Raw genomic sequence first — 57,671 nt, forward strand, 5'->3', positions numbered from 1 at the left:
AGAAGTCGCTATGCAACGCGCCGAGCTGGAAGAGAAACAGAGCGAGCAGCAAACGCTGTTATATGAGCAGCGCGCCCAACAGGCGAAGCTGACCCAGGCGCTGAACGAGCGTAAAAAGACGCTGGCTGGGCTAGAGTCTTCCATCCAGCAAGGTCAACAACAGTTGAGCGAGTTGCGCGCCAACGAATCTCGTCTACGTAACAGCATTGCCCGTGCGGAAGCGGCAGCGAAAGCGCGTGCTGAACGTGAGGCGCGCGAAGCCCAGGCGGTTCGCGACCGTCAGAAAGAAGCGACGCGCAAAGGCACCACCTACAAACCGACCGAAAGCGAAAAATCGCTGATGTCCCGAACTGGTGGCCTGGGCGCGCCGCGTGGTCAGGCATTCTGGCCGGTTCGCGGGCCGACGCTGCATCGTTATGGCGAGCAGCTACAGGGTGAGCTGCGCTGGAAAGGGATGGTGATTGGTGCTTCTGAAGGTACTGAAGTTAAAGCGATTGCCGACGGTCGGGTGATTCTGGCTGACTGGCTGCAAGGCTACGGTCTGGTGGTGGTGGTTGAGCATGGTAAAGGCGACATGAGTCTTTACGGCTATAATCAGAGCGCACTGGTGAGCGTTGGTTCGCAGGTTCGCGCGGGCCAGCCAATTGCACTGGTGGGCAGCAGTGGCGGTCAGGGTCGGCCTTCACTCTATTTCGAAATTCGCCGCCAGGGTCAGGCGGTCAATCCACAGCCGTGGTTGGGAAGATAAGTTTTGTTTCCATTTCGTCGTAACGTTCTTGCATTTGCCGCTCTGTTGGCGCTCTCCTCCCCCGTACTTGCTGGCAAACTTGCCATCGTCATTGATGATTTTGGGTATCGCCCGCACAACGAAAACCAGGTGCTGGCGATGCCTTCCGCTATCTCCGTCGCTGTATTACCCGATTCACCGCACGCCAGAGAGATGGCGACCAAAGCACATAACAGCGGTCACGAAGTGTTGATTCATCTACCGATGGCACCACTGAGTAAACAGCCGCTGGAGAAAAATACGCTACGCCCGGAGATGAGCAGCGACGAAATTGAGCGCATTATTCGTAGTGCGGTCAATAACGTGCCCTATGCCGTGGGGATCAACAACCACATGGGTAGCAAGATGACCTCTAACCTGTTTGGTATGCAGAAAGTGATGCAGGCACTGGCGCGTTACAATCTTTACTTCCTCGACAGCGTAACCATCGGTAATACCCAGGCGATGCGCGCCGCGCAAGGCACTGGCGTGAAGGTTATTAAACGGAAGGTGTTCCTCGACGATTCACAGAACGAAGCAGACATCCGTGTGCAGTTTAATCGTGCAATTGACCTGGCGCGTCGCAACGGTTCGACCATTGCCATTGGGCATCCTCACCCTTCAACGGTACGCGTGTTGCAACAGATGGTTTATAACCTGCCGCCAGACATTACACTGGTGAAAGCCAGCAGCTTGCTGAATGAACCGCAGGTTGATACTTCTACACCGCCGAAAAACGCTGTGCCTGATGCACCGCATAATCCGTTCCGTGGCGTGAAACTGTGTAAACCGAAGAAACCGCTGGAACCGGTTTATGCTAATCGCTTCTTTGAAGTATTAAGCGAAAGCATCAGCCAGAGCACGCTGATCGTTTACTTCCAGCATCAGTGGCAAGGCTGGGGCAAGCAGCCCGAAGCGGCAAAACTTAACGCTAGCGCAAATTAAAGGCGCTACGCGTAATGCGATGGTGCGACCGCGTTTTGTCGCGCCATTGCCATAAGCGGAAAGACCACAGTAACGCCTGATAACCCACCTTTATGCTGCGTACATTGGAAATCAGGCGCTTATACATACCGGAAGTAAATATCTCAGCAATCATCCGTTGGCGGGTAATAATATCTGGCTCTTTACGTACCGCATGGCAAACACGTAATGCTTCGTAAGTTATTTGTTGATGAAATTCCGGGTAAATCACTATTCTGTCTGCGTAATCGCGATTTAACTTTTCCAACAGTCGGGTAATCTTAATATAGTGGCGTTGATAATTAAGGTTTTTATTTCCCTGTCTATTCAATCGGCTCACTGACGTATTATGCAAATAATATTTATATAACGATTGCTCGGTATATCGCACGCGTTGCGCGTTAAACATAAATTCTGTTGTCCAGACAATATCCTGATGATGTAATCCGGCAATAAATTTAATGTTATTTTTAGCAATGACATCACGACGATAAATGCCCATCCAGACAACATGAGTCCAACGGCGGGAAGAAAGCCCCATTCGCAGCCAGTCCGGGCCGGTTAATACGCCGGTTGAGCGAAGGCGATCGGTGGGGATGGACTGCCAGGTTTCTCCCGTTTCACGAAAACACCAGTCAGCGTTGCACTGCGCCACGTCAAGGTTGTCCTGCTCGGCCATCGTCACCAGCGTTTCGTACATGGTGGGATAGACCTCATCATCAGCATCGACAAAAGCGACATATTTACCCGTCGCTGCCTCGATCCCACGATTACGCGCTACCGATGCGCCAGCATTCGCCTGATGCAGCAAACGAACGTGCGGATAGATTTCCGCGTAATGCTTTGCTATTTCAACAGAATTATCCGTTGAACCATCGTTAATAATAATGATTTCCAGAGCAGTCCAGGTTTGCGCGATTAAAGATTCCATGCAAGTACGGAAATCATCTCCCGCATTATATAACGGGATAATAACACTGAGTTTATTGGTGCTGTTCATCATAAATACCGACGACCTCTGAAGTTATCCTGATGTTTTACAGGCTTTGTATTAAGAAACCATTAAGCCTGTGAGATATTATTTTTACAGGTGAGAGAGTCACTTCAGGGTAGAGAGATAATGAGAACAGCTATATAAGAGATCAGCGCAATTACGAACTCTTTATTACACTGACAGGATTTTACATATTTAACAGATTATCCTCAGGGAAAAGGGCTGGTATTTTGGATTTTCAGATTGTAGACCAAGTGCGCTTTGTTTATGCCGGATGCGGCGTAAACGCCTTATCCGGCCTACCAAATTGTGCAAATTTAATATTTTGCAGGAACCGCGTAGGCATGATAAGCGTAGCGCATCAGGCAATTTTGTGTTTGCCATCAGCTTCAAGGGCTGGTATTCCAGCCCTTGTTCGTGTTAATCCCAGCTCAGAATAACTTTCCCGGACTGGCCCGAACGCATAGCGTCAAAGCCCTTCTGGAAATCATCGATAGAGAAACGATGGGTAATGATCGGCGAGAGATCGAGGCCAGACTGAATCAGCGCCGCCATCTTGTACCAGGTTTCAAACATCTCACGACCGTAAATACCTTTAATGAACAAGCCCTTAAAGATCACTTTGGTCCAGTCGATAGACATATCAGACGGCGGAATACCCAGCATCGCAATGCGACCGCCGTGGTTCATGGTGTCGAGCATTGTACGAAACGCTGGCGGCGCACCGGACATTTCCAGACCAACATCAAAGCCTTCGGTCATGCCCAGTTCTGCCATCACATCATTGAGGTTCTCTTTAGCGACGTTAACCGCACGGGTGATACCCATTTTACGCGCCAACTCAAGGCGGTATTCGTTAACATCAGTAATCACCACGTTACGTGCACCAACGTGTTTCGCCACCGCCGCCGCCATAATACCAATCGGGCCTGCACCAGAGACCAGCACATCCTCGCCCACCAGATCAAACGACAGCGCGGTATGCACGGCGTTACCGAACGGGTCGAAAATTGCGGCTAAGTCATCGGAGATATTGTCGGGGATTTTGAAGGCGTTGAATGCCGGGATCACCAGATATTCGGCGAAGCAGCCCGGGCGATTAACACCAACGCCTATCGTGTTGCGGCACAAATGGGTACGGCCACCACGACAGTTGCGGCAATGACCACAAGTGATATGGCCTTCGCCAGAAACGCGATCGCCGATCTTGAAGCCTTTCACTTCCTGACCGATGCCAACCACCTCACCGACATATTCATGGCCTACAACCATCGGTACTGGGATGGTTTTTTGCGACCACTCATCCCAGTTATAGATGTGAACGTCAGTCCCGCAGATGGCTGTTTTACGGATTTTAATCAGCAGATCGTTATGTCCGAGTTCCGGTTCAGGAACGTCGGTCATCCAGATGCCCTCTTCCGCTTTCAGTTTGGATAACGCTTTCATCTCACATCCTCACTCAGGCGATTACGCCCAGTTGTTTACCAATACGCGTGAACGCTTCTACCGCACGCGTAATTTGCTCAGGGGTATGCGCCGCAGACATCTGGGTACGAATACGCGCCTGACCTTTAGGAACGACCGGATAGAAGAAACCGGTGACGTAAATGCCCTCTTTTTGCAGTTCACGTGCAAATTTTTGCGCCACTACAGCATCGCCAAGCATGACCGGAATAATGGCGTGATCGGCACCCGCCAGGGTAAAGCCCGCCGCCGACATTTGCTCACGGAACTGACGCGCGTTCGCCCACAGACGGTCACGCAGCTCGCTACCCGCTTCAACCATCTCCAGCACTTTGATGGAAGCGGCAACAATGGCCGGTGCCAACGAGTTGGAGAACAGGTACGGACGAGAACGCTGGCGCAGCCACTCAACCACTTCTTTGCGCGCCGCGGTATAACCACCAGAAGCGCCACCCAGCGCTTTACCGAGCGTGCCGGTGATAATATCGACCCGGCCCATCACATCGCAGTATTCATGGGAGCCACGACCGTTTTCACCGACAAAACCGACCGCGTGAGAGTCATCCACCATCACCAGCGCATCGTATTTATCGGCGAGATCGCAAACACCTTTCAGGTTGGCAATCACGCCGTCCATTGAGAACACACCATCGGTGGCAATCAGCATATGACGCGCACCGGCTTCACGCGCTTCTTTCAGACGTGCTTCCAGCTCCTGCATATCGTTGTTGGCATAACGATAGCGTTTAGCTTTGCACAGACGCACACCATCAATAATAGACGCGTGGTTCAGTGCGTCGGAGATAATGGCGTCTTCCGCGCCCAGCAGCGTTTCAAACAGGCCACCGTTAGCATCAAAGCAGGAAGAGTAGAGAATCGCATCTTCCATCCCCAGGAAGGCCGCCAGTTTTTGTTCAAGCTCTTTATGGCTGTCCTGAGTGCCGCAAATAAAACGCACCGAAGCCATGCCGAAACCGTGAGAATCCATTCCCGCCTTTGCCGCCGCAATCAGATCCGGATGATTCGCCAGTCCGAGATAGTTATTGGCACAAAAGTTAATGACGTGGCTTCCATCAGCCACAGTGATGTCTGCTTGTTGCGCAGACGTAATAATGCGCTCTTCTTTAAACAACCCTTCCGCCCTTGCGGTTTCCAGATCGTTGGTTAACTGCTGATAAAATTCTCCACGCATTGCGATTCTCCAGACAGGGCAAATTCCAGCACATATTACCCAAACTTATAGGTTGCGACGAGATGACGCGTTAACACTTCTGCAAAATTCAGGATAAATAACGTCCATCAATCTCACTTTTGGCGAATGGCTGAAGCGAACGCCGTGTAGTGATATGATAGAAGCATTCGTGTCTGAGATTGTCTCTGACTCCATAATTCGAAGGTTACAGTTATGATCATCGTTACCGGCGGCGCGGGCTTTATCGGCAGCAACATCGTTAAGGCCCTGAATGATAAAGGCATCACCGATATTCTGGTGGTGGACAACCTGAAAGACGGCACCAAGTTTGTGAACCTGGTGGATCTGAATATCGCGGACTATATGGATAAGGAAGACTTCCTGATCCAGATTATGGCTGGCGAAGAGTTCGGCGATGTCGAAGCGATTTTCCACGAAGGCGCGTGCTCTTCCACCACCGAGTGGGATGGCAAGTATATGATGGATAACAACTATCAATACTCCAAAGAGCTGCTGCACTACTGTCTGGAACGCGAAATCCCGTTCCTGTATGCCTCTTCCGCGGCCACTTACGGCGGTCGCACCTCCGACTTTATTGAATCCCGCGAGTACGAAAAACCGTTGAACGTCTACGGTTACTCAAAATTCCTGTTTGATGAATATGTTCGCCAAATCCTGCCAGAAGCGAACTCGCAGATTGTTGGCTTCCGCTATTTCAACGTTTATGGACCGCGTGAAGGCCATAAAGGCAGCATGGCGAGCGTCGCTTTCCATCTCAACACTCAGCTTAACAACGGTGAATCACCGAAGCTGTTCGAAGGTAGCGAGAACTTCAAACGTGACTTCGTCTATGTGGGCGACGTGGCTGATGTGAATCTGTGGTTCCTGGAAAATGGCGTATCCGGCATCTTCAACCTCGGTACCGGTCGTGCAGAATCCTTCCAGGCAGTAGCGGATGCTACGCTTGCTTATCACAAGAAAGGCCAGATCGAATACATTCCGTTCCCGGATAAACTGAAAGGCCGCTATCAGGCATTCACTCAGGCGGATCTGACGAATCTGCGCGCGGCGGGTTACGATAAACCGTTCAAAACCGTTGCCGAAGGCGTAACGGAATATATGGCCTGGCTGAATCGCGACGCATAAGAGCTCTGCATGAAAATACTGGTGATCGGCCCGTCTTGGGTTGGCGACATGATGATGTCGCAAAGTCTCTATCGCACGCTCCAGGCGCGCTATCCCCAGGCGATAATCGACGTGATGGCACCGGCATGGTGCCGTCCATTGTTATCGCGGATGCCGGAAGTTAACGAAGCTATCCCTATGCCTCTCGGTCACGGAGCGCTGGAAATCGGCGAACGCCGCAAACTGGGTCATAGTCTGCGTGAAAAGCGCTACGACCGCGCCTACGTCTTACCCAACTCCTTCAAGTCCGCATTAGTGCCTTTCTTCGCGGGTATTCCTCATCGCACCGGCTGGCGCGGCGAGATGCGCTACGGTTTACTTAACGATGTACGCGTGCTCGATAAAGAAGCCTGGCCGCTAATGGTGGAACGCTATGTCGCGCTAGCCTATGACAAAGGCATTATGCGTACCGCACAAGATCTGCCGCAGCCATTGTTATGGCCGCAGTTGCAGGTGAGCGAAGGTGAAAAATCATATACCTGTAATCAATTTTCGCTCTCATCAGAACGTCCGATGATTGGCTTTTGCCCCGGAGCGGAGTTTGGTCCGGCAAAACGCTGGCCACACTACCACTATGCGGAGCTGGCAAAGCAGCTGATTGATGAAGGTTATCAGGTGGTTCTGTTTGGCTCGGCGAAAGATCATGAAGCGGGCAATGAGATTCTTGCCGCTTTGAATACCGAGCAGCAGGCATGGTGCCGGAACCTGGCGGGGGAAACACAGCTTGATCAAGCGGTTATCCTGATTGCAGCCTGTAAAGCCATTGTCACTAACGATTCTGGCCTGATGCACGTTGCGGCGGCGCTCAATCGTCCGCTGGTTGCCCTGTATGGTCCGAGTAGCCCGGACTTCACACCGCCACTATCCCATAAAGCGCGCGTGATCCGCCTGATTACCGGCTATCACAAAGTGCGTAAAGGTGACGCTGCGGAGGGTTATCACCAGAGCTTGATCGACATTACTCCCCAGCGCGTACTGGAAGAACTCAACGCGCTATTGTTACAAGAGGAAGCCTGACGGATGCGGGTTCTGATCGTTAAAACATCGTCGATGGGCGATGTTCTCCATACGCTGCCCGCACTCACTGATGCCCAGCAGGCAATCCCAGGGATTAAGTTTGACTGGGTGGTGGAAGAAGGGTTCGCACAGATTCCTTCCTGGCACGCTGCCGTTGAGCGAGTTATTCCTGTGGCAATACGTCGCTGGCGTAAAGCCTGGTTCTCGGCCCCCATAAAAGCTGAACGGAAAGCGTTTCGTGAAGCGCTACAAGCAGAGAACTATGACGCAATTATCGACGCTCAGGGGCTGGTAAAAAGCGCGGCGCTGGTGACGCGTCTGGCGCATGGCGTAAAGCATGGAATGGACTGGCAAACCGCTCGCGAACCCTTAGCCAGCCTGTTTTACAATCGTAAGCATCATATTGCAAAACAGCAGCACGCCGTAGAACGCACCCGCGAACTGTTTGCCAAAAGTCTGGGTTACAGCAAACCGCAGACTCAGGGCGATTATGCCATTGCGCAGCATTTCCTGACGAACCTGCCGACAGATGCTGGCGAATATGCCGTATTTCTTCATGCAACAACCCGTGATGATAAACACTGGCCGGAAGCACACTGGCGAGAGTTGATTGGTTTACTGGCAGATTCAGGGATTCGCATTAAACTTCCGTGGGGCGCGCCGCATGAAGAAGAGCGGGCAAAAAGACTGGCGGAAGGATTTGATTATGTCGACGTATTGCCGAAGATGAGTCTGGAAGGCGTTGCTTGTGTGCTGGCGGGGGCTAAATTTGTGGTGTCGGTGGATACGGGGTTAAGCCATTTAACGGCGGCACTGGATAGACCCAATATCACGGTTTATGGGCCAACCGATCCGGGATTAATTGGCGGGTATGGGAAGAATCAGATGGTTTGTAGGGCTCCGCTAAAGAGTTTAAATAATTTAGAAGCAGCGGCTGTTTATAAAGAAATTACATTGATTTAATAAATAGTAAGTGGGCATTATACCCACTTACTTAATCAACGTTTTTATTATTGTGGTTCTTTTTTACTCAAAAACGATATAGACAGGAAGAGGCACACAATCCACGATGCCGGTATTGGTTTAGCATGCGTAATGACATCACTAATGCCAAATAACATAATAGAAGCAGGGAAAACCAAAAGTATATATTTTTTCTCCCGGATACAGTAGTAGATCATTGCAACATAGAACATAATAAGAACAAGAAGACCAATTTTCCCTTTCGTGGAAAGAGCTTCAACAATTTCATTATGCATATGTACATCAAGGAATAATAAAGCTCCACTATAAATATTATTTTCTGCACTTAATGCTTTTATCTTTTCAGCACGCTGCTCAAGAGATTGCCAATTAAAACCATCAGGACTTCCTTTAATTCCTGCATTAACCATTGCAAAACGTGCTCCGACCGAGGATTGACTGTTATTTTTTGTAGCATATGAAATAACATCAGCTTTTAATGAATTAATTCGCCTCTCAATTTCCTTATTAAATATCAAACCACAAGCAAGTAGCAATATAAAAACACCACTCAATCCTTTAAATAAAAACACTTTTTGATCACGATGCTGAAGAAATAATATGACCATAATCATAAGTGGGAATGTGAAAATTGCCGCACGCGTTCCTGTCATCATTACTGCTGCAAAGCTTAAAGCAAAGTTAGCATAAAATAGAAACCATTTATATTTCGATTGCATTTTGATGAATACAATTGAAGAATATAAAGTAGTGAATGTAATCACATAAGCCGCAATAGTCGCTGCCCCCATCTGACCAATATTCCCATTCATGGCGGAGAGGGGAATGCGGTCTGCATGCAAATATATCCCTTGATAATATGCTCTACATAGCATGATTATTTGAACTAAGATAGCTGAAATAAAATGTAGCTTTTCATTTTGCCTGAATTTATTTTTACTTAGTAATAAAAATGTCAACGAGCTAAATACTAATAGTTTTCCAGACTCAAGATAGCCTCGATAAGCATTTCTATATACTACATCTTCTGTTTTATAAAACTCATACCATATCAGGTTCATTGCACCCAAAAGAAGTAAGCCAAGAATTAATATAATGATATTTTTATTATAATTATGCTTGTTATTTACAATTAATAAAAAAAGAGAAAATGCACCTGTAGCATTAATTATTTTAGTGGTAATATTTAGATCAATTGGCACAAACAACAAACCGATTAAATATAATAAAAAAATAAAATTACAGCTATTATTTCGAAATTGCTCAATTTTTACTTCCACGTTAATATCTCACAATAAATTGAAATTAACAATCTCATTTCAAAAGAGAAAAAAAAGCCACCTTTATCCAGGAACGTATAAACTTCATTTTTTTCTGAAGCCTTGTCCTGGGTTGTTTTTTTTCCGATATTAAAAGCCTTTCACTTTCAAGGTGACTATTAAACTCATTTAAAATAGGATGTAATATTATTTCGTCTAAATAAAAATCTTTTATAATATTATGTTGATGCATTAACTTCCAGCTATCAGCTCGATAGGTGCCATAATCCTTTGTCAATTTGAGCAACTTTAGTGCCATATCGTTATTCATCAAATATGAACATGTACGACGAATTTTATTTTTATTAAAATTAACACGACGAAAAATACAAGTACTTACCTTAACTTTACTAAAAAGGCTTTGCCCCAATACTGGATAATCATGTAATCCTTTCTGACCTCCAAGCAAATACAAATTATTATATTTTAACTTGTCTTTTTCAGAAGGATTAAAGTATTGAAGGAAATTTTTAAATTTCTCATTGACGATAACATCGTCCTCTAGAATGACTGCCCATTCTATATTTTTATCTATCATATCCTGATATATAAGCTGATGACTTAACGTACAAGCAATTTCTCCATCAGTCATTTCTGCGCCGACACCACTTAATCTCATTTCATTAATAATTTCTTTATTTTGAGGATCTTTAGCATCTATGGCATCAAAAAAATCAAAATTAATGTTTAATCGATGAAAGACATCATTTATTTTATTTCTTCGCTCAATATCTCTTTTAAGTGAGACAATATAAATGGGCAAGTTCATTAAAAAATCCCTGGATGATTAGTCTTAATAATTATTTGGAAAAATGCTTACGCGCTATTTTCTTACTATAATAGAGCATGAAATAGTAAAATGAAGATGCAATATTACCATTTCTTTTCAAATGTCTGGATTTCACTTGATACTGTTTTTCATTCGTGGCTGGAATAAACGCCACATCATTCCAGCAAGAAGCTTGATAAGCCTCATTAAAATACTTCTGGCAGGGATAATTCGTCCAGTCGTTCCAGGGCTTCGTTACGCCAACATAATGAATCAGCTTAGTATCATCGGTAATGGTCTTTTTATAATCTTCATCGCTTTTATTTTTTAACTCATAGTCAATGCCATAAAAGCAATCATAATCGCCGCTAATAAAAATACAATGACCAAAGAACAGAATATTTAAAATATCCTGATCAAGGCATTTATACTTCGTGTGCTGCGGGTCACTTGCCAGCATAGCAATGGCTTTATTCATAAAATCATTTTTCGCCCACGCTTCAAGCTGCAGATATACTACACCGGCGTTGAAATAATTCCCTGGAAGCCCCTCTATAGCCAGACGCTTCGCTGGTTTTTCCTGCATAAAAGGCACATCTTTAATAACAGCTGCGAATTTATCGCCATCAAAATTAATATCAAGCAATCCAGCTAATGAGCCTTTACAGATGACATCAGCATCGATATATAACAGATTTTCAATAGTTTCACTCAGATACTGGAACGCAACTAAACGGAAGAATGTTGCATAAGACCACTGTTTCAGGCTGGGGAAGATATCAATAAAGACACTGGAGACTTTATAAATTCTTACTTCAACGTTAGCATTTTTGCTGGTAAAAGCGTTAACACGTTGTAGATAATCTTCATCAATGTAGTCGGTAAAGAGATGAAACTTAACCGCAAGGTCTGGGTTATGCATAACAACTGATTGCATAGATACTGCCGCACCAAATAAAAAATTACGGTCAATACCGTAAGCGATATTTAACACACGATCGGTGTTAGCAATTTCCCCAGAGACAGCGACTTCAGTAATACTCTCAGCTAATAAATCCATGTTGGTTCCGTTTTGACTGTGTGGTTTACGCTTTGCCTTTTAATTTTTTAATAAATTTGCGTAGTTTGGTTCTGTAGATTACTGAATAGTAGCCATAATCTTTTATTTCGTTGGCAATACCCAGGTGACGTTCCATGGCCAGACGATCACGAGCTTTACGCTCTGCCGTACAGCTTTTACCGGATAGGTCAATTATCCTGACACCATCTTTACTAACGATAAAGTTACCCCGGTGTGGGTCGCCCGATAGCATATTTAAGGCATGCAATTTTTCCATTGAAGCCTTAATTTCTGCTTTAACATTTTCTGGAATAATCGGCATATCATTGAGCTCTACGCCCTCGACATACTCGATAAGCATGATAAAAACACTGGCATAGTTGAAAATTTTACGCTCAGCCAGAAAATAAAAATCATTAGGAAAAGTAAGACCTGCACTTCTGACACGATCGGTTTCAACGATCAAATTCTGATAGTAGTCACCTTTTACAAAAGATTTTAAAAAACGTTCATTCCTTTTCGTTTTCGGAGCAAAGACTTTAAAAACATAGCGACCATATTTCGTATCAATCAACGATACTTTGGTATCATCAATATTACGTAATACTTTTACTGTTTTAAAATTATAGGCCAGTATTTCATCAAAGATTTCTTTATATTTATTATCATTATCTTTGTAATAAAATGAGAAGCCGCGATAACGTATACTTGTAATCATAAGAGTAATTTATTTCTTAAGCTTGTACTTAATTAATGAAGTTATGCCTTTTATATACTCACCATGGGCAAACAGATGCTTATATTGTTTCTGCATTTCTGCAACAGTCCGCGCCTCTTTAAGAGGATATTTCTTCCAGGGAGATTGTTCACGCGCGATATTAAAGTATGATGCAGACGGATATCCAGCCCAGCTATGCCATGGTTTAGTTATCCCTGTATAGTGAATCAATACTGTTTTATCGGTAATGGTTTGCTGATACTTTCGATGACTACGATCATGAAGTTCGTTTTTCAGGGTATAAATAGTATCAAAATCCTTCGCGAGGTAGATATTATTCATATTAAATGCGATATTCAACGCATCCTGATCTAAATATTTAAGAGAGCCATATTTAGTTTCCCCTCGTAAAAGCGTGAGTAAATACGGTGTCAAATTTGCTTCATGCCACTTTTTAAGATTGACATAGATAACACCTGCATTGAAATAACGTCCATTCATTTCGGGAATGTTAAGACGTTTTGCACATGCCGCCTGAGTACTATCATTGTCAGGAATAACCGCAGCAAACTCATCTTTAAATATAATTTTTGTGAGAGGTTTCAGACTTCCTTTACAAACGACATCGGCATCCAGATACAGCAGTGTGGAAATACTTTCACTCAGATATTCAAAGGACAATACCCTGAAGTATGTCGCGTACGACCAAAACTGTGACGTCGGCAGATCAGCAAAGTATTTTGGGTCAATTAAATATACAATAATTGAGGTATTAAATTGTTTTGCTGTTTCATCAAATGACTTTAAATAATCATCATCCACATAATCAGTGAAAACATGAAAGACAAAATTAATATCTGAATTATTAATCAAAACGGAAGAAATTGAAACGCCAGCACCATACAAAAAATTCTTATCGATACCGTAGGAAACATTTAGCTCTGGGACGTTTTCTTTTTTATTATCTGCTAAATACGAAAACCGTTCTTTTATAAATTCATTCATTTAACTTTTCTCAATGTCATTTTATTATCTTTAAATAAAAATAATAAATATAATTCATTATCCCGTTAATTGGTTTATTTTGTTTAAAATTATGCTTAGCGCAATAACGAGCATAATTTGAGTTAATTGGCCGCATTAACGGTTCATTTTTCCATGGCGATGCTTCTTTGGCTTTGATAAATGGCTGCGCGCTTGGATAACCGGCCCAGTAATGCCAAGGTTTTGTCGGGCCGACATAATGAATTAATACGGTTTCATCATTAATTGGACAAATAAATGATTTTTTTAATTCATAATTTAAACTAAATTGCGTATTGTATTTAGCATCAATGAATTTAACTTTCCCTAACAGGATAAGATTTAGTATATCTTGATCCATATAGGTTAAACGGGAAACGACGGCTTTATCAGCAAGCATCGACATCGCTTTAGCAGAAACGGACTCCTGCGCCCACGCTAGTGTATTAATTAACAGGACACCTGAATTAAAGTAACCCTTTTCAAGTTCATTACACTGCAGACTTTGAGCCCGTAACGACCACCAGTTAGCATCGCGTTCAGTAACAACAGCAGCAACGTTATTGGCAAGATCCATTGTTATCAGCGGTTTTAAGGTTCCCTGACAGGCGATATCAGCATCCAGGTACAGGATCTTATCTTGTTGATCAATAAAGTAATCTGCAATTACAAAACGGAAATACATGGCAATAGACCAATTTTTGGTCGTCGGTAATACCTTAAGCCGTTCACAATTTACCAGATGGATCTGGATACAGGTATGATAGCTTTTCGCCAATTGGGATAAACGCTGGATATCGGCGTCAGGGATATCATCAATAAAAACGTGGAAGACAAAACTCACGTCGTTGTTATGTAACAAAACTGACGTGATTGAAACACCACAACCAAAAAGAAAGTTCTGATCAATGCCATAAGCAACATGGAATGATGATGCCACTGACGCCTCTGGCCTTTCATCGAAGATGATTGTCTTATTGATCATCTCTTGTGGATTAAAATAGTGGGCACTCATATTTCTCTCCGGAAATTACAACGATTTTCTAATCGTTCTTTCCCTGATTTTCGTGGCTTTTGCTTCTGCTTGCGACAGCAGCCCTTGTTCCTGCTTGAGTATGTCTTTAAGCGGTACGGCAAAATATACCTTCATAAATCGCCAGATATCACGCTGAGTCAGGCCAATATTCATCGAAGAAAAATAAAGCCCAATAAGATCTTTATCGCGCCAACGACGTGGAACGCGCGTGCGAAGCTGCGCCCGGTGCAGGTCAATTACTGAAATTTTTAACTCATCTTCCCTACCAGAAAAAGGCAAGTGCAGCAGGAAATGACAGATATAACAGTCACGGTGGTTAATGCCCGCAGCATGCATATCGCGCACCATCGTCGCGACACGTTTAATAAGCATACGCTTTACGCGGACATCTGGTGGGTTAGTCGCCCAGTCAGCACAGTAATCTTCCAGACTGATAGTTGGCGTCAGATCTTCGGTAATAATAAACGAAGTTCTGGTCAGCGGATTAATGCCTTTTTCGCCGAATGCCACCCCATACATAGTATCAACGCCGACATCCCGCAGCCGATGAATCGCATTCCATTCACGGTCTGCACCTAATACTGGCATCCGCAATGAGAGTAAATTTTTGATTATCTCTTTCAGGGTCGTGCCGCGATGCCATTTGAGAAAATAGCTTTTGCCCGCCATTTCAAAGCGCAGAGTGCGGCGAGTTTCCAGTTCACGAAATACCTCACCCTGCAAGGTTTTAACTTCCTCAAAAGGATCTTTACCGCGCCATAACGTGGCAAACGGCTCTTTCAGTTCAACCATCCAGACCACCCGTTATGATATCCGCCGCTTTCTCTGGCAGACTGTATAAATCTTGTGTATCAGCATAATGTCGCGCATTTTCCGCCCAGGCCTGGCGCAATGAAGATTGCGTTAACGCTTTGCGTAAAAACTCATTCAATGTTTCCTGACGGAATGGCTCAGCAATAGCCACGCCGCAATTCGCGTCAACAATATAATGCGCATAACCACAAACAGCAGTTGTTAGAACCGGTAATCCTGCAGTAATCGCTTCCAGCAGCACAATTCCCGCCGCTTCCTGGTAGGCAGGATGCAGTAATAAATCCGCCGCCGCCATTAATTCCGAGACATCGTTACGCCCAGAGAAGAAGTGAACATTACTGCGCACGCCGCGTTTTTCTGCCAGTGCCTCAAATTTTCGCGGTTTATCCTGCCCAACAACATATAGCAATGTGTTGTGGCGCAGTGAATCCGGGAGCGAAGCAAGTGCTTCAATGGAACGATCGACACCTTTACGCGTGAAGTCTGAACCGACCTGCAACAATAAATATTGTTGTTCTGTTATTCCATTTTTCTTACGAAAGCTTTCACGGCTATTGGCTGGCTGCTGGCTATATTTACGGTCAGGATAAATCCCCGGAGGCAAAATATGAAAACGCTCCGCTTCAGTCTGATAATGTTTCTGGAAATCGGCGATTTGCTTGTCCGTCAGCATCAGCAACTGTGTCGGCTTGCCCTGTTCAAAGGTTGCCCGCTCAAAGGCGGCATAATGGCGATAACGTGACGTCAGGCGATAGAAAAAGCCTTTCTCCTGCGCCACTTTCTCGGCATAACAAACATCAGCGGCATAATAAACGTCCAGCCCCGGCATTTTGTTGAATCCAACGACTTTATCGACCGGATGCTCGCGTAAATGTTTTTGCACCCAGGCAAAATACTCCGCGTTACGCCCGTGATTGGTATGCGACTTAACCGGCACGTTGATCAGTTCAAACACATCAGGGCATTCGCCTTCCCATGACTGGGCATAAACCCGAACATGATGCCCTCGGGCCGCAACTGTCTGAGCAATACGCATAAAATCGCGTTGCAAACCGCCAAAGGGAAAATATTTATATAAACAGAAAGCAACGATCATAACGACGTACCTGTCGTGGAGGATGGCAATAATTTATCAACAGCAGCAATGACATCTGCCGCCGGAATAACCGAAAGATACATCTCATTTCGGTCACGCTGATCGCGTGTTGGCATTTCCCGGTAATCTCCCGCCCAGAATTGAATCATGTTATTTGACCAGGGACGCCAGAAAATATGGTCTGTTGCACCAAACAGCGATATCAGCGGCGTATTAACTGCAGCGGCAATGTGCGCCGGTGCGGAATCAACGCCAATAAACAGCTGCGCATGATCGATTAACGCACCAAGTTCCGGGAAGGTTACCTTTCCGGCCAACGCCGTTACTGGTGGCGTCTGGCATCCCTGCGCAATTTCATTGACGCAGGCCAGATCGTCTTTATCCGGGCCGGACGTCAGAACGACTTCATAGCCACGTGTATGTAAGGCATCAATCACAGCGGAAAACTTGGCGTTGTCCCAGCATTTGAAGATTTGCCGCGCGGTAGGTTGGATAACCACATAATTTTGTCCAACACCTGCGTGATCCAGTTCGCGACGCATTCGTTTCCAGCTTGCAGGCGGGTAACTCATCGTTGTCTGCTTCACCAACGATTCGAGACCCAGTGGCGTCAGCACGGATAAGTTACTTTCCACCACATTTCCACCCTGCAACGGCACCAGATGGGTGAAGCTTTTACGCCAAAAAGCAGACTGCCGATGATGATAATCCTGGGAAATTTTCACACGGGCATTTAATAAGCGAACCAGTATAGCAACCATCCATTGATCGGTAAGATTGACGATAAGGTCATACTTATTGGCACGTAATACCTTGATGAGATGAAAAAAGTTGGAAATTTTCTCTGAGGCTTTTGCTTTTTTATTTTTTATGCCGTAGAGCGCGTTAATCTCTGGATTTTCAGACAGAATCGGGATGGTATCCTGATAAAGCAGCACATCGATTTTTGCGTCAGGGTAATTTTTTTTCAGCGAACTAATGACAGGAGTAGTTAATAACATATCCCCATGAAAACGCATCTTAATGAGCAAAATTCTTCGAAATGGCTTATCCACAAGTAACTCTTTTTGTTGAGATTATCCGATTAAGGTGAAGCAGAAAAAGCACGCTACCGCCCCAGGCTCAACAGCTACCTGAATACTGATACCGTACTGATATTGACGCGCTAGTGTATCACTTCTTTCGCGGCAATCCGATCCGAATGATTTTTAAGCACATCGTTGTTTTTCAATAAAGAAATCAATCAAATAAAATCATTAGCAACAATATTCTTTCACTGTTGCTCCGCGATTCCTTACTGCACGTACTGCGGAAATCAATGAATCGCATAAAAATACAAAAAAAGTATAGATGTTCAGCAAGAATTGGTGGGTAAATTGCTATTTAAGTCAAAAACGGGAAAAGTAATGGTAAAGCCACAGCTAAATACATAGAATCCCCAGCACATCCATAAGTCAGCTATTTACTATGCTCGAATTGCTTTACACCGCCCTTCTCTACCTTATTCAGCCGCTGATCTGGATACGGCTCTGGGTGCGCGGACGTAAGGCTCCGGCCTATCGAAAACGCTGGGGTGAACGTTACGGTTTTTACCGCCATCCGCTAAAACCAGGCGGCATTATGCTGCACTCCGTCTCCGTTGGTGAAACGCTGGCGGCGATCCCATTGGTGCGCGCGCTGCGTCATCGTTATCCTGATTTACCGATTACCGTCACCACCATGACGCCAACCGGTTCGGAACGCGTACAATCTGCGTTCGGTAAGGATGTTCAGCACGTTTATCTGCCTTACGATCTACCCGATGCGCTTAATCGTTTCCTGAATAAAGTCGACCCCAAACTGGTGTTGATTATGGAAACCGAGCTATGGCCTAACCTGATTGCGGCGCTACATAAACGTAAAATTCCGTTGGTGATCGCTAACGCGCGACTCTCTGCACGCTCTGCCGCAGGTTATGCCAAACTGGGCAAATTCGTCCGTCGCTTGCTACGTCGAATTACGCTGATTGCCGCCCAAAATGAAGAAGATGGTGCACGTTTTGTGGCGCTGGGTGCAAAAAATAATCAGGTGACCATCACTGGTAGCCTGAAATTCGATATCTCTGTCACGCCGCAGTTGGCTGCCAAAGCAGTAACGCTGCGCCGCCAGTGGGCACCTCATCGCCCGGTATGGATTGCCACCAGCACTCACGAAGGTGAAGAAAGTGTGGTCATTGCCGCACATCAGGCGCTATTACAGCAATTCCCGAATTTATTGCTCATCCTGGTACCACGTCATCCGGAACGCTTCCCGGATGCGATTAACCTTGTCCGCCAGGCTGGGCTAAGCTATATCACACGCTCTTCAGGGGAAGTCCCCTCCACCAGCACGCAGGTTGTGGTTGGCGATACGATGGGCGAGTTGATGTTGCTGTACGGTATTGCCGATCTCGCCTTTGTTGGTGGTTCACTGGTTGAACGTGGTGGACATAATCCACTGGAAGCCGCCGCACACGCTATTCCGGTATTGATGGGACCGCATACCTTTAACTTTAAAGATATTTGCGCACGGCTGGAGCAGGCAAGCGGGCTGATTACCGTCACCGATGCCACTACGCTTGCAAAAGAGGTTTCCTCTTTACTCACCGACGCCGATTACCGTAGTTTCTATGGCCGTCATGCCGTTGAAGTGCTGTATCAAAACCAGGGCGCGCTACAGCGTCTGCTTCAACTGCTGGAACCTTACCTGCCACCGAAAACGCATTGAGGTTGTTATGCAAAAACGGGCGATTTATCCGGGTACTTTCGATCCCATTACCAATGGTCATATCGATATCGTGACGCGCGCCACGCAAATGTTCGATCACGTTATTCTGGCGATTGCCGCCAGCCCCAGTAAAAAACCGATGTTTACTCTGGAAGAGCGTGTGGCGTTGGCACAGCACGCAACTGCGCATCTGGGAAACGTGGAAGTGGTCGGATTTAGTGATTTGATGGCTAACTTCGCCCGAAATCAACACGCTACGGTGCTGATTCGTGGCCTGCGTGCGGTGGCGGATTTTGAATATGAAATGCAGCTGGCGCATATGAATCGCCACTTAATGCCGGAACTGGAAAGTGTGTTTCTGATGCCTTCGAAAGAGTGGTCGTTTATCTCTTCATCGTTGGTGAAAGAGGTGGCGCGCCATCAGGGCGATGTCACCCATTTCCTGCCAGAGAATGTCCATCAGGCATTGATGGCAAAATTAGCGTAGCGTTTATGCCGGATGGTATGCCATCCGGCGCGCATCAATTACTTCTGGCACTGCCGACAATAAAACGTTGCCCGCTGCGCATGTTTCGTCGCCACAATCGGCGTACCGCACACCCGACACGGCTCGCCTTTTCGCCCGTAAACCTGCAATTCCTGAGCGAAATAGCCCGGTTTACCATCACTTTGCAGAAAATCTTTCAGAGTTGTACCGCCCTGCTCAATCGAACGCAGCAACACCGCTTTAATCACCCGAGCTAACAATTCACACTCCGCCAGCGACAGTGATGACGCCAGCCGATCCGGATGGATCCCCGCCGCAAACAGAGATTCGCTGGCATAGATATTCCCTACGCCTACCACCAGCTTGTTATCCATCAGCCACGGTTTAATCGCCGTTTTTTTCTTCGCGCACTTCTGATGCAGGTACTCACCGTTGAAATCGTCACTAAGCGGCTCCGGTCCAAGATGGGCCAGCACGTTGTGCCCTTCCAGCTCTTTGGTCCACAGCCAGGCACCAAAGCGGCGCGGATCGGTGTAGCGTAGCACTTTGCCGTTGCTCATCACCAAATCAACATGGTCATGCTTTTCAGGGGGAAGCTCTTCTGGAAGGATGCGCAGGCTGCCAGACATCCCTAAATGAATGATAATCCAGCCCTCAGGCAGCTCCAGCAGCAGATATTTAGCCCGGCGCTGCACGCTAAGCACTGGTTGGTCGCTTAAACGGTAGATCTCTTCCGAAACCGGCCAGCGCAGGCGTCCGTTGCGCACCACCGCATGAAGAATGGTTGCACCAACGAGATGCGGTTCTATGCCGCGGCGGCTGGTTTCAACTTCGGGTAATTCAGGCATAGCATCTCCAGGAATCAACAGATGCAGTCAATATGGGGGCAAGCAGATAACAAAAAACCCCGCCGGAGCGAGGTTTTTCGTTACATCAAAGCGAGAATTATTTGATTTTCGCTTCTTTGTAGATCACGTGCTGGCGAACAACTGGATCGAATTTTTTCAGTTCCAGTTTTTCCGGCTTAGTACGTTTGTTCTTCGTAGTGGTATAGAAGTGACCAGTACCAGCAGAAGAAACCAGCTTGATTTTCTCACGAATACCTTTAGCCATGATTTATTTCCTCTAAGTACTTAGTACTTTTCGCCACGGGCACGCAGTTCAGCCAGAACTGTATCGATGCCTTTTTTATCGATTACACGCATACCTTTAGCAGATACGCGCAGGGTGACAAAACGCTTCTCGCTCTCAACCCAGAAACGGTGAGAGTGCAGGTTCGGCAGGAAACGGCGTTTAGTCGCGTTCAGTGCGTGGGAACGGTTGTTACCGGTCACCGGACGCTTGCCAGTAACTTGGCAGACTCGGGACATGTCTATTCTCCAAAAATCAAATTAGCTCGAGCTTCGTATGGGGTATTGGCGCCTCGTCAGGCTTTACAGCCCGGTCATCGCAGTTCTATGTGAACTCTCGATTGCCAGGCCCAAATGCCAAACCCGAGATTCTCAAAGGTGGCGTAGTATACGCTGACTCAGCGATGTGCTCAAGTCCCGAACAGACAAAGATCCCGAAGGATCGCGCATAGCGGGTTAAATCCAGCCGCGTTCGGCAAAAGAAACATACTCTCCACGCCCAATCACGATATGGTCGAGCACGCGTAAATCCATGAACTGACAACTTTTTATTATCCGTTCGGTAATGAGTTTATCCGCTTTACTGGGTTCAGCACAACCCGAAGGGTGATTATGTGCAAGGATCAGCGCCGAGGCGTTTATTTTTATCGCTTCGCGGATAATTTCCCGAGGATGGACTTCAACATGGTTTAGCGTGCCGGAAAAAAGACGGCTATGCGTTATAACCCTGTGTTGGGAGTCGAGAAAGATCACCATAAAGATCTCCCGCTCCTCGCCCGTGAGCTGGCTTTGTAAAAATTCCCTCGTCATCTCCGGGCTGAGTAAAGGGCTTTCTTCACGCATCCGCACGTTGTAGTAACGCCGCGCCAGTTCAGCAATCCCCTTTAACTGAGCGAACTTCGCCACACCAATTCCATGAACACCGCTAAATTGTTCATATTCAGAGGTTAACAAGCCATAAAGAGAGCCGAAATTCTCCAGCATCTCTTTTGCCAGGGTTAATACATCTTTACCGCGCGTTCCGGTACGCAGAAATAGCGCCAGCAGCTCAACATCCGTTAACGCACCAATGCCAAACTTCAGCATTTTTTCGCGCGGCATCAACAGCTGTGCATTGTTTTTCACCTTCACCTCCTTTGTGGTGCTCGCATCCTGTCATAGCCGTTCCGTTAAATCGACGGTCAGTTTTCAATCCTGGAAAGCGCCTCGCAAAGTGATTTTCAGGTGAAGGCACGACAACAAAAGTATTGTGATAAAATCGCCAACTTCTGGTGTCACCCAACAGGAAAAATCATCATGAGCCTGGCCGGTAAAAAAATCGTTCTCGGCGTCAGCGGCGGTATTGCTGCCTATAAAACCCCTGAACTGGCGCGTCGTTTGCGCGATCGCGGGGCCGACGTCCGCGTAGCCATGACCGAAGCGGCAAAAGCCTTTATTACCCCACTTAGCTTGCAGGCAGTTTCGGGGTATCCCGTTTCCGACAGTCTGCTTGACCCGGCAGCCGAAGCCGCTATGGGCCATATTGAGCTGGGTAAATGGGCTGATTTAGTGATTCTCGCCCCTGCCACGGCAGATTTGATTGCCCGTGTTGCTGCCGGAATGGCGAATGACCTGGTATCGACGATTTGCCTGGCTACACCTGCGCCTGTAGCCGTGCTGCCCGCCATGAACCAGCAGATGTACCGTGCAGCTGCCACGCAGCATAATTTAGAGCTGCTTGCCTCGCGTGGTTTGCTCATCTGGGGGCCAGATAGCGGCAGTCAGGCTTGTGGTGATATCGGCCCTGGGCGAATGCTCGATCCGTTAACCATTGTTGATATGGCGGTAGCACATTTTTCGCCCGTCAACGACCTGAAACATCTGAACATTATGATTACCGCCGGCCCGACGCGTGAACCGCTTGACCCGGTGCGTTATATCTCTAATCACAGCTCCGGCAAGATGGGGTTTGCTATCGCTGCTGCTGCTGCCCGTCGTGGCGCGAACGTCACACTGGTATCAGGTCCGGTTTCGCTACCGACGCCACCGTTTGTTAAACGTGTTGATGTAATGACTGCGCTGGAAATGGAAGCCGCCGTAAATGCTTCTGTACAGCAGCAAAATATTTTTATCGGTTGCGCCGCCGTGGCGGATTATCGCGCAGCTACCGTAGCCCCAGAGAAAATCAAAAAGCAGGCCACGCAGGGTGATGAATTAACAATAAAAATGGTTAAAAACCCCGATATCGTCGCAGGCGTTGCCGCACTAAAAGACCATCGACCCTACGTCGTTGGATTTGCCGCCGAAACAAATAATGTGGAAGAATACGCCCGGCAAAAACGTATCCGTAAAAACCTTGATCTGATCTGCGCGAACGATGTTTCCCAGCCAACTCAAGGATTTAACAGCGACAACAACGCATTACACCTTTTCTGGCAGGACGGAGATAAAGTCTTACCGCTTGAGCGCAAAGAGCTCCTTGGCCAATTATTACTCGACGAGATCGTGACCCGTTATGATGAAAAAAATCGACGTTAAGATTCTGGACCCGCGCGTTGGGAAGGAATTTCCGCTCCCGACTTATGCCACCTCTGGCTCTGCCGGACTTGACCTGCGTGCCTGTCTCGACGACGCCGTAGAACTGGCTCCGGGTGACACTACGCTGGTTCCGACCGGGCTGGCGATTCATATTGCCGATCCTTCACTGGCGGCAATGATGCTGCCGCGCTCCGGATTGGGACATAAGCACGGTATCGTGCTTGGTAACCTGGTAGGATTGATCGATTCTGACTATCAGGGCCAGTTGATGATTTCCGTGTGGAACCGTGGTCAGGACAGCTTCACCATTCAACCTGGCGAACGCATCGCCCAGATGATTTTTGTTCCGGTAGTACAGGCTGAATTTAATCTGGTGGAAGATTTCGACGCCACCGACCGCGGTGAAGGCGGCTTTGGTCACTCTGGTCGTCAGTAACACTACGCATCCGAATAACGTCATAACATAGCCGCAAACATTTCGTTTGCGGTCATAGCGTGGGTGCCGCCTGGCAAGTGCTTATTTTCAGGGGTATTTTGTAACATGGCAGAAAAACAAACTGCGAAAAGGAACCGTCGCGAGGAAATACTTCAGTCTCTGGCGCTGATGCTGGAATCCAGCGATGGAAGCCAACGTATCACGACGGCAAAACTGGCCGCCTCTGTCGGCGTTTCCGAAGCGGCACTGTATCGCCACTTCCCCAGTAAGACCCGCATGTTCGATAGCCTGATTGAGTTTATCGAAGATAGCCTGATTACTCGCATCAATCTGATTCTGAAAGATGAGAAAGACACCACAGCGCGCCTGCGTCTGATTGTGTTGCTGCTTCTCGGTTTTGGTGAGCGTAATCCTGGCCTGACCCGCATCCTCACTGGTCATGCACTAATGTTTGAACAGGATCGCCTGCAAGGGCGCATCAACCAGCTATTCGAGCGTATTGAAGCGCAGTTGCGTCAGGTATTGCGTGAAAAGAGAATGCGTGAGGGTGAAGGTTACACCACCGACGAAACCCTGCTGGCAAGCCAGATCCTGGCCTTCTGTGAAGGTATGCTGTCACGCTTTGTCCGCAGCGAGTTTAAATACCGCCCGACGGATGACTTTGACGCCCGCTGGCCGCTAATTGCTGCGCAGTTGCAGTAATTCTCCCAAACGTTCAGGCAGAAACGTCTGCCTGACGCTTTTCTTACCATGCCACCAGCATTCGCTTTACACTCACCCTCGCCTGTTTAAAGGCCTCATCCTCAGGATTGATTTGCAATAACCAGTTTATTCTTCCCTGCAAAGCATAAAGATACGCCGTTGCCTGTGCGTGGAGATCGCCAGAAGGATCAAGTTCACCACGATGACTAAGATGCGAAATAACGCCATATTTTTGGCACAAGTGTACTTCCTGACGCAGCGCCCGGCGCGCTTCACGGGCAAGCTGTGGCTTGTGATTAACAACAATCCCGGTTACCTGCTGGCGCTTACAGGCAGCTATCAGGCAACTTTTGCGTTGATTGAGGCTCAGGCCCAGCTCCGCTAACAATCCGCATACTTTATTTTTAACCTGGCGGGCATTGAAGTGACCAGAAAAGGTCATGTCATCGCAGTAGCGGGTGTAGGTAATTCCCCGAGCCTGACACCATTCCCCTATGCACTCATCAAAACGGCGCATCACAAGATTGGAAATGGCAGGCGAAGTTGGCGCCCCCTGCGGTAACGCGTCGTTATAGCAACAAAGCCAGGTCAGCATGGTTACCACATTGCGTGGCAACTGGGTCTGGCTAAACACACGCCAGACCTGTAACCAGCTAATGCTATCGAAAAAGTTTTCGATATCGAGTTTAAGGATCTGCGGCTGTTGGCAGTGAGGCTGCGCGTTGCTGACGATTGGGCGACCCTGTCGGTAGGCGGTAGCAAAAGGGGAAAGAGGGAATTGTGAAAGGACGTTCTTAAGAATGTTGCGCTGTACGGTTTTGAGCAAGTAATCAGGGGCTAACACCACCCGCTGACCGCCGTGACGCTTAGAAAGAATAATCCGTCGGTAATGGCGTGCGGCATGATTACTGAGCGCATACAGCCGCTGTATTTCTTTATCGGCGCTCCAGCCCGGCGAGCCGAACAAATCAAGCGCCAGAAGGGTTATCCGGGTAGCATCCATTCCACTCTCCACATCACGGCGACCAAAAGAGGCACCAACAGCGGCAATACCCTCAAACTATCCCGAAGGCGCGTAACTGTACTGAGCGCGTCAGCGCGACGTACGCGAAGCGTACTTAAGTACAATGGAGCGACTTTGAGTATCTGGACAAACTACTGGCGTTAAGTCGGCGACTCGCCGACCCTCCCGGCACAAAAGGCCGGAAACGCTATTGCCACTGCTGGCGAAAGCAGATTAACACGATATCTTAAACCGCATCACGCTGCGCACAGTAAAAACCTGCGCAGCGCATATTTTTAAACGCCGAACTCTTCGCGATAGGCCTTAACCGCCGCCAGATGTTCCGCCATTTCCGGCTTCTCTTCAAGATAAGCAATCAGGTCTTTCAGGGTGATGATAGAGATCACTTTGCAGTTGTAATCACGCTCAACTTCCTGAATTGCCGAAATCTCGCCGCGACCACGCTCCTGACGATCGAGCGAAATCAATACACCAGCAAGCGTCGCGCCATTGGCCTGAATAATTTCCATCGACTCGCGAATCGCCGTTCCGGCGGTGATCACATCATCCACCAGCATTACGCGTCCTTGTAACGCGCTACCAACCAGATTGCCGCCTTCACCGTGGTCTTTTGCTTCTTTGCGGTTAAAGCAGTACGGCAGGTCCAGGTCATGATGCTCCGCCAGCGCCACGGCAGTTGTGGTGGCAATCGGGATCCCTTTGTAAGCAGGGCCAAACAGCAGATCGAACTCAATGCCGGAATCCACTAACGCTTCAGCGTAAAAACGGCCTAACAGTGCCAGATCGCGCCCGGTATTAAACAGCCCGGCGTTGAAGAAATAGGGGCTTTTGCGCCCGGACTTCAGCGTAAACTCGCCAAACTTTAATACCTGCTTGCCAAGCGCAAATTCAATAAACTGGCGCTGATATGGTTTCATGCCTTCGCTCCTCATCTTACTTTTCTACAGACAAAAAAAAGGCGACTCATCAGTCGCCTTAAAAATCAGTTTGCCAGCGCCGCCTTCTGCGTCGCTACAATGGATTCGATTCCCCCTCGGGCCAGCGCCAACAAGGTGAGTAGCTCTTCATGGGTAAACGGCTCGCCTTCCGCCGTTCCCTGCACTTCAATGATGCGCCCGTCTTCGGTCATCACCACGTTCATGTCCGTTTCAGCGGCAGAGTCTTCAACGTATTCCAGATCGCAAACCGCTTCGCCGTTCACAATCCCGACAGAAACCGCGGCTACCATCCCTTTCATCGGGTTGGTTTTCAGCTTGCCATTTTCAACCAGTTTATTCAGGGCATCGGCTAGTGCAACACAAGCACCGGTGATAGAAGCAGTGCGGGTGCCGCCATCAGCCTGAAGTACGTCGCAGTCCAGCGTAATAGTAAACTCACCGAGGGCTTTCAAATCTACTGCGGCGCGCAATGCACGAGCGATCAGACGCTGGATTTCCATCGTGCGGCCGCCCTGCTTACCCTTCGCCGCTTCACGGGCATTACGGGTATGAGTAGAACGCGGCAGCATACCGTATTCTGCGGTGATCCAGCCCTGGCCCTGACCTTTCAGGAAGCGCGGCACGCCTTCTTCAATAGAGGCGGTACACAACACTTTGGTATCGCCAAATTCGACCAGCACCGAGCCTTCTGCATGTTTTGTATAGTTACGAGTCAGGGTAACGGGACGCACCTGATTATTGCTACGGCCTGCTGGACGCATATTGAAATCTCCGGCTTGAAACAAATGTGGCTGCGCATTATACGGACTTCCGGCGGTTATTCCTATCCTGACAAGGCATCGATGGCTATAATCCTTCCACCTCTCCTTTTATAAACAGGAACGTCTATGATCCGCAGTATGACCGCCTACGCCCGGCGTGAAATCAAGGGTGAATGGGGGAGCGCAACCTGGGAAATGCGCTCGGTAAACCAGCGTTATCTGGAAACTTACTTTCGTCTGCCGGAGCAGTTCCGTAGCCTTGAACCTGTCGTTCGCGAGCGTATTCGTTCTCGCCTGACGCGTGGTAAAGTGGAATGTACCCTGCGCTATGAGCCAGATGTCAGCGCACAAGGTGAGCTGATCCTCAACGAAAAACTGGCTAAACAGCTGGTAACTGCCGCGAACTGGGTAAAAATGCAGAGTGACGAAGGGGAAATCAACCCGGTTGATATTCTCCGTTGGCCAGGCGTGATGGCAGCCCAGGAGCAGGATCTCGACGCGATTGCTGCTGAAATTCTCGCGGCGCTGGATGGTACGCTGGATGACTTTATCGTCGCGCGCGAAACCGAAGGTCAGGCGCTGAAAGCATTGATCGAGCAGCGTCTGGAAGGCGTTACCGCCGAAGTGGTCAAAGTCCGCGCCCATATGCCGGAAATCCTGCAATGGCAGCGTGAGCGTCTGGTCGCTAAGCTGGAAGATGCTCAGGTTCAGTTGGAGAACAACCGTCTGGAGCAGGAGTTGGTTCTGCTGGCACAACGAATTGACGTTGCCGAAGAGTTGGACCGCCTCGAAGCGCATGTTAAAGAGACCTACAACATTCTGAAGAAAAAAGAAGCCGTTGGTCGTCGTCTGGACTTTATGATGCAGGAGTTCAACCGCGAGTCAAACACCCTGGCCTCGAAGTCTATCAATGCCGAAGTGACAAACTCTGCCATCGAGCTGAAAGTGTTGATCGAGCAGATGCGCGAGCAAATCCAGAATATTGAGTAAACAACATATCTCCGTAGGCCGTTGTAAATTACAGCGGCGCTACGCATATAGTTTCGTCCTCACGTTTAATTACTCCATACTTTTTCTAATGCATTTTACTTATCACGAAATCAGAATAATGCATTCACACTACAGAAAATAACAATTTCACATAACTACAAGTTATCAATTCCCTCTCACCTTAAAAAATCTCAATCGTGACAATGCGCACAAATCGCTACCCTGCCAGACAGATTTTTAGGGAGAGAACCATGCTGTTACACATTTTGTATTTGGTTGGCATTACTGCCGAAGCCATGACGGGGGCGCTGGCGGCCGGACGACGGCGCATGGATACATTTGGCGTAATTATTATTGCGACCGCCACGGCAATTGGCGGAGGGTCAGTGCGCGATATTCTGCTGGGCCACTATCCGCTCGGCTGGGTCAAACACCCGGAATATGTGATTATCGTCGCTACCGCCGCAGTACTCACCACTATCGTTGCTCCTGTAATGCCTTACCTGCGCAAAGTGTTTCTGGTGCTCGATGCGCTCGGACTGGTGGTCTTTTCTATCATTGGCGCACAGGTTGCACTGGATATGGGACACGGCCCGATCATTGCCGTTGTCGCAGCTGTGACGACCGGCGTATTTGGCGGCGTTTTGCGCGATATGTTCTGTAAACGCATCCCACTGGTATTCCAGAAAGAGTTGTATGCCGGTGTCTCATTTGCCTCCGCCGTGCTGTACATCGCGCTGCTACACTATGTTTCTAACCATGATGTGGTGATTATCTCCACCCTGGTATTCGGCTTTTTTGCCCGTTTACTGGCGCTACGTCTTAAGCTGGGATTACCGGTCTTTTACTACAGCCACGAAGGTCACTAAGGTTCAAAACCTGTGATCTGCTGGGCGGCCAGCCAACTGCCCAGCTTCTTGATTTGCGCATTTTCCTTCCATTCAATAACCTGTCTGGCGCGCCCCGATCCAGTCCCCGGCAACTGCTGCCAGAACTGTTCTGTGCTAAATAAAAGTTGCGACCAGGACCGTTCATCACTGGCGTTAAGCGCCGCCCGGGTTAGTGGTATTCCCATTGCCATCACCCAGCGAGTAAAAGGCTGCTTACGAGCCAGATTAAACTGATGCCATAACTGTGTGCTTTTACTTTTCGCGATCCCCGGCGTGTTCTGTAATTGCTCTGGCGTTAATAAAAGCCAGGAAAAGATATGCTCAAAGCGATGAGTCTGATGCAGCGCGCGCCAGCCAGCCTCACCAATGCCATCCAGCCCCAGAACCTGTTTTGACCCCAGCCAGACTAAGCGTGAAATGAACTGTTCCCGACAAACATCAGAAGCAAAGTAGCAGGTCAACGAGTTAAAGCGGTTTTCTGGTGGTGTCGGTTTTGTGCGTTCTGTACCGCGCCAGACCACATTATCAATGCGAGGAATACCCTGCCCGGCAAGGCTGACGAGGATCTGATCACCAGGCGCAATATCCCACTCCTGCCAGCGTCTGACGGAACCAACATTCACCCGCTGAACTTTTTTATCATCCAACATGACAGGCACAAGTGACGCAACCACCGAGATTTTACCGCTCTTGCCCACCGCAAACTGAATCGCCTTCACTTCGGCAACCTGAGCTACAGGTTGATATTTCCAGGCCACCAGCCACTCTGCCTGGCCCGGCAGCCAATGGCGAGATTCGGGTTCCTTAGCCGCTCGTACAACCACGCCATCGGTGACGAAGGGTAATTTCGCTTTCCACCACTCATTGCGTATGCGCTCAACCTCATCAGCATTGTTAACCGCACGGGTATACGTCTGCGTTAGAGTAAAACCTGCGGTAGTCAGCTGCTGTAAACGATCGGTCATTAACTGCGTTCCATCCGGCCATGCCCAGACAAAAACGCCCAGTGAATTCAGCGTGTCGCTATTCCCCTGGCGCATCAGGAGACCAGCAACTTTTGAGCGGGCATTTATTCCCCCCATTTGTTGTTGGATATGCCCCTCGCGCTTGAGAAATATTTCCCCCTGAAGTGTACTATTGACTAAAGGCCCGCTAACGGTTTGCGGCACAGAGGGAATTAAGCTAACTTTCTGCGTCCAGTCCTCCCCTTTCAGGCCATTGCCGCGACTGATTGCTTTGTTCAGTTTCCCGTCCCGATAAACCAGGGTTACCGCAACGCCATCGACTTTCGGTTGCACCCAAAGATCGTTGTGTTCACGCATCCAAAGACGTAGTGCATTTTTATCCGCTAATTTACGCACGCCTGTATGCGCAACTGGATGCATAACTGTGCCTGCCAAAGGTGGCATCATCGCGTCGCGGGACTCGTTCCCAAAACAGCGTTGCCACTGCGTGAGACGGGCGCTTAACTGATCGTAAACACCGTCTTCAATCTCACTTTCCCCTTCCTTCCAGTAGTCATCGTCCCACTGTTTTATTTGCTGTTGCAGGCGGGAAATTTCTTCCTGTGCTCTGGCTGGCGACCAGGCCGGACAGACCGCCCACGCCGATGATTGCCAGCACAAGATACTTATTAATATCGCCATCCATACTTTCATCATCACCTCCGCTGTAGATAGTCAGGCAGATATACAACGTGATGAAAGCAAAGCCGAGTGGCAAAAACGGAGTCTGCGAGGACGCTTCCTGAGAATCGTCTTTATTGCAGTGAATCACAGGCAAATGCGGAAGCAGCTACGCAAAACGCAACAACTTTGCGCAAAAAGTGTGAGCAAGGGCTACGTCACATGGCCGCGCCGTGTATAATAAGCTCGTATGTAGGCTTTATTTCGCTAATCACATACGAAAGATACTCATGGCTCAAGGCACGCTTTATATTGTTTCTGCCCCCAGTGGCGCGGGTAAATCCAGCCTGATTCAGGCTTTATTAAAAACCCAACCGTTGTATGACACCCAGGTTTCTGTTTCACACACCACACGCCAACCGCGTCCTGGTGAAGTCCACGGTGAACATTATTTCTTTGTTAATCATGATGAATTTAAAGAAATGATTAGCAGAGATGCGTTCCTGGAACACGCAGAAGTTTTTGGTAATTACTATGGCACTTCGCGTGAGGCCATTGAGCAAGTACTGGCGACCGGTGTCGATGTTTTTCTCGATATCGACTGGCAGGGCGCGCAGCAAATTCGCCAGAAGATGCCGCACGCGCGGAGTATCTTTATTTTACCGCCGTCCAAAATTGAACTGGACCGCCGTCTACGCGGTCGCGGTCAGGACAGCGAAGAGGTCATTGCAAAGCGTATGGCGCAAGCTGTTGCAGAAATGAGCCATTACGCCGAATATGATTACCTGATTGTGAATGATGACTTCGATACCGCGTTGACCGATTTGAAGACCATTATTCGCGCCGAACGTCTGCGCATGAGCCGCCAAAAGCAGCGTCATGACGCTTTAATCAGCAAATTGTTGGCAGACTGAACCTGATTTCAGTATCATGCCCAGTCATTTCTTCACCTGTGGAGCTTTTTAAGTATGGCACGCGTAACTGTTCAGGACGCTGTAGAGAAAATTGGTAACCGTTTTGACCTGGTACTGGTCGCCGCGCGTCGCGCTCGTCAGATGCAGGTAGGCGGAAAGGATCCGCTGGTACCGGAAGAAAACGATAAAACCACAGTAATCGCGCTGCGCGAAATCGAAGAAGGTCTGATCAACAACCAGATCCTCGACGTTCGCGAACGCCAGGAACAGCAAGAGCAGGAAGCCGCTGAATTACAAGCCGTTACCGCTATTGCTGAAGGTCGTCGTTAATCACAAAGCGGGTCGCCCTTGTATCTGTTTGAAAGCCTGAATCAACTGATTCAAACCTACCTGCCGGAAGACCAAATCAAGCGTCTGCGGCAGGCGTATCTCGTTGCACGTGATGCTCACGAGGGGCAAACACGTTCAAGCGGTGAACCCTATATCACGCACCCGGTAGCGGTTGCCTGCATTCTGGCCGAGATGAAACTCGACTATGAAACGCTAATGGCGGCGCTGCTGCATGACGTGATTGAAGATACACCCGCCACCTACCAGGACATGGAACAGCTTTTTGGTAAAAGCGTCGCCGAGCTGGTAGAGGGGGTGTCGAAACTTGATAAACTCAAGTTCCGCGATAAGAAAGAGGCGCAGGCCGAAAACTTTCGCAAGATGATTATGGCGATGGTGCAGGATATCCGCGTCATTCTCATCAAACTTGCTGACCGTACCCACAATATGCGCACGCTGGGCTCACTTCGCCCGGACAAACGTCGCCGCATCGCCCGTGAAACCCTCGAAATTTACAGCCCGCTGGCACACCGTTTAGGTATCCACCACATTAAAACCGAACTCGAAGAGCTGGGTTTTGAGGCGCTGTATCCCAACCGTTACCGCGTAATCAAAGAAGTGGTGAAAGCCGCACGCGGCAACCGTAAAGAGATGATCCAAAAAATCCTCTCGGAAATCGAAGGGCGTTTGCAGGAAGCGGGAATACCGTGCCGCGTCAGTGGTCGCGAGAAGCATCTTTATTCGATTTACTGCAAAATGGTGCTCAAAGAGCAGCGTTTTCACTCGATCATGGACATCTACGCCTTCCGCGTGATCGTCAATGATTCCGACACCTGTTATCGCGTGCTCGGGCAAATGCATAGCCTGTACAAGCCGCGTCCGGGTCGCGTGAAAGACTACATCGCTATTCCAAAAGCGAACGGCTATCAGTCTTTGCACACCTCGATGATTGGCCCGCACGGCGTGCCGGTTGAAGTCCAGATCCGTACCGAAGATATGGATCAGATGGCGGAGATGGGTGTTGCCGCGCACTGGGCTTATAAAGAGCACGGCGAAACCAGCACGACTGCACAAATCCGCGCCCAGCGCTGGATGCAAAGCCTGCTGGAGCTGCAACAGAGTGCCGGTAGTTCGTTTGAATTTATCGAGAGCGTTAAATCCGATCTCTTCCCGGATGAGATTTACGTTTTCACACCGGAAGGGCGCATTGTAGAGCTGCCTGCCGGTGCAACGCCCGTCGACTTCGCTTATGCGGTGCATACCGATATCGGTCATGCCTGCGTGGGCGCTCGCGTCGACCGTCAGCCTTACCCGCTGTCGCAGCCGCTCTCCAGTGGCCAAACCGTTGAAATCATTACCGCACCGGGCGCTCGCCCGAATGCCGCATGGCTGAACTTTGTCGTTAGCTCGAAAGCGCGCGCCAAAATTCGTCAGTTGCTGAAAAACCTCAAGCGTGATGATTCTGTAAGCCTGGGCCGTCGTCTGCTCAATCACGCGTTGGGTGGCAGCCGTAAGCTCAATGAAATCCCGCCGGAAAATATTCAGCGCGAGCTGGACCGCATGAAGCTGGCAACGCTTGACGATCTGCTGGCCGAAATCGGCCTTGGTAACGCAATGAGCGTGGTGGTCGCGAAAAATCTGCAGCAGGGAGACGGTTCCATTCCACCGGCAACCCAAAGTCACGGACATCTGCCAATTAAAGGTGCTGATGGCGTGTTGATCACCTTTGCGAAATGCTGCCGCCCTATTCCTGGCGACCCGATTATCGCCCACGTCAGCCCCGGTAAAGGTCTGGTGATCCACCATGAATCCTGCCGTAACATCCGTGGCTACCAGAAAGAGCCAGAGAAATTTATGGCTGTGGAATGGGATAAAGAGACGGCACAGGAGTTCATCACCGAAATCAAGGTGGAGATGTTCAATCATCAGGGCGCGCTGGCAAACCTGACGGCGGCAATTAACACCACGACCTCGAATATTCAAAGTTTGAATACAGAAGAAAAAGATGGTCGCGTCTACAGCGCCTTTATTCGTCTGACTGCCCGTGACCGTGTGCATCTGGCGAATATCATGCGCAAAATCCGCGTGATGCCAGACGTGATTAAAGTCACCCGAAACCGAAATTAATGTTTTATGAACCCAACACGTTATGCACGCATCTGCGAAATGCTCGCCAGGCGGCAGCCTGATCTGACCGTCTGCATGGAGCAGGTCCACAAACCTCATAACGTTTCTGCGATTATTCGTACTGCAGATGCCGTTGGCGTACATGAAGTTCATGCTGTCTGGCCTGGCAGTCGGATGCGCACCATGGCTTCGGCTGCGGCTGGCAGCAACAGTTGGGTACAGGTAAAAACGCACCGTACCATTGGCGATGCCGTCGCCCATCTGAAAGGCCAGGGCATGCAGATTCTGGCTACACATCTTTCTGATAACGCTGTCGATTTCCGCGAAATTGATTACACCCGCCCGACCTGTATTTTGATGGGTCAGGAGAAAACGGGTATCACGCAGGAAGCGTTAGCCCTGGCGGATCAGGACATCATCATTCCGATGATCGGCATGGTGCAGTCGCTGAATGTTTCCGTTGCCTCAGCCCTTATTCTTTACGAAGCCCAGCGCCAGCGGCAAAACGCAGGCATGTATCTGCGGGAAAACAGCATGTTGCCGGAAGCGGAGCAACAACGCCTGCTGTTTGAAGGCGGCTATCCGGTGCTGGCGAAAGTCGCAAAACGCAAAGGCCTGCCCTACCCCCACGTTAATCAGCAAGGCGAAATTGAAGCCGATGCTGACTGGTGGGCCACTATGCAGGCAGCAGGGTAAGCGCCATGAAAGGTCGCCTGTTAGATGCTGTTCCGCTCAGTTCGCTAACGGGCGTTGGCGCGGCGCAAAGTAATAAGCTGGCGAAAATCAATCTGCATACCGTGCAGGATTTACTCTTACACCTTCCTCTGCGCTACGAAGATCGCACCCATCTCTACCCCATCGGTGAACTACTGCCGGGCGTTTACGCCACGGTGGAAGGCGAAGTGCTGAATTGCAATATCTCCTTCGGCGGTCGGCGGATGATGACCTGCCAGATCAGCGACGGTTCCGGCATTCTCACCATGCGCTTTTTCAATTTCAACGCGGCAATGAAAAATAGCCTGGCGACGGGCCGCCGTGTGCTGGCCTATGGAGAAGCAAAGCGCGGTAAATACGGTGCAGAGATGATCCACCCGGAATACCGCGTGCAGGGCGATCTCAGTATGCCAGAGTTGCAGGAAACGCTAACGCCGGTTTACCCAACTACGGAAGGCGTAAAGCAGGCCACGCTGCGTAAATTAACCGACCAGGCGCTGGATCTGCTCGACACCTGCGCCATTGAAGAACTCCTGCCGCCGGAACTGTCACAAGGAATGATGACGCTACCGGAAGCGTTGCGCACTTTGCACCGCCCGCCGCCGACGCTACAGCTTAGCGATCTCGAAACCGGGCAGCATCCGGCACAACGCCGGCTGATTCTGGAAGAGTTGCTGGCGCATAACCTCAGCATGTTAGCCTTACGTGCCGGAGCACAGCGTTTTCATGCCCAGCCGCTGAGCGCCAATGACGCGCTGAAAAATAAACTCCTCGCAGCCTTACCGTTCAAGCCAACGGGCGCACAGGCACGCGTGGTGGCGGAGATCGAGCGCGATATGGCGCTGGATGTGCCGATGATGCGCCTGGTGCAGGGCGATGTAGGTTCCGGTAAAACGCTGGTCGCCGCCCTCGCCGCGTTGCGTGCGATTGCGCACGGCAAACAGGTGGCATTGATGGCACCAACCGAATTACTCGCCGAGCAGCACGCCAATAACTTCCGTAACTGGTTTGCTCCGCTCGGTATCGAAGTGGGCTGGCTCGCCGGTAAACAGAAAGGTAAAGCACGACTGGCACAGCAGGAAGCCATCGCCAGCGGTCAGGTGCAGATGATTGTCGGTACACACGCCATCTTCCAGGAACAGGTGCAGTTTAACGGCCTGGCGCTGGTGATCATCGACGAACAGCATCGTTTTGGCGTGCATCAGCGTCTGGCGTTATGGGAGAAAGGCCAGCAGCAGGGCTTCCATCCGCATCAGTTGATCATGACCGCCACGCCGATCCCCCGCACGCTGGCAATGACTGCATATGCCGATCTCGATACCTCGGTCATTGATGAGTTACCGCCTGGTCGTACGCCTGTGACGACGGTGGCTATCCCGGATACCCGCCGCAACGACATTATCGACCGCGTGCGCCACGCCTGCATGACTGAAGGTCGTCAGGCGTACTGGGTTTGTACGTTGATTGAAGAGTCAGAGTTACTGGAAGCGCAGGCAGCAGAAGCCACGTGGGAAGAGTTGAAACTGGCGCTACCAGAGTTGAATATTGGCCTGGTACACGGACGGATGAAGCCAGCCGAGAAGCAGGCCGTCATGGCATCATTTAAACAAGGCGAGTTACACCTGCTGGTTGCCACGACCGTTATTGAAGTCGGCGTTGATGTGCCTAACGCCAGCCTGATGATCATCGAAAACCCGGAGCGTCTGGGTCTGGCGCAGTTGCACCAGCTACGTGGGCGTGTAGGTCGTGGCGCGGTGGCTTCTCACTGTGTGCTGCTCTACAAAACGCCGCTCTCCAAAACCGCGCAAATCCGCCTGCAAGTGCTACGCGACAGTAACGACGGTTTTGTGATTGCACAAAAAGATCTGGAGATTCGCGGCCCTGGCGAATTGTTAGGCACGCGTCAGACGGGTAATGCTGAATTTAAAGTGGCGGATTTGCTGCGCGATCAGGCGATGATCCCGGAAGTTCAGCGCCTGGCACGCCATATTCACGAACGTTACCCACAGCAGGCAAAAGCCCTGATAGAACGCTGGATGCCAGAAACAGAACGTTACTCAAATGCGTAAAAGGCGGCGGTGAGAAACCGCCATTTCAGGTTACCCTACCTTCCTGCCGGATGCGGCGTGAACGCCTTATCCGTCCTACAAAAAAACTACAAATTCAATAAATTGTGAATCAATACGCAGACTTGATAAGCGAAGCATATCAGACATTTGTCTTTGTTGCGGCGGCACTTATACCGCCGCTTCATCAATTAACCCGCAAAAATCGGCAACATCAAATACAGTTTAATCACCAGCGCGTTAACGATATCAATAAAGAACGCACCAACCATCGGCACGACCAGGAACGCCATGTGCGACGGGCCAAAACGTTCGGTGATTGCCTGCATGTTGGCGATTGCCGTTGGCGTTGCACCAAGGCCAAAACCACAGTGACCCGCTGCCAGCACTGCCGCATCGTAGTTTTTACCCATCATGCGCCAGGTGACGAAAATGGCATACAACGCCATGAAGATGGTCTGTACCACCAGAATCGCCAGCATCGGCAGCGCCAGCGAAGCCAGCTCCCATAGTTTCAGCCCCATCAGCGCCATCGCCAGGAACAACGACAGGCTTACGTTACCAAGCACGGATACCGCACGCTCAAAGACGCGGTAAAAGCCCATCATTGACAGACCGTTGCTCAGAATCACGCCAACAAACAGTACACAGACGAAGGTCGGCAGTTCAAAAGCAGTGCCAGCCAAAAGTTGCGCAACAATTTTCCCCACCGTCAGGCAGATAGCAATCAGCGCGATAGTTTCAATCAGCACCAGCGAGGTGATCATGCGGCCCACATCCGGCTTTTCGAACGCCGTCGGGACTTCCTGGTCATCCGGAATACCGTTCGGTGTGGTGGAGTGTTTCACCAGATAGCGCGCCACCGGACCGCCAATCAAGCCGCCCAGCACCAAACCGAACGTTGCACAGGCCATCGCCACTTCCGTCGCATTGGTGAAGCCATAACGTTCAATGAACAATTTACTCCACGCAGCGCCCGTACCGTGACCGCCGGAAAGCGTAATAGAACCGGCCAACAGCCCCATCAGCGGATCAAGCCCTAACAGGCTAGCCATACCAATGCCAATGGCATTTTGCATCACCAACAGACCAACAACCACAATCAAGAAGATGCCAACCACGCGCCCACCGGCACGCAGACTGGCAAGGTTGGCGTTCAAACCAATGGTGGCGAAGAAAGCCAGCATTAACGGATCGCGCAGGGACATATCAAAGTTGACTTCCCAGCCCATGCTTTTTTTCAGTACCAGTAGCGCCAGCGCCACCAACAAACCACCCGCAACAGGTTCCGGTATGGTGTATTTCTTCAAAAAGGAGACGGAATGGACCAACTTACGCCCGAGCAGCAACGTCAGCGTTGCAGCAACAAGCGTTGCTAAAGTATCGAGATGAAACATAGTTACTCCTTTGTATCCGCATCACTCTTTCATACTCGTCATACTTCATCGCGCAGTGGCACCTTCATGAAATATGACGGGTATCGAGTCATGCTTTCCTGGGTCAAATTCTCAGCTGTTAATGAACAAATGGCATGGATTTTAAGCAGAAAAATACCAAAAGTTATATAAAAAAGTGCATTTATCTCATTTAAATATTTAGCAGAGGCCGTGGCAAACGTTTGCTTTTCTCTTTCGGTCAGCTAAAATGCCCGCTTTGCTACCACGGGATTGTTTTCGATGTCTGTTTCCACCCTCGAGTCAGAAAATGCGCAACCGGTTGCGCAGACTCAAAACAGCGAACTGATTTACCGTCTTGAAGATCGTCCGCCGCTTCCTCAAACTCTGTTTGCCGCCTGTCAGCATCTGCTGGCGATGTTCGTTGCGGTGATCACGCCAGCGCTATTAATCTGCCAGGCGCTGGGTTTACCGGCACAAGACACGCAACACATTATTAGTATGTCGCTGTTTGCCTCCGGTGTGGCGTCGATTATTCAAATTAAGGCCTGGGGTCCGGTTGGCTCCGGGCTGTTGTCTATTCAGGGCACCAGCTTCAACTTTGTTGCCCCGCTGATTATGGGCGGTACAGCGCTTAAGACTGGTGGTGCTGATGTTCCTACCATGATGGCGGCTTTGTTCGGCACGCTGATGCTGGCAAGTTGCACTGAGATGGTGATCTCCCGCGTTCTGCATCTGGCGCGCCGCATTATTACGCCGCTGGTTTCTGGCGTTGTGGTGATGATTATCGGCCTGTCACTGATTCAGGTTGGGCTAACATCCATTGGCGGCGGTTACGCAGCCATGAGCGATAACACCTTCGGCGCACCGAAAAATCTGTTGCTGGCAGGCGTGGTCTTGGCCTTAATTATCCTGCTTAACCGTCAGCGTAACCCATATTTGCGCGTGGCTTCACTGGTGATTGCGATGGCGGCAGGATATGCGCTGGCGTGGTTTATGGGCATGTTGCCAGAAAGCAACGAACCGATGACGCAAGAACTGATTATGGTGCCAACGCCGCTCTATTACGGTCTTGGCATTGAATGGAGTCTGCTGCTACCGCTGATGCTGGTCTTTATGATCACTTCGCTGGAAACCATTGGCGATATCACGGCGACCTCTGACGTTTCCGAACAGCCAGTGTCCGGTCCGCTGTACATGAAACGCCTGAAAGGCGGCGTGCTGGCAAACGGCCTGAACTCGTTTGTCTCGGCGGTGTTTAACACCTTCCCTAACTCCTGCTTCGGACAGAACAACGGAGTGATCCAGTTGACCGGAGTTGCCAGCCGCTATGTCGGTTTTGTCGTCGCACTGATGTTGATCGTGCTGGGCCTGTTCCCGGCAGTGAGTGGTTTTGTACAACACATTCCAGAACCGGTTCTGGGCGGCGCAACGCTTGTAATGTTTGGCACCATCGCCGCCTCCGGTGTGCGTATCGTTTCTCGTGAGCCGCTGAACCGTCGGGCGATTCTGATTATCGCGCTGTCGCTGGCGGTCGGTCTGGGCGTGTCTCAGCAGCCGCTGATTTTGCAGTTTGCCCCTGAATGGCTGAAAAACCTGCTCTCCTCCGGGATCGCCGCGGGCGGTATTACTGCCATCGTGCTGAATCTGATTTTCCCACCAGAAAAACAGTAATTCACTGGCGGCGGTAAGATAATTACCGCCGCAGTCTCACCTCTTTCACCATTCCCGCCTTGAGGATTGCGCGTAAATCGTGCATAACTCCCTTATGTGCATTTCACGGGATGGAAGACCATGAAATTTATTGGGAAGCTGCTTCTCTACATTCTCATCGCTCTGTTAGTGGTGATCGCTGGCCTCTATTTTCTTCTGCAAACCCGCTGGGGAGCAGAACATATCAGCGCATGGGTTTCCGAGAATAGCGACTATCATCTGGCCTTCGGGGCGATGGATCACCGTTTTTCCGCGCCATCTCATATCGTGCTGGAGAACGTCACGTTTGGTCGTGATGGTCAGCCCGCGACCCTGGTGGCAAAAAGTGTCGACATTGCGCTAAGCAGTCGCCAACTGACCGAACCACGCCATGTCGATACCATCCTACTGGAAAACGGGACGCTGAATCTCACCGACCAGACCGCGCCGCTACCGTTCAAAGCCGATCGTCTGCAACTGCGTGATATGGCGTTTAATAGCCCGAATAGCGAATGGAAACTGAGCGCGCAGCGGGTAAATGGTGGCGTGGTTCCGTGGTCACCAGAAGCCGGTAAAGTGCTGGGTACGAAGGCGCAGATTCAGTTTAGTGCCGGATCGCTTTCGCTCAATGATGTTCCTGCCACCAATGTACTGATTGAAGGCAGTATTGATAACGATCGCGTTACGCTGACTAACCTGGGTGCCGACATCGCCCGCGGGACATTAACCGGAAACGCGCAGCGTAACGCCGACGGCAGCTGGCAAGTGGAAAATCTGCGGCTGGCGGATATCCGTCTACAAAGCGAAAAATCGCTAACCGACTTCTTTGCGCCATTACGCTCTGTCCCGTCGTTGCAGATTGGTCGCCTGGAAGTCATTGACGCTCGTCTGCAAGGTCCGGACTGGGCGGTGACCGACCTCGATCTCAGCTTGCGCAACATGACCTTCAGTAAAGATGACTGGCAGACACAGGAAGGCAAACTGTCGATGAACGCCAGCGAGTTCATTTATGGTTCGCTGCATTTATTTGACCCGATTATAAACGCGGAATTTTCCCCGCAGGGCGTAGCACTGCGCCAGTTCACCAGCCGCTGGGAAGGGGGCATGGTCAGAACGTCAGGGAACTGGTTGCGTGACGGGAAAATGTTGATCCTTGATGATGCGGCAATTGCCGGACTGGAATATACCTTGCCAAAAAACTGGCAACAGTTGTGGATGGAAACGACACCCGGTTGGTTAAACAGCCTGCAACTGAAGAGATTTAGCGCCAGCCGCAATCTGATCATTGATATCGACCCTGACTTCCCGTGGCAGCTCACCGCGCTCGATGGTTACGGTGCCAATCTGACGCTGGTTACCGATCATAAATGGGGCGTCTGGAGTGGCTCGGCGAATCTGAATGCCGCCGCCGCAACGTTTAATCGTGTTGATGTCCGTCGTCCGTCGCTGGCGCTAACTGCCAACAGCAGCACGGTGAATATCAGCGAACTGAGTGCATTTACTGAAAAAGGCATTCTGGAAGCCACCGCCAGTGTTTCACAAACGCCACAACGTCAGACCCATATCAGCCTGAATGGACGCGGTGTGCCGGTGAATATTTTGCAACAGTGGGGATGGCCTGAACTACCGTTGACTGGCGACGGCAATATTCAGCTTACCGCCAGTGGCGATATTCAGGTCAATGTCCCGCTGAAACCTACGGTTAGCGGGCAATTGCATGCCGTGAATGCCACAAAGCAGCAAGTGACTCAAACCATGAATGCGGGCGCAGTTTCCAGTGGTGAAGTTACGTCGACGGAGCCGGTGCAGTAAAAATAAGGACGCTAGCGGATATCAGCGCTAGCGTTCCCCGTTATTAGCGCAAAATTCCATACTCACTGCACAATAACCATTTCACCGGTTCATCTTCTTCTATCGCCGGAAAACGTCCTCCCGGCTCAAGAAAATAATTATCGTGTTGGTCATCATTTACCATCGAAATTTCCCAGCCGAGAACAAACGCTTTTTCCGCCCAGAAGCGATGATACAGACGCGGCGGCAGGCAAATGCCCTGCCCCGGCTTTAGCACCAGCGTTTCACCAGGTTTCATGGTACGCCGCTGACCATCAACACTCACGGTAATGACTCGTTGATCATCACAGAGATTGGCTTCGTTGGCCCAGGCCAACTGCATGCATAAGTCTCCACCGCCCCGATTGAGGATATCTTCCATTTTGTGGGTGTGAAAATGCCAGGGAGTCTGCTGATCTTGTTGGATCTGCAACATTTTCTCAGCATACGGTTTTGGATATGCCGCCGACCCCAGCGCGCCGTTGCGCATCGTTAGCAGTGTTAGTCCCGTTTGGTTGAAATCACCACGACCAAAATCGGTGATATCCCAACCGAGCTGTAAGTCGACTACTTCTTGCCAGTTATCCCGTTCCCGCTGCAGCCAGTCATCCACCGTAAAATAGGCGAACTCTGGCAAACAAACGCGGAAGGTCTGCGCAATGGCATGTGCTTTATCAATAACATAATTAATTTGTGAGCGTTTCATTGGCTTCTCCGTTGCGCATAGCAAGCCAGGCAGCGCCACGCATTCCGCTACTGTCGCCGTGCTGCGCTTTTACAATGGGAGTGGTGAATTGATCGGTGAAAACCAGTGGAGCGACTTCTGCGTTCAGATCGGTGATAAGCAGTTCCACATTCGAAAGCCCGCCGCCGATCACAATCACGCCAGGGTCAACAACGTTAACGATGGTTGCCAGCGTGCGGGCAAGCTGTTGGCGAAAACGTGCCACCTGCTGCATGGCACAAGCATCACCACGTTGTGCCAGGGTGACAATCGCCGCAGGAATGAGCAAGTTACCAGTCATCTGTTGATAGCGTTCACTAAAACCGCTGCCGGAAACAAACGACTCCACGCAGTTGTGTTTGCCGCAATAGCAACTGACTGATGGACCATCTTCCTGCTCCGTATAGCCTGGCAACGTGATATGACCGCATTCGGCAGCATTTCCCCAGGCCCCTATAAACGGTCGTTGCTTGATGGCAATGCCACCGCCGCAGCCAGTGCCAAGCGTAATACCAAATACCACATCATAATCTTGCCCGGCACCGTCGCAAGCTTCTGATAGCGCGAAACAGTTACCATCATTGGCTATCACCACCGGTTGCCCAAGCAATTGCTGCAAATCAGCCTGTAACGCATGACCGTTAATCACCTGAATATTCGCATTTTTAATCAGGCCAGTGAGTGGCGAGATACTGCCGGGTAAGGCGATCCCTGTCAGCATCGGTCGTTGAACGTCCCGCCTAATCTGCTCGATAAGCGCCACAACGCATGAGACAAATTGTTGATATGTCGACTTTTGCGTCGGGCAGCGGTAACGGCGAATCTCCCAGCCATGCGCATCCATGACGACGGCGGCGATTTTGGTCCCACCAATATCCAACCCCAGATAGTGCATATCTCGTTCCTTGTTGCGTAAAAGGCGGGTCACCCCGCCCTTCTGGCTTAGTACAGTGATGCTTTACCGAGCGAACCGAACAGTTTCATTTTGTGGCGAATGACTTCCCGCGCCGCGCTAATCGCATCCGGATAGATGACGTTCGGGTCCCACCAGCTCTCTTTAGCGAGAATTTCACGCACTTTCTGGAAATAGGCGTATTTCATATCGCTGGAGATATTGATTTTGCCAACGCCGAGCGTAACGGATTCAGCAATCTCCGCGTCCGGGTTTGCCGAACCACCGTGCAACACCAATGGAATATCAATGCGCCCGGCAATGTCGCGCAAAATGTCCATTTGCAGCTTCGGCTGCATCCCTTTCGGATAGATGCCGTGTGCCGTACCAATCGCTACCGCCAGTGTGTCGGCCCCTGTACGAGCAATAAAATCGGCGGCTTGCGCCGGGTCAGTGTAGGTCACTTGTGAAACTCCACCTTCCACTGACGTTCCTGTTTGTCCGATGGTCCCCAGCTCACCCTCAACCGACACGCCAACCGCATGAGCCAGGCGAACCACTTCTGCGGTCAGCGCCACGTTCTCTTCATACGGCAGCAGCGAACCGTCGATCATCACCGAGGTAAATCCACAGCGAATCGCCCGCAAAACGTGCTCCACAGAGGCGCCATGATCGAGGTGCAGCACAAACGGCACCGGACTACGCTGCGTGATTTCGCGAACGTGAGCGAAAAAGGCATCGCCCACAAAATCATGTTCGCTGGGATGGATAGCAATAATCGCCGGAGTATTTGTCGCTTCTGCTTCATCCACGACTGCGCGAAGGAAACAGTTATCCGCCACATTAAATGCGCCAATGGCAAAGCCGTGCTGGCGGGTAGGTTGCAGTAATTCTTTCATCGAAACTAACATGTTAAATCTCCAGTTTCAGCGTGTAGTCCGCCCTGCCGGTGCGTTATTGCACTGGCATAAAGGCCATGACAGAAAATGAATCAGGCTTTGCCGATAGAGCCGCTCGCCTGTAAATACGGTGTAACCGCTTCTTCGAAGGCCAGTTCCATAGCTTTCAGCGCGTCCACCAGTTCAATGGATATATCGTGACAGAGGGTATGCAGGAGCGCGGATTTCCCCCGTTCAAAAATGGCCGCCCCCACGTTGATTTTTGCTACCCCCAGCGTCGTACAGAGCTGGAGCTGATCGAACGGCGTACCGCTACCGCCATGTAATGCCAGAGGCACGCTCGAGCAGTGGAAAATCTCCGCCAGACGCTGAAAATCAATAGCAGGTACAACACCAGGCGCGTACATGCCGTGCGCCGTGCCTACCGAGACGGCCAGTAGATCAATGCCTGTCTGCGCGATAAACGTTTCCACATCAGTGGGTTGCGTCATCAGGTCGGCATTGGTGGCCTGGTCGTAACGCGGCGCATCTGCCAGATGGCCCAGTTCGCCTTCCACGCAGAGCTGCGCGCCGGCGGCGAGTTCCACCACCGCCCTGGTCTGGCGCACGTTTTCCTCCAGGGGAAAAGCAGAAGCATCAATCATTAATCCGCTGAAACCAGCACGAAACGCCTGACGAATACAGTCCGGATTTTTGCCATGATCAAGCGCCAGAGCGACCGGTACTGAGGCAGATTCCGCGAGCGTTTTAACCACTGCCGCCGCGACGGGTGCAGGAAAATGCGCCAGATGCCCCTGATAGAGATTGAGAATGATCGGAGCGCGATTCTTCTCCGCCACGCGGATAGCTGCGTGAGCACTTTCCAGATTCATACAGTTGATCGCCAGCAAGGCGTAATGTTCATGCCAGGCTTTCATCACCATACTTTTCATATCGGCAAACATAGGGCCTCCGGTTATTCGAGGGTGAAAGTGATCTCTTCATCTTTCAGCTTTTGATCGCTCAGTTCGTCAAACTCTTCGTCACGTTCCGTTACCGGTTTCTTCCAGAGTGAAAGCATCACGCCACAAATCACCGTGCCTATACCCAGCGCCAGGCAAAACAGCAGAGGATGGGTGAACAAAGGCACAACAAACAGGCCGCCATGCGGAACCGGACTCTCCACGCCCCACACCATGATCAAGCCGCCAGCTACCGCAGAAGCCACCACACAAGATCCCACCACTCGCAGCAAGTCACGCGCGGCGATTGGAATGACTCCTTCAGTGATCATGCAGATCCCCATCGGAAACGCGGCTTTCAGCGCCTCGCGCTCCGCACGGGTGTATTTATGGCGTGTCAGTAAGAACGAAAGTGTGATGCCAAACGGAGGGATGATTGAGCCGACAAATTTCACGGCTTCTGGCCCATAGACGCCGCTGACCAGCAAGCCATCGGAAAACAACGACATTGTTTTATTTACCGGACCACCGAAATCGAAGGTTGCCATCGCGCCAAGTATGGCCCCCATCAGGAAGCGCGATCCGCCCTGCATCGACTCGAGCAAATGAATCAGTGCTTCTTGTAACCAGGCGATGGGTTTACCAATCAGCGTCATCATTAACAGCCCACCGATAATGGTGCTTAATACCGGCAACACCATGACTGGCATGAGTCCTTGCATCGACTGCGGCAGGCGGATATAGCGTTTAAGTAGCAAAATGGTGTAGCCCACCAGGAAACCACCCAACATACCGCCAATAAATCCGGTATGGATTTGCCCGCAGAGAAAGCCGACAATCAGGCCCGGGGCAAATCCAGGACGATCGGCAATAGAATAGGCAATTGCCGCGCTAATCAGCGGCACAATCAGCCCCATTCCCCAGCCGCCAATCTGATTAAGCATCCACGGGATTGTTCCTGTTTTTTCACCAACATCTGTACCGCCAAGAACTTGCCCCAACGCAATACATATCCCGGCGGCCACAATAAGGGGTATCATCCACGAGATGCCGGTTAATAAATGTTTTTTAATTTCCTGTGAAACCGGAATTTTATTGTCTTTCATATTAAGATCCCTCCAGTATAAGGATCATTTGTTTCCCAGTGATTTTTCGACCTTTTCAAGAAATTGAACGGGCGATTTAATGACAATCTCTGTCTTTACTCGCACAATACGTTTATTGGTGAAGCGTTCTTCTCCTTTTATTTTCACATCTACAGCAAGAATCACGACGTCAGCAGCAGAGATATCTGCCGCCTGTAATTCATTTTCTGTACCAATGGTTCCCTGGGTTTCAACTTTAATGGTATGGCCCAGAGCTTTTGCTCCTTTGATTAACTTTTCACGAGCAATATAGGTATGAGCAATACCCGCCGTACAGGCGGCAACACAGACAATATTCATGACATACTCCCTGTTATTTAGCAGACATCGGATTGTGCATACTGACTAAAGAGATCAATGATTTTTTGCGGACTCGTCTCAACTAACAATTGTTCTATGATGTCATCATCCGCCAGCGCGCCCGCGACCTGGGAAAGTAAACGGATATGGGTGGTATTTTGATCTTCAAGACGTACCGCAAATAAAATAATACAGCGCACGCTACTGCCATCCAGCGTTTCCCAGGGAATATCCTGCCGGGTACGGCCAATTGCCAGCGTAGTATTAATCACAGCTGAAGATTTACCATGCGGGATCGCAATATGATTTTCAAAACCAGTCGAGCCTTCCGCTTCGCGCTGCCAGACATCTTTAATAAAGGTTTCCCGACAATCGATCGCACCATCTTTTTTGAGAAGATTAGTTAATTCTTCAATCGCCTCCGCTTTATTCGTCGCTTGCATATCTAAAATAACGCGATTCGTATTCAGGATTTTTGTTATGTCCATTCGTCATACCTCATAAAATTCTGACATTAAATTTCAACGACCCGAGACGTCGCATGATGTAATTTTTCCGTAATCACCATTTCAGTGACCCGCTTAATATCGGCATCATTAAAAAAAGCGGTAACATAAGCGACCGGCATAGTGACTGTAGGCAAATTAATGGTCGAAATAATCAGTTCGATATTGTCAGGCAAAACCTGTGATAAATTCGCTGCTGAAATAACATCAACAATCGTCCATTCAGGAAATGCTCGCAGAATACGGCTTTTCAGTAGATGCGAAGTTCCGATTCCGGTTGAACAGACCAGTAATACACGTTTACGGGCAATTTGCCGCTCCATCGCAGCCTGAAAATGAACGGTCAGGTAACCCACTTCATCCTCGCTCACTGCATTCTCACCCCAGGTTTTAAATACCTGATTCACCACATATTGCGTCAACCGCCAGACATCCGCTAATTCTGCTTTAATATCTTCCAGCAATGGATTACGGATATGAATGCGATAATTTAAACGGTTAATCAGCGGCTTAATATGAACCAACAAGCCATCATATAATGCGCTGTCTTCACTAAAATCGCAGTCCACGATGTCACTGAATACCGTAATTAAACGCCAGGTAATCAGACGCGCTTCATTGCTGGCCTGCATATGTGAAATAATGCTAACATCTTTTTGTCCATCAATCGCCACACCTGATGAAATGATATATTGATAAATAAACCAGACTTCATCATCGGGCAATGTATGTGCAATTCGTTGTTCTATCTTATGAATCATCTGACTGGCAACATTAAAGATATTTTCATCATATTGCCTGGTTTGATCTTCTTCTCTTGATAACGCATTCCCGTGCGTGTTGCGATACATCATAATAAGGATGTGAGTAAAAATGTTAACGTAATAAGGTTCTCCCAAAGACCAACTTAATTCATTTTCCATATCCAGTAACAATGACTGGACAAATAACACTTCTTCCTCTCCAAAATAATGGACTAATGCTTTATAGCTTCCGGGATCCAGACGTGAATACACGACACCTTGCGGCTCATTATGGTTAATAATGCCGTTAATCAGTAATGCCATTGCCTGTCGGACTTGCCCTTCACTACCTTCAATATGCGTACCACTTGGGCTGCGGATCAACGATAACCCCAACGGCGCAAGCCAGGACTCAATTACTCTCAGGTCATTAACAATAGAGGCTCCGCTGATAAAGTAGCGTTCTGACAATTTACTGATCGACGTTTCATTCGGTGTTTCACTTAATAACTGCGACGCTATTTTAACGCGCCTGGCATTATTCATTACACCATCAATCTCTTCACATTCTGCCACCAACAAATGATCAAGATGCAGCAAATCAGCAATATTCTCCGCGCTTAACATCACACCCGCGCCAGCACGCTTCTCAACATTTATTCTCCATTGCCCCAGCCATTGCTCAAGTAAACGTAAATCACGTTGAATGGTTTTTTCCGAAACATTTAAATAGCCGGCAATCGTAACAATAGTCGTATATTCCCTTCGTGGTAGAAGGAATCGTAATAATCTGTTTTGTCGCGAGGTAATCATTTGCATTTTTTACCCTTATCACAGATTAAGAAGCCCCATGAGGAAGAGCTTCAGTTGCCATCTCTGAGGGTAAATATAAAGCAGAATAATTTCACAACAATACTAAAATCTGTCCGTAATCCGGACAGTGATAAAACAAAGCAAGGCGGTTAAGGGATATTTTTCAGCACAGATCACATTTTCGCGATGAATAATCGTGATCATGCTCGCAAATACGATGGAAGAAATATTTATTACCAGATGTGAGATTATTTACCGGATACGACACAAAACCATTCGTATCCGGCATTCTTCAATAGATTACAACGTAATTGTCAGCGCATTCCCTTGAGGCGTCACCACCAGCCCCTGCTCACTTTCAGCCTGCGAACCGCCTTGCAGACCATTTACTTTCACAACATTGCGCAAGCACAGCGTCCAGTTCTTCGCCACGCCCGCACCATTCACAGTAATTGTGTTGCCAGTACGCGCCGCTTTCAGGGTGAAAAGAACGGAACCATCGGCAGCGGGCACTTCACAGATGGCTTCATGCCCGTCTTGCAGATTAAAGAGCTGGAATGCCGTGCCTTCGTGCCACGCGTAATCGGGACGTTGCTCGTTGTTGCCCAGCGCCAGTAGGGTGTTATCACGCACATAAACGGGCAGACTCAGGAAGCCGTGCTGCTGTTTATGCCAGCGACTACCATCGAGTTCATCGTTGTGCCACAGGTGTGTCCAGCGACCTTCCGGCAAGTAGAACTGCACATCGCCCGATTCAGTGAACACTGGAGCAACCATCACGTTGTCGCCTAACATGTATTGACGGTCAAGGTAATCACAAGCCGGATCGTCCGGAAACTCCATCATCATGGCCCGCATCATCGGCGTACCCCGCGCGTTCGCACGAGCAGCCTCACGATACAGATACGGCATCATGCGGCATTTCAGTTGCGTGAAGAAGCGCACCACATCACAGGACTCATCATCATAGGCCCACGGCACACGATAAGATTTGCTGCCGTGTAAACGGCTATGGCTGGAGAGCAAACCAAACGCGCACCAGCGTTTGTAAACGTGCGCCGGAGCGGTATTCTCAAAGCCGCCGATATCGTGGCTCCAGAAGCCAAAACCAGAAAGGCCAATAGACAAACCACCGCGCAGGCTTTCCGCCATTGATTCGTAGTTAGCGTAACAGTCGCCACCCCAATGTACCGGGAATTTCTGCGCACCGACGGAGGCCGAGCGGGCAAACAAGACGGCTTCTTCCTCGCCAACGGTTTCCTTGAGCACGTTCCACACCAGTTCGTTGTAGATGTACGCATAATGGTTATGCATTTTCTGCGGATCGGAACCGTCAAACCATTGAACATCGGTTGGAATACGTTCGCCAAAGTCGGTCTTAAAGCAATCAACGCCCATCGCGACCAGACCTTTCAGTTTGTCGGCGTACCATTTGCAGGCATCCGGATTGGTAAAGTCATAAATCGCCAGACCTGGCTGCCATTTATCCCACTGCCACAGCGAACCGTCCGGGCGTTTGAGTAAATAACCTTTCTCTTGTAACTCTTTAAAGACAGGGGATTTTTGCCCGATATAGGGGTTAATCCAGACGCAGATTTTTAGCCCTTTCGCTTTCAGGCGGCGGATCATCCCTTCCGGGTCCGGGAAAGTCAGCGGGTCCCACTCAAAATCGCACCACTGGAAGGCTTTCATCCAGAAACAGTCAAAGTGGAAAACATGCAGCGGCAGATTGCGTTCCGCCATACCATCGATAAAGCTGTTTACCGTCGCTTCGTCGTAGTTGGTGGTAAATGAAGTGGTTAGCCACAGGCCGAAGGACCACGCGGGCGGCAGCGCCGGACGACCAGTAAAACGGGTATAACGATCAAGTACCGCTTTCGGCGTCGGGCCGTCGATAACAAAGTATTCGAGATATTCACTCTCAACGCTGAACTGCACTTTGGAGACTTTCTCCGATCCCACTTCAAAAGAGACGCATTGGGGATGATTGACCAGTACACCATAACCACGGTTAGTCATATAGAACGGGATATTTTTATACGCCTGTTCAGTACTTGTGCCGCCGTCCCGGTTCCAGGTCTCTACCGTCTGGCCATTGCGCACCAGGGCCGTAAAGCGCTCTCCCAGACCGTAAACTGTTTCGCCAACGCCAAGATCCAGCCGCTCAAACATATAATTTCGTTGATTATTCGTGTCCTGCACGTAGCCATTATTTTTCACCTGACTACCGGTAATACGTTCGCCGTTGCGCAGAAAATCCAGTGACCAGAACTCACCTTTGCTGACACGCGCACTTAAGTTGCCACTTTTAAACTCAGCGTAACGTTCTGTGTTTTCGATTGTGACCTTCACGTCCTGCAAAATATTGAGCGGGTAATGAGGACCGTTATTCAGCGCCCCCTGAAAATGCTCAATCCGTACACCGACAATACCTTCCTGTGGGGAGAAAAAGCGCAGCGTAAATAAAGGCGTATCAAGCTGCCAGGTACGTTCACGCACATCACGGGGGGCAGCATAGACCACCATTTCATTACCCTGCTGTTCAACCTCGAACACCTGAAGCGGGTGAATCAAATTGAGGCCAGGTTGAATCAACCAGTTTCCGTCGCTAATTTTCATTGCCGTTCCTTAGTTCTGCACTTCTTGAGAGGTGAATTGTTGCTGGCAACGGCGTTTGCCCTGGGCCAGCTGTTCCATAACGGTTTTCAGATTGTGCGTCGTGAGTGAGTAGTAGCGTTTAGCGATAATCGCGCTCAGCAAGTAACAGATCGCCGGAACAATCGTGAATAGCGCGATAATGATGCTAATCGTGGCGCTGTTCTGCGCTTTTTCTGCCGCATCATATCCGCCATAAGCCAGCATCCAGCCGATAAGAGCGCCGCCGAAGGCCAACCCCAGTTTGAGCACAAACAACGTGCCAGCAAAACTGATCCCGGTCAGGCGTTTACCATTGCACCACTCGCCGTAGTCGACGGTATCGGACATCATTACCCACTGGATAGGTGTCACCAGTTGATGCAACACACCAATCACGAAGATGAAGACAAACATGGTGATGCTGGCCTGCATAGGAACAAAGAACATCGCCAGGCTAATCACTGCCAGCAGGGCGTTCGTCCACCAGAAGATAGTGACTTTACATTTCCAGTCGGTCAGCGGTTTCGCCAGTGCGGAACCAATCAGGTTACCCACGCAATAAGTGGTAAGAAAAGCGACAAACACTTCCGGCGTACCCAAAATCCATGTGACGTAATACATCATCGCCCCGCCGCGTACGCACACCGCCAGAATGTTGAAAATGGTCAGGAAACCGACAATACGCCACTGGTCGTTTTGCCAGATATCACGTAAATCTTCCCGCATAGACGTCGTTGTAGGTGGTGCTTCAACGCGTTCTTTAGTGGTGAAGAAACAAAATGCCAGCATCATAAATGCCACCACGGAAAGGACCGCGATACCGCCCTGGAAACCGAGTGGTTTATTATCACCACCAATTAAATTAACCAGCGGCATCATCAGCACAGTAGAGAGCATGCCTCCCGCGGTCGCCAGCACAAAACGCCAGGATTGCAGCGAGATACGCTGAGTCGGGTCATTGGTGATTACACCACCCAATGCGCAGTAAGGGATATTGACGACGGTATAAAGTAAGGTAAGTAGGGTGTAAGTAATTGCTGCATAAATCATTTTTCCGTTCAGACTGAGATCTGGCGTGCTATAGGCCAGTACACAGACGATCCCGAATGGCAGTGCGCCAAACAGTACCCACGGACGAAATTTACCCCAGCGAGAGCGCGTTCGATCGGCCAACAACCCCATGCAAGGATCGGAAATCGCATCCAGTGCACGAGCGACCAAAAACATGGTTCCGACAAATCCGGCAGGAATGCCAAAAATATCGGTATAAAAGAACATCATATATAACATTACGTTATCGAAAATAATGTGGCTGGCGGCGTCTCCCATGCCATAACCAATTTTCTCTTTAACGGACAACACTTCACTCTTCATCTGCTTTTCCTTGATGCTATAGGGGTGCTGAGACCGATAACGCATTTTGTAAACCATCCCTGTGAGAGCGAATATTCCGATATCTGGTTATTAATTTATGATTCTTGTTTTATGTGATCGTGGTAGCGTAAATTACGCTCATATATCATTGTAAAGTATGGGTTTTATATGAACTATAATGCTTTCGTGATAATACGCTGCATGTATTAGGCGGAAAAAACTGATCTGGGGGATGTAGAAACTCAAGGAAGTAGCTATAATGCGCCCCGCCTCCATGTAGCAATCGAGGCGCGGAAGATCGTCGTCTCCGGTGAGGCGGCTGGACTTCAAATCCAGTTGGGGCCGCCAGCGGTCCCGGGCAGGTTCGACTCCTGTGATCTTCCGCCAGTTTGCCTCTACTGACGTTCTCCAACCCCTTGTAATACAGTCAATCCAGATATTTTCTACTGCTCAATATTTAATCGGCTTCAGGAATACCTGATCAAAGGTTTTGTGATGGACGATGAGCGACTGAAGAATCCGCCTGTCGGTTCTTCTGTCCTCGAACGCATCCGCGATATTCGCGCCAGCATGCGCCGTGTTTATTTGCAGGTGATTTGCCCCCACTGCTGACTCTCAGCCAACTGTATCGCCATTAAGGTGAAGATGTTGTTTTACACGCCCCAAAACACCCTTTTTTCATACGACGATTCTATTCCTTTAACCGCTGGCGAAAAAAACTGACCTATAAACTTCACCAATAATCAGACTGCCATCAAGATTAATTTTTTCATTTAATATATCAAATAAACTTGTTTTATTTTTACTATCAAAAATAGCTCATTGCCTTACTATAATTAATATATAAATTCGGTGATTAATTCTTAACATGCTTTTGCTAATAATCTCAATTGCTGGCCCTATAATATTGCGCTAGCATTGCTTTCTGGTTGTATCAGCGATACTCAAAAATTCTTAATATAATACTCATTCGACTGGTACTTATTTGTAACTCAGTTATATTTTGTCGCCCGGTGATTCAGAAGAATGCAAAAAATGGCTACCACTCCATCAAAAATACTTGATCTCACTGCCGCGGCATTTTTACTTGTCGCCTTTCTGACTGGTATTGCGGGCGCTCTCCAGACTCCCACCCTAAGTATATTCCTCGCAGATGAACTGAAAGCCCGTCCTATAATGGTAGGTTTTTTCTTCACCGGTAGCGCTATTATGGGAATTCTGGTCAGTCAATTTCTGGCAAGGCACTCCGATAAACAAGGCGACCGTAAATTACTGATCCTGCTATGTTGCTTATTTGGAGTGTTGGCCTGCACTCTTTTTGCGTGGAATCGCAACTACTTCATTCTCCTCTCTACGGGCGTACTTCTGAGTAGTTTTGCTTCCACTGCAAACCCGCAAATGTTCGCCCTCGCCCGTGAACACGCCGACAGAACAGGCCGTGAGACGGTCATGTTCAGTACATTTTTACGTGCTCAGATCTCGCTTGCCTGGGTTATCGGGCCACCGCTCGCTTATGAGCTGGCAATGGGATTTAGTTTTAAAGTGATGTATCTCACCGCTGCCATCGCATTTGTTATTTGCGGTTTAATAGTCTGGTTGTTTTTGCCATCAATACAAAGAAATATTCCTGTCGTTACCCAACCCGTAGAAATTTTACCCTCCATCCATAGAAAGCGAGATACACGGCTACTTTTTGTAGTCTGTTCAATGATGTGGGCGGCGAATAATCTCTACATGATAAATATGCCGCTATTTATTATTGATGAACTGCATCTAACCGATAAACTGGCTGGAGAAATGATTGGTATTGCTGCCGGTCTGGAAATTCCGATGATGTTAATCGCAGGCTATTACATGAAACGTGTTGGCAAGCGACTATTAATGCTCATTGCTATCGTGAGTGGTATGTGTTTTTACGCCAGCGTTCTCATGGCGACGACTCCGGCAGTTGAGCTGGAATTGCAAATTCTAAATGCCATTTTCCTTGGTATTCTCTGTGGTATCGGCATGCTTTATTTTCAGGATCTGATGCCTGAAAAAATAGGCTCTGCGACAACGTTATATGCAAATACCTCACGCGTCGGCTGGATTATCGCCGGCTCTGTTGACGGAATTATGGTTGAAATCTGGAGCTACCACGCGTTGTTCTGGCTGGCGATAGGGATGTTGGGTATTGCGATGATTTGCCTGCTGTTTATTAAAGATATTTAGCTCACCAGTCTGAGCTAAGAAAAATCGGCGTGGCGCAAACAGAGCCATCCTCGCCATTTTTGCTATCATGCCTGCATACATAAACGACAAAACAGTATGCAGAGGGAAAAATGGGTTCCACCAGAAAGGGGATGCTGAACGTTCTGATTGCCGCCGTGTTGTGGGGAAGTTCAGGGGTCTGCGCGCAATACATCATGGAGCAAAGCCAGATGTCGTCGCAGTTTTTGACTATGACGCGTTTGATATTCGCCGGTTTGATTCTGCTGACGCTGTCATTTGTGCATGGCGATAAAATCTTTTCTATTATTAACAATCACAAAGATGCCATTAGCCTACTGATTTTTTCCGTGGTTGGCGCGCTAACCGTACAGCTCACTTTTTTGCTAACCATTGAAAAATCGAATGCTGCCACGGCAACGGTGCTGCAATTCCTCTCACCGACGATTATCGTCGCCTGGTTCTCACTGGTGCGTAAATCCCGCCCGGGCATTCTGGTTTTTTGCGCTATTTTGACATCGCTGATCGGGACTTTTTTATTGGTGACACACGGTAATCCGACGTCATTATCGATCTCTCCGGCCGCGTTATTCTGGGGCATTGCCTCGGCATTTGCTGCTGCATTCTATACCACCTATCCCTCAACGCTGATTGCCCGCTATGGCACGTTACCGGTCGTCGGCTGGAGTATGCTGATCGGTGGTCTAATCCTGCTGCCCTTCTATGCCGGGCAAGGAACAAACTTCGTGGTTAATGGCAGCCTGATTCTGGCGTTTTTCTATCTGGTGGTAATCGGAACTTCGCTAACCTTTAGTCTATATCTGAAAGGCGCACAGCTCATTGGCGGGCCAAAAGCCAGCATTTTGAGCTGTGCAGAACCATTAAGTAGCGCGCTGCTCTCTTTGCTGTTGCTGGGGATCACGTTCACATTGCCGGACTGGCTGGGCACACTGCTGATTCTGTCATCGGTGATTTTGATTTCAATGGATTCCCGTCGCCGCGCCAGAAAAATAAATCGTCCGGCGCGGCATGAGTGAGAATTACCAGCCAGGCACCGCGCCACCGTTAAAGATGGTTTCTGCCGCTTTAGCGACTTCGGGCGATTGATAAGATTGCAGAAATTCCTTCACGTTTTCTGCATTCTTATTATCTTCCCGTGCCACCAGAATATTCACATACGGCGAATTCTTATCTTCAATAAATACGCTGTCGTGCACCGGAGAAAGCCCGGTCTGCTGAATGTAAGTGGTGCTGATAATCGCCACATCAACTTTGGGATCATCCAGTACGCGCGGGAGCTGCGCCCCCTCGAGTTCCATAATCTGCAAATGACGAGGATTCTCGGTTATATCCAGCGCGGTAGGTAGTAACCCTTTTCCCTCTTTCAGAGTAATTAGCTTCTCTTTTTGCAACAGTAAAAGCGCGCGACCAAGGTTGGTCGGGTCGTTGGGGATCGCCACTGTCGCGCCTTCTTTTATTTGCGCCACGGTTTTGATTTTTTTGGAATAACCCGCCATGGGGAAGACAAACGTATTTCCCACCGCTACCAGTTTATAACCATGCGCCTGATTATCTTGTTCAAGAAAGGGTCGATGCTGGAAGACGTTCGCATCAAGCTCGCCATGATTTGTCGCATCGTTCGGTAGCAACGAACCGCTAAATCCTACCAGTTCAACATCGAGGCCATATTTCTCTTTTGCCACCTTTTTAGCGACTTCCGCGACATCTTGTTCTGCGCCATTAATAACGCCCACTTTAATGTGCTTTTCATCGCTGCTGCTCTGGTCGCAACCTGCCAGCAGAATTCCTGCCAGTAATAATGCGGCCCCCGCCCGTAGATGATGTGTTGTCAGTTTCATTTTTTATCCTTTTTTTAATCGTTACCTGACTATAATGGCAAGATCACTACGATTTAAAAAACGAAAAGCTATCGAATAGAAGAAAAAGGTATATAAAACTGGCACTTCTTACTGACCACGCAAACACCTTTCGTACAGCATGATGAGAGCCGCAAAAGCAAACTACACTTATGCTTCATTCGATGCACATTTGCAGAAGGTTGCAGCTATGAAGCCAACGATGCTACTCATGATTACCGTATTCCTGACTTTCCCAGCCATTTCTCAGGCCGAGTCGCCATTCAGTTCTCTACAGTCGGCAAAAGAAAAGACCACGGTATTGCAAGATTTACGTAAAATTTGCACGCCACAGGCGTCATTATCAGACGAAGCGTGGGAAAAATTAATGTTGTCTGATGAGAGTAACAAACAACATATCCGCGAAGCTATTGTGGCGATGGAGCGTAATAATCAGAATAACTACTGGGAAGCGCTGGGTAAGGTGGAATGCCCGGATATGTGAATTTCGCACACCTCCGCGCTCAGGCCAGCAGCCACTGACGTACGCTCGCACATCAGTAAATCACCTGCTTTTTCAAATTCCAATCAAAATTGAACCCGTTCATCAGGATTGTGGATAAAATTCCCTCTACATTATTTTCATTTCATCACATAGAAAATCTTATCTCATTGAAACAATACTTGTTTTTAATGCAGAAAAGGAAGTCCAACGGATGGGTATAAAAATGAGCGAATTTTGATATCACCACCCTCTAAAAAATGGTGAAGTCTGAACAAAGAATGTTCGAAAGGAGAGAGTAGAGATGGAAAGCGCAAATCTGGATTTAGAAGAAAATAAAGAAATTGCCAGTAAGTTCGAACGTGCACTAGGTATGGGAGCAACGCTTGCAGAACTGCATAGCATAACCCCGGATACCCT

Annotated in this window: 55 protein-coding genes, 1 tRNA gene and 1 pseudogene (2 of these 57 cut by a window edge); 25 read left to right on the top strand and 32 right to left on the bottom strand. The window is 49.1% G+C overall.

The window, feature by feature from the left end:
* Positions 1-748, top strand: partial view of a murein hydrolase activator EnvC gene (envC, locus tag QUE34_RS21795; RefSeq protein WP_230146813.1) — the 3' portion only. It extends 512 nt beyond the left edge of the window; the window shows 748 of its 1,260 coding nt (coding positions 513-1,260); its start codon lies off the left edge, out of view; its stop codon occupies positions 746-748.
* A 3-nt stretch (positions 749-751) separates the two neighbouring features.
* Complete coding sequence (locus QUE34_RS21800; protein WP_000483841.1) at positions 752-1,711, top strand: divergent polysaccharide deacetylase family protein; 960 nt, start codon at positions 752-754, stop codon at positions 1,709-1,711.
* On the opposite strand, the gene waaH is transcribed toward QUE34_RS21800, so the two are convergent.
* From waaH to kbl, 3 genes are all read right to left on the bottom strand, one after another.
* Positions 1,698-2,732 (bottom strand): UDP-glucuronate:LPS(HepIII) glycosyltransferase, encoded by a 1,035-nt coding sequence (gene waaH, locus QUE34_RS21805; RefSeq protein ID WP_032304043.1) that lies wholly within the window; start codon positions 2,730-2,732, stop codon positions 1,698-1,700. The two genes, QUE34_RS21800 and waaH, sit on opposite strands and share 14 nt — an antisense overlap.
* A 411-nt stretch (positions 2,733-3,143) precedes the next feature.
* Positions 3,144-4,169 (bottom strand): L-threonine 3-dehydrogenase, encoded by a 1,026-nt coding sequence (gene tdh / locus QUE34_RS21810; protein ID WP_032304045.1) that lies wholly within the window; start codon positions 4,167-4,169, stop codon positions 3,144-3,146.
* A gap of 13 nt (positions 4,170-4,182) precedes the next feature.
* A complete protein-coding gene (kbl, locus tag QUE34_RS21815; protein ID WP_103253764.1) occupies positions 4,183-5,379 on the bottom strand; it encodes a glycine C-acetyltransferase in 1,197 nt (398 codons plus the stop codon).
* 213 nt (positions 5,380-5,592) lie between these two features.
* On the opposite strand from kbl, the gene rfaD reads away from it, so the two are divergent.
* Genes rfaD through rfaC form a run of 3 tightly spaced genes read left to right on the top strand, consistent with a single transcriptional unit; the run spans position 5,593 to position 8,544 of the window.
* The gene (gene rfaD, locus QUE34_RS21820) at positions 5,593-6,525 is read left to right on the top strand and encodes an ADP-glyceromanno-heptose 6-epimerase (protein ID WP_000587764.1); all 933 of its coding nucleotides are present in this window, start codon (positions 5,593-5,595) and stop codon (positions 6,523-6,525) included.
* Positions 6,526-6,534: 9 nt separating this feature from the next.
* Complete coding sequence (rfaF, locus tag QUE34_RS21825; RefSeq protein WP_000699228.1) at positions 6,535-7,581, top strand: ADP-heptose--LPS heptosyltransferase RfaF; 1,047 nt, start codon at positions 6,535-6,537, stop codon at positions 7,579-7,581.
* Between the two features lie 3 nt (positions 7,582-7,584).
* Positions 7,585-8,544: a lipopolysaccharide heptosyltransferase RfaC gene (rfaC, locus tag QUE34_RS21830; RefSeq protein ID WP_032304047.1), complete on the top strand. Its 960-nt coding sequence runs from the start codon at positions 7,585-7,587 to the stop codon at positions 8,542-8,544.
* A gap of 47 nt (positions 8,545-8,591) precedes the next feature.
* On the opposite strand, the gene QUE34_RS21835 is transcribed toward rfaC, so the two are convergent.
* The 9 genes from QUE34_RS21835 to rfaQ are packed head-to-tail and all read right to left on the bottom strand — an operon-like array spanning position 8,592 to position 17,454.
* Positions 8,592-9,845, bottom strand: a complete 1,254-nt coding sequence (locus QUE34_RS21835; RefSeq protein ID WP_032304048.1) for an O-antigen ligase family protein — start codon at positions 9,843-9,845, stop codon at positions 8,592-8,594.
* A gap of 34 nt (positions 9,846-9,879) precedes the next feature.
* Positions 9,880-10,653, bottom strand: a complete 774-nt coding sequence (locus tag QUE34_RS21840; RefSeq protein WP_032304049.1) for a glycosyltransferase family 25 protein — start codon at positions 10,651-10,653, stop codon at positions 9,880-9,882.
* Between the two features lie 31 nt (positions 10,654-10,684).
* Complete coding sequence (locus QUE34_RS21845; protein ID WP_032304050.1) at positions 10,685-11,713, bottom strand: glycosyltransferase family 8 protein; 1,029 nt, start codon at positions 11,711-11,713, stop codon at positions 10,685-10,687.
* Between the two features lie 25 nt (positions 11,714-11,738).
* The gene (gene rfaY / locus QUE34_RS21850; protein ID WP_000633087.1) at positions 11,739-12,431 is read right to left on the bottom strand and encodes a lipopolysaccharide core heptose(II) kinase RfaY; all 693 of its coding nucleotides are present in this window, start codon (positions 12,429-12,431) and stop codon (positions 11,739-11,741) included.
* Positions 12,432-12,440: 9 nt separating this feature from the next.
* A complete protein-coding gene (locus QUE34_RS21855) occupies positions 12,441-13,436 on the bottom strand; it encodes a glycosyltransferase family 8 protein (RefSeq protein WP_032304051.1) in 996 nt (331 codons plus the stop codon).
* A gap of 16 nt (positions 13,437-13,452) precedes the next feature.
* Positions 13,453-14,469: a lipopolysaccharide 3-alpha-galactosyltransferase gene (gene waaO / locus QUE34_RS21860; RefSeq protein ID WP_032304052.1), complete on the bottom strand. Its 1,017-nt coding sequence runs from the start codon at positions 14,467-14,469 to the stop codon at positions 13,453-13,455.
* A 15-nt stretch (positions 14,470-14,484) separates the two neighbouring features.
* Positions 14,485-15,282 (bottom strand): lipopolysaccharide core heptose(I) kinase RfaP, encoded by a 798-nt coding sequence (rfaP, locus tag QUE34_RS21865; protein ID WP_032304053.1) that lies wholly within the window; start codon positions 15,280-15,282, stop codon positions 14,485-14,487.
* Positions 15,275-16,399 (bottom strand): glycosyltransferase family 4 protein, encoded by a 1,125-nt coding sequence (locus QUE34_RS21870; protein WP_032304054.1) that lies wholly within the window; start codon positions 16,397-16,399, stop codon positions 15,275-15,277. Before QUE34_RS21870 ends, rfaP begins: the two co-directional genes overlap by 8 nt.
* Positions 16,396-17,454 carry a lipopolysaccharide core heptosyltransferase RfaQ gene (rfaQ, locus tag QUE34_RS21875; protein WP_072001011.1) on the bottom strand — a complete coding sequence of 353 codons (1,059 nt, stop codon included), beginning with the start codon at positions 17,452-17,454 and terminating at the stop codon, positions 16,396-16,398. Before rfaQ ends, QUE34_RS21870 begins: the two co-directional genes overlap by 4 nt.
* Before the next feature lie 412 nt (positions 17,455-17,866).
* On the opposite strand from rfaQ, the gene waaA reads away from it, so the two are divergent.
* Both waaA and coaD read left to right on the top strand, forming a co-directional pair.
* Positions 17,867-19,144, top strand: a complete 1,278-nt coding sequence (gene waaA / locus QUE34_RS21880; protein WP_000891553.1) for a lipid IV(A) 3-deoxy-D-manno-octulosonic acid transferase — start codon at positions 17,867-17,869, stop codon at positions 19,142-19,144.
* A gap of 7 nt (positions 19,145-19,151) precedes the next feature.
* A complete protein-coding gene (gene coaD, locus QUE34_RS21885) occupies positions 19,152-19,631 on the top strand; it encodes a pantetheine-phosphate adenylyltransferase (RefSeq protein WP_001171862.1) in 480 nt (159 codons plus the stop codon).
* 38 nt (positions 19,632-19,669) lie between these two features.
* On the opposite strand, the gene mutM is transcribed toward coaD, so the two are convergent.
* From mutM to radC, 4 genes are all read right to left on the bottom strand, one after another.
* Complete coding sequence (mutM, locus tag QUE34_RS21890; RefSeq protein WP_001114533.1) at positions 19,670-20,479, bottom strand: bifunctional DNA-formamidopyrimidine glycosylase/DNA-(apurinic or apyrimidinic site) lyase; 810 nt, start codon at positions 20,477-20,479, stop codon at positions 19,670-19,672.
* Between the two features lie 97 nt (positions 20,480-20,576).
* On the bottom strand, positions 20,577-20,744 hold the full coding sequence (gene rpmG, locus QUE34_RS21895; RefSeq protein ID WP_001051798.1) for a 50S ribosomal protein L33: 168 nt from the start codon (positions 20,742-20,744) through the stop codon (positions 20,577-20,579).
* A 20-nt stretch (positions 20,745-20,764) separates the two neighbouring features.
* A complete protein-coding gene (gene rpmB / locus QUE34_RS21900) occupies positions 20,765-21,001 on the bottom strand; it encodes a 50S ribosomal protein L28 (protein ID WP_000091955.1) in 237 nt (78 codons plus the stop codon).
* Positions 21,002-21,217: 216 nt separating this feature from the next.
* Complete coding sequence (gene radC / locus QUE34_RS21905; RefSeq protein WP_032185477.1) at positions 21,218-21,886, bottom strand: RadC family protein; 669 nt, start codon at positions 21,884-21,886, stop codon at positions 21,218-21,220.
* Positions 21,887-22,057: 171 nt separating this feature from the next.
* Here radC and coaBC point away from each other — a divergent pair, with 171 nt between their 5' ends.
* From coaBC to slmA, 3 genes are all read left to right on the top strand, one after another.
* The gene (gene coaBC, locus QUE34_RS21910; protein WP_032304055.1) at positions 22,058-23,278 is read left to right on the top strand and encodes a bifunctional phosphopantothenoylcysteine decarboxylase/phosphopantothenate--cysteine ligase CoaBC; all 1,221 of its coding nucleotides are present in this window, start codon (positions 22,058-22,060) and stop codon (positions 23,276-23,278) included.
* Positions 23,256-23,714 (top strand): dUTP diphosphatase, encoded by a 459-nt coding sequence (dut, locus tag QUE34_RS21915; RefSeq protein ID WP_000976070.1) that lies wholly within the window; start codon positions 23,256-23,258, stop codon positions 23,712-23,714. Before coaBC ends, dut begins: the two co-directional genes overlap by 23 nt.
* Before the next feature lie 105 nt (positions 23,715-23,819).
* Positions 23,820-24,416, top strand: a complete 597-nt coding sequence (gene slmA, locus QUE34_RS21920) for a nucleoid occlusion factor SlmA (RefSeq protein WP_000818601.1) — start codon at positions 23,820-23,822, stop codon at positions 24,414-24,416.
* Positions 24,417-24,459: 43 nt separating this feature from the next.
* On the opposite strand, the gene QUE34_RS21925 is transcribed toward slmA, so the two are convergent.
* From QUE34_RS21925 to rph, 3 genes are all read right to left on the bottom strand, one after another.
* Positions 24,460-25,419: a reverse transcriptase family protein gene (locus QUE34_RS21925; RefSeq protein WP_103253763.1), complete on the bottom strand. Its 960-nt coding sequence runs from the start codon at positions 25,417-25,419 to the stop codon at positions 24,460-24,462.
* Between the two features lie 296 nt (positions 25,420-25,715).
* A complete protein-coding gene (pyrE, locus tag QUE34_RS21930; RefSeq protein ID WP_000806154.1) occupies positions 25,716-26,357 on the bottom strand; it encodes an orotate phosphoribosyltransferase in 642 nt (213 codons plus the stop codon).
* 65 nt (positions 26,358-26,422) lie between these two features.
* On the bottom strand, positions 26,423-27,139 hold the full coding sequence (gene rph, locus QUE34_RS21935; RefSeq protein WP_001247087.1) for a ribonuclease PH: 717 nt from the start codon (positions 27,137-27,139) through the stop codon (positions 26,423-26,425).
* A gap of 126 nt (positions 27,140-27,265) precedes the next feature.
* Between rph and QUE34_RS21940 the strand changes: the two genes are divergently transcribed.
* Positions 27,266-28,129: a YicC/YloC family endoribonuclease gene (locus QUE34_RS21940; RefSeq protein ID WP_000621336.1), complete on the top strand. Its 864-nt coding sequence runs from the start codon at positions 27,266-27,268 to the stop codon at positions 28,127-28,129.
* A gap of 251 nt (positions 28,130-28,380) precedes the next feature.
* Complete coding sequence (locus tag QUE34_RS21945; RefSeq protein WP_032304057.1) at positions 28,381-28,998, top strand: trimeric intracellular cation channel family protein; 618 nt, start codon at positions 28,381-28,383, stop codon at positions 28,996-28,998.
* On the opposite strand, the gene ligB is transcribed toward QUE34_RS21945, so the two are convergent.
* Complete coding sequence (gene ligB, locus QUE34_RS21950) at positions 28,995-30,677, bottom strand: NAD-dependent DNA ligase LigB (protein ID WP_032185481.1); 1,683 nt, start codon at positions 30,675-30,677, stop codon at positions 28,995-28,997. The two genes, QUE34_RS21945 and ligB, sit on opposite strands and share 4 nt — an antisense overlap.
* Before the next feature lie 257 nt (positions 30,678-30,934).
* Between ligB and gmk the strand changes: the two genes are divergently transcribed.
* Genes gmk through recG form a run of 5 tightly spaced genes read left to right on the top strand, consistent with a single transcriptional unit; the run spans position 30,935 to position 36,798 of the window.
* Positions 30,935-31,558 (top strand): guanylate kinase, encoded by a 624-nt coding sequence (gmk, locus tag QUE34_RS21955; protein ID WP_001295237.1) that lies wholly within the window; start codon positions 30,935-30,937, stop codon positions 31,556-31,558.
* A 54-nt stretch (positions 31,559-31,612) separates the two neighbouring features.
* Entirely contained in the window at positions 31,613-31,888 is a 276-nt protein-coding gene (rpoZ, locus tag QUE34_RS21960; protein ID WP_000135058.1) for a DNA-directed RNA polymerase subunit omega, read from the top strand.
* 18 nt (positions 31,889-31,906) lie between these two features.
* A complete protein-coding gene (spoT, locus tag QUE34_RS21965) occupies positions 31,907-34,015 on the top strand; it encodes a bifunctional GTP diphosphokinase/guanosine-3',5'-bis pyrophosphate 3'-pyrophosphohydrolase (RefSeq protein WP_032304059.1) in 2,109 nt (702 codons plus the stop codon).
* 6 nt (positions 34,016-34,021) lie between these two features.
* Positions 34,022-34,711, top strand: coding sequence for a tRNA (guanosine(18)-2'-O)-methyltransferase TrmH (gene trmH / locus QUE34_RS21970; RefSeq protein WP_001070177.1), 690 nt, complete (start codon positions 34,022-34,024; stop codon positions 34,709-34,711).
* A 5-nt stretch (positions 34,712-34,716) separates the two neighbouring features.
* Positions 34,717-36,798 (top strand): ATP-dependent DNA helicase RecG, encoded by a 2,082-nt coding sequence (gene recG / locus QUE34_RS21975; RefSeq protein ID WP_103253762.1) that lies wholly within the window; start codon positions 34,717-34,719, stop codon positions 36,796-36,798.
* A gap of 188 nt (positions 36,799-36,986) precedes the next feature.
* Here the strand turns inward: recG and gltS are convergent, their stop codons facing one another.
* Positions 36,987-38,192, bottom strand: a complete 1,206-nt coding sequence (gene gltS / locus QUE34_RS21980; RefSeq protein WP_000468837.1) for a sodium/glutamate symporter — start codon at positions 38,190-38,192, stop codon at positions 36,987-36,989.
* Positions 38,193-38,471: 279 nt separating this feature from the next.
* On the opposite strand from gltS, the gene xanP reads away from it, so the two are divergent.
* Both xanP and QUE34_RS21990 read left to right on the top strand, forming a co-directional pair.
* On the top strand, positions 38,472-39,863 hold the full coding sequence (xanP, locus tag QUE34_RS21985) for a xanthine/proton symporter XanP (protein ID WP_001295238.1): 1,392 nt from the start codon (positions 38,472-38,474) through the stop codon (positions 39,861-39,863).
* Positions 39,864-39,983: 120 nt separating this feature from the next.
* Positions 39,984-41,693, top strand: a complete 1,710-nt coding sequence (locus tag QUE34_RS21990; protein WP_032304061.1) for an AsmA family protein — start codon at positions 39,984-39,986, stop codon at positions 41,691-41,693.
* Positions 41,694-41,736: 43 nt separating this feature from the next.
* Here QUE34_RS21990 and QUE34_RS21995 read toward each other — a convergent pair whose 3' ends face one another.
* From QUE34_RS21995 to QUE34_RS22040, 10 genes are all read right to left on the bottom strand, one after another.
* Positions 41,737-42,417: a D-lyxose/D-mannose family sugar isomerase gene (locus QUE34_RS21995; RefSeq protein ID WP_001297961.1), complete on the bottom strand. Its 681-nt coding sequence runs from the start codon at positions 42,415-42,417 to the stop codon at positions 41,737-41,739.
* Positions 42,398-43,330: an ROK family protein gene (locus QUE34_RS22000; RefSeq protein WP_032304063.1), complete on the bottom strand. Its 933-nt coding sequence runs from the start codon at positions 43,328-43,330 to the stop codon at positions 42,398-42,400. Before QUE34_RS22000 ends, QUE34_RS21995 begins: the two co-directional genes overlap by 20 nt.
* 47 nt (positions 43,331-43,377) lie before the next feature.
* Positions 43,378-44,238, bottom strand: a complete 861-nt coding sequence (locus tag QUE34_RS22005) for a ketose-bisphosphate aldolase (protein ID WP_032304064.1) — start codon at positions 44,236-44,238, stop codon at positions 43,378-43,380.
* A gap of 80 nt (positions 44,239-44,318) precedes the next feature.
* Positions 44,319-45,170 (bottom strand): class II fructose-bisphosphate aldolase, encoded by an 852-nt coding sequence (locus tag QUE34_RS22010; protein ID WP_103253761.1) that lies wholly within the window; start codon positions 45,168-45,170, stop codon positions 44,319-44,321.
* 11 nt (positions 45,171-45,181) lie between these two features.
* A complete protein-coding gene (locus tag QUE34_RS22015) occupies positions 45,182-46,273 on the bottom strand; it encodes a PTS fructose transporter subunit IIC (protein WP_105268718.1) in 1,092 nt (363 codons plus the stop codon).
* 24 nt (positions 46,274-46,297) lie between these two features.
* A complete protein-coding gene (locus QUE34_RS22020; RefSeq protein ID WP_001028073.1) occupies positions 46,298-46,612 on the bottom strand; it encodes a PTS fructose transporter subunit IIB in 315 nt (104 codons plus the stop codon).
* A 17-nt stretch (positions 46,613-46,629) separates the two neighbouring features.
* The gene (locus QUE34_RS22025; RefSeq protein WP_000355546.1) at positions 46,630-47,100 is read right to left on the bottom strand and encodes a PTS sugar transporter subunit IIA; all 471 of its coding nucleotides are present in this window, start codon (positions 47,098-47,100) and stop codon (positions 46,630-46,632) included.
* Positions 47,101-47,126: 26 nt separating this feature from the next.
* A complete protein-coding gene (locus QUE34_RS22030; protein WP_001314234.1) occupies positions 47,127-48,680 on the bottom strand; it encodes a BglG family transcription antiterminator in 1,554 nt (517 codons plus the stop codon).
* Between the two features lie 294 nt (positions 48,681-48,974).
* The gene (yicI, locus tag QUE34_RS22035; RefSeq protein ID WP_032185493.1) at positions 48,975-51,293 is read right to left on the bottom strand and encodes an alpha-xylosidase; all 2,319 of its coding nucleotides are present in this window, start codon (positions 51,291-51,293) and stop codon (positions 48,975-48,977) included.
* 9 nt (positions 51,294-51,302) lie between these two features.
* Positions 51,303-52,685, bottom strand: coding sequence for a glycoside-pentoside-hexuronide family transporter (locus QUE34_RS22040; protein ID WP_032304068.1), 1,383 nt, complete (start codon positions 52,683-52,685; stop codon positions 51,303-51,305).
* 292 nt (positions 52,686-52,977) lie between these two features.
* Here QUE34_RS22040 and QUE34_RS22045 point away from each other — a divergent pair.
* The 4 genes and pseudogenes from QUE34_RS22045 (at position 52,978) to QUE34_RS22060 (ending at position 55,930) form a co-directional block, all read left to right on the top strand.
* Positions 52,978-53,072, top strand: a tRNA-Sec gene (locus QUE34_RS22045).
* A gap of 78 nt (positions 53,073-53,150) precedes the next feature.
* A pseudogene (gene rhuM, locus QUE34_RS22050) lies at positions 53,151-53,279 on the top strand (RhuM family protein); the annotation flags it as partial.
* 432 nt (positions 53,280-53,711) lie between these two features.
* On the top strand, positions 53,712-54,896 hold the full coding sequence (locus tag QUE34_RS22055) for a sugar efflux transporter (RefSeq protein WP_032304081.1): 1,185 nt from the start codon (positions 53,712-53,714) through the stop codon (positions 54,894-54,896).
* Positions 54,897-55,006: 110 nt separating this feature from the next.
* Positions 55,007-55,930, top strand: a complete 924-nt coding sequence (locus QUE34_RS22060) for a carboxylate/amino acid/amine transporter (RefSeq protein WP_000535948.1) — start codon at positions 55,007-55,009, stop codon at positions 55,928-55,930.
* Between the two features lie 3 nt (positions 55,931-55,933).
* Here the strand turns inward: QUE34_RS22060 and nlpA are convergent, their stop codons facing one another.
* Complete coding sequence (gene nlpA / locus QUE34_RS22065; protein ID WP_000779407.1) at positions 55,934-56,752, bottom strand: lipoprotein NlpA; 819 nt, start codon at positions 56,750-56,752, stop codon at positions 55,934-55,936.
* Positions 56,753-56,960: 208 nt separating this feature from the next.
* On the opposite strand from nlpA, the gene yicS reads away from it, so the two are divergent.
* Together yicS and QUE34_RS22075 are read left to right on the top strand one after the other, a co-directional pair.
* Positions 56,961-57,254, top strand: coding sequence for a protein YicS (yicS, locus tag QUE34_RS22070; RefSeq protein ID WP_001306625.1), 294 nt, complete (start codon positions 56,961-56,963; stop codon positions 57,252-57,254).
* A gap of 301 nt (positions 57,255-57,555) precedes the next feature.
* Positions 57,556-57,671, top strand: the beginning of a protein-coding gene (locus QUE34_RS22075; RefSeq protein WP_286338880.1) for a SycD/LcrH family type III secretion system chaperone. Its footprint extends 382 nt past the window's final position; the window shows 116 of its 498 coding nt (coding positions 1-116); its start codon is at positions 57,556-57,558; its stop codon lies off the right edge, out of view.

Origin of the sequence: Escherichia sp. KS167_9B (genome assembly GCF_030295215.1) — a bacterium.
Lineage (GTDB): Bacteria > Pseudomonadota > Gammaproteobacteria > Enterobacterales > Enterobacteriaceae > Escherichia > Escherichia coli_F.

Coding starts and splice junctions, on each gene's coding strand:
- waaH (WP_032304043.1), bottom strand. CDS start 2,732: ATGATGAACAGCACCAATAAACTCAGTGTTATTATCCCGTTATATAAT.
- tdh (WP_032304045.1), bottom strand. CDS start 4,169: ATGAAAGCGTTATCCAAACTGAAAGCGGAAGAGGGCATCTGGATGACC.
- kbl (WP_103253764.1), bottom strand. CDS start 5,379: ATGCGTGGAGAATTTTATCAGCAGTTAACCAACGATCTGGAAACCGCA.
- rfaD (WP_000587764.1), top strand. CDS start 5,593: ATGATCATCGTTACCGGCGGCGCGGGCTTTATCGGCAGCAACATCGTT.
- rfaF (WP_000699228.1), top strand. CDS start 6,535: ATGAAAATACTGGTGATCGGCCCGTCTTGGGTTGGCGACATGATGATG.
- rfaC (WP_032304047.1), top strand. CDS start 7,585: ATGCGGGTTCTGATCGTTAAAACATCGTCGATGGGCGATGTTCTCCAT.
- QUE34_RS21840 (WP_032304049.1), bottom strand. CDS start 10,653: ATGAACTTGCCCATTTATATTGTCTCACTTAAAAGAGATATTGAGCGA.
- QUE34_RS21845 (WP_032304050.1), bottom strand. CDS start 11,713: ATGGATTTATTAGCTGAGAGTATTACTGAAGTCGCTGTCTCTGGGGAA.
- rfaY (WP_000633087.1), bottom strand. CDS start 12,431: ATGATTACAAGTATACGTTATCGCGGCTTCTCATTTTATTACAAAGAT.
- QUE34_RS21855 (WP_032304051.1), bottom strand. CDS start 13,436: ATGAATGAATTTATAAAAGAACGGTTTTCGTATTTAGCAGATAATAAA.
- waaO (WP_032304052.1), bottom strand. CDS start 14,469: ATGAGTGCCCACTATTTTAATCCACAAGAGATGATCAATAAGACAATC.
- rfaP (WP_032304053.1), bottom strand. CDS start 15,282: ATGGTTGAACTGAAAGAGCCGTTTGCCACGTTATGGCGCGGTAAAGAT.
- QUE34_RS21870 (WP_032304054.1), bottom strand. CDS start 16,399: ATGATCGTTGCTTTCTGTTTATATAAATATTTTCCCTTTGGCGGTTTG.
- waaA (WP_000891553.1), top strand. CDS start 17,867: ATGCTCGAATTGCTTTACACCGCCCTTCTCTACCTTATTCAGCCGCTG.
- coaD (WP_001171862.1), top strand. CDS start 19,152: ATGCAAAAACGGGCGATTTATCCGGGTACTTTCGATCCCATTACCAAT.
- mutM (WP_001114533.1), bottom strand. CDS start 20,479: ATGCCTGAATTACCCGAAGTTGAAACCAGCCGCCGCGGCATAGAACCG.
- rpmG (WP_001051798.1), bottom strand. CDS start 20,744: ATGGCTAAAGGTATTCGTGAGAAAATCAAGCTGGTTTCTTCTGCTGGT.
- rpmB (WP_000091955.1), bottom strand. CDS start 21,001: ATGTCCCGAGTCTGCCAAGTTACTGGCAAGCGTCCGGTGACCGGTAAC.
- coaBC (WP_032304055.1), top strand. CDS start 22,058: ATGAGCCTGGCCGGTAAAAAAATCGTTCTCGGCGTCAGCGGCGGTATT.
- dut (WP_000976070.1), top strand. CDS start 23,256: ATGATGAAAAAAATCGACGTTAAGATTCTGGACCCGCGCGTTGGGAAG.
- slmA (WP_000818601.1), top strand. CDS start 23,820: ATGGCAGAAAAACAAACTGCGAAAAGGAACCGTCGCGAGGAAATACTT.
- QUE34_RS21925 (WP_103253763.1), bottom strand. CDS start 25,419: ATGGATGCTACCCGGATAACCCTTCTGGCGCTTGATTTGTTCGGCTCG.
- pyrE (WP_000806154.1), bottom strand. CDS start 26,357: ATGAAACCATATCAGCGCCAGTTTATTGAATTTGCGCTTGGCAAGCAG.
- rph (WP_001247087.1), bottom strand. CDS start 27,139: ATGCGTCCAGCAGGCCGTAGCAATAATCAGGTGCGTCCCGTTACCCTG.
- QUE34_RS21940 (WP_000621336.1), top strand. CDS start 27,266: ATGATCCGCAGTATGACCGCCTACGCCCGGCGTGAAATCAAGGGTGAA.
- QUE34_RS21945 (WP_032304057.1), top strand. CDS start 28,381: ATGCTGTTACACATTTTGTATTTGGTTGGCATTACTGCCGAAGCCATG.
- ligB (WP_032185481.1), bottom strand. CDS start 30,677: ATGAAAGTATGGATGGCGATATTAATAAGTATCTTGTGCTGGCAATCA.
- gmk (WP_001295237.1), top strand. CDS start 30,935: ATGGCTCAAGGCACGCTTTATATTGTTTCTGCCCCCAGTGGCGCGGGT.
- rpoZ (WP_000135058.1), top strand. CDS start 31,613: ATGGCACGCGTAACTGTTCAGGACGCTGTAGAGAAAATTGGTAACCGT.
- trmH (WP_001070177.1), top strand. CDS start 34,022: ATGAACCCAACACGTTATGCACGCATCTGCGAAATGCTCGCCAGGCGG.
- recG (WP_103253762.1), top strand. CDS start 34,717: ATGAAAGGTCGCCTGTTAGATGCTGTTCCGCTCAGTTCGCTAACGGGC.
- gltS (WP_000468837.1), bottom strand. CDS start 38,192: ATGTTTCATCTCGATACTTTAGCAACGCTTGTTGCTGCAACGCTGACG.
- xanP (WP_001295238.1), top strand. CDS start 38,472: ATGTCTGTTTCCACCCTCGAGTCAGAAAATGCGCAACCGGTTGCGCAG.
- QUE34_RS21990 (WP_032304061.1), top strand. CDS start 39,984: ATGAAATTTATTGGGAAGCTGCTTCTCTACATTCTCATCGCTCTGTTA.
- QUE34_RS21995 (WP_001297961.1), bottom strand. CDS start 42,417: ATGAAACGCTCACAAATTAATTATGTTATTGATAAAGCACATGCCATT.
- QUE34_RS22000 (WP_032304063.1), bottom strand. CDS start 43,330: ATGCACTATCTGGGGTTGGATATTGGTGGGACCAAAATCGCCGCCGTC.
- QUE34_RS22005 (WP_032304064.1), bottom strand. CDS start 44,238: ATGTTAGTTTCGATGAAAGAATTACTGCAACCTACCCGCCAGCACGGC.
- QUE34_RS22010 (WP_103253761.1), bottom strand. CDS start 45,170: ATGTTTGCCGATATGAAAAGTATGGTGATGAAAGCCTGGCATGAACAT.
- QUE34_RS22015 (WP_105268718.1), bottom strand. CDS start 46,273: ATGAAAGACAATAAAATTCCGGTTTCACAGGAAATTAAAAAACATTTA.
- QUE34_RS22020 (WP_001028073.1), bottom strand. CDS start 46,612: ATGAATATTGTCTGTGTTGCCGCCTGTACGGCGGGTATTGCTCATACC.
- QUE34_RS22025 (WP_000355546.1), bottom strand. CDS start 47,100: ATGGACATAACAAAAATCCTGAATACGAATCGCGTTATTTTAGATATG.
- QUE34_RS22030 (WP_001314234.1), bottom strand. CDS start 48,680: ATGCAAATGATTACCTCGCGACAAAACAGATTATTACGATTCCTTCTA.
- yicI (WP_032185493.1), bottom strand. CDS start 51,293: ATGAAAATTAGCGACGGAAACTGGTTGATTCAACCTGGCCTCAATTTG.
- QUE34_RS22040 (WP_032304068.1), bottom strand. CDS start 52,685: ATGAAGAGTGAAGTGTTGTCCGTTAAAGAGAAAATTGGTTATGGCATG.
- QUE34_RS22055 (WP_032304081.1), top strand. CDS start 53,712: ATGCAAAAAATGGCTACCACTCCATCAAAAATACTTGATCTCACTGCC.
- QUE34_RS22060 (WP_000535948.1), top strand. CDS start 55,007: ATGGGTTCCACCAGAAAGGGGATGCTGAACGTTCTGATTGCCGCCGTG.
- nlpA (WP_000779407.1), bottom strand. CDS start 56,752: ATGAAACTGACAACACATCATCTACGGGCGGGGGCCGCATTATTACTG.
- yicS (WP_001306625.1), top strand. CDS start 56,961: ATGAAGCCAACGATGCTACTCATGATTACCGTATTCCTGACTTTCCCA.